Source organism: Helicobacter sp. CaF467b, from assembly GCF_022664765.1.
GTDB lineage: Bacteria > Campylobacterota > Campylobacteria > Campylobacterales > Helicobacteraceae > Helicobacter_D > Helicobacter_D colisuis.
Window position 1 is genome coordinate 1,141,063 of sequence record NZ_JALAIY010000001.1, and the last position, 57,671, is coordinate 1,198,733.

Below are 57,671 nucleotides of genomic sequence, written 5' to 3' on the forward strand. Positions count from 1 at the left end.
CAACTCACTCCAAGTATTCATATCCACAACAATTTTACCATAAAGAAATTTAAGAAGGGACTAAAACAAAATTATAGCTATAGATTTTAAAAAGCTATTTTACCATAAAGAAATTTAAGAAGGGACTAAAACCAGCTTCAATAATTGTATTTAAAGCTTCTGATTTTACCATAAAGAAATTTAAGAAGGGACTAAAACCGTTACGAGGAATTTATCCAGCGTGAATTTATTTTACCATAAAGAAATTTAAGAAGGGACTAAAACAACAAGATTGCTTTTATTAGTTGTTGTTAAATTTTACCATAAAGAAATTTAAGAAGGGACTAAAACTCTCTCCACTCGTTTAATTTGATTCCATTTATTTTACCATAAAGAAATTTAAGAAGGGACTAAAACTAATTTGGTTTGCTACATTTTGTAATATAGATAATTAGTAATAGATTTCAATCCCCTCTAATCGGGTCTTATATTGTTAATAAGCTCTTACAATACTCAAGCATCCGTTCCATATTTTCTACTTTTCTTACATCCCAGCACCCAATAGGCTCGTTAAAGTCTTTACACAAGCAAAACATAGAGCTCATATCTTTTACCTTTGAGACATCCTAGCATCAAATAGGGATATTAAAATGCTTACATCCAGCGAACATGCCTTCCATAGTAATAACATTGCTAGTATCCCAGTATTCAATACCACTAAAATTTTTGCGCTTTACATCTTTAAAAAGTGCACGCATATCGGTAATCGCACTTGTATCAATGTCGCTTAGATAAATGTCATTATCTTTTACTAGCTCTCTTAACTCAGCTCTATTTTTTAGCTTGATTTTTTTATCTCTTAAGCTCTATATAGCTATTTTGCTAAAATTTTAGCTAAAAAACTTCTCTATATCAGCTTCTATTTTTGGCGCAGCAGTTGTGGCTTTTTCTATGTAGCATTTGTTAAATGCGTGGTCTATATCGCTTTTATCAAGGTTGTTTAAAATGCTCTTTTTAGCAAAACCGCTAAAATCTGCCACATCTAGCACCTGCCCACTAGTGCCAATGCACACAAATAGCGAGTCCTCAGCCTTTCTAAGCGCATTTAGCTCATTATAAAGCACCTTATAAAATGGAGCCTGCTCGCCAAACATAACGATATTGTGGCGAAACTTCTTACACCCACATTTACAAATATGCTCTTTGGCATTTATCGCCTCATAGCCGATATATTCTATTTTTTTGCAATGCTCACAGTAAATCTGGGGCAAAAATCCGTGTAAATGAACGACATCCACGCAGCCTGCCCGCTCTAACAAATCATCTACATTTTGCGTTAGCACTGCGATTTGCTCGGGGTATTTTGCCTTTATACGAGCTATCATGCGGTGAGCCTCGTTTGGCTCACACTCTGCTAGCTGAGTCCTGCGCTTGTCGTAAAAATCTAGCACTTTTTGCCTATTTTCTCTAAATCCACGAGCTGAACAAACCTCCATTATATCATACTCTTCCCAAAGTCCATCAGAGTCTCTAAAAGTCCTTAGCCCACTCTCAGCTGATAATCCAGCACCACTTAAAATAAGCACTTTTTTCATCTTTACTCCTTAAAAATACTCAGAACTCTAGCCAAAATTCCAGACTATTTTTATAGCTGCAAATACCTATTTTACCAGCTCTTTTAGTCCTTCAAGCACCTTTACCATCGCTAGCGTATCAAGTCCGCAATAAGCTAGTAGCTCTTTGCGTTTTTTAGCGATTTGCTCGCTATTCATCGTTGCAAATGCTGGAAAAGCATTCATTGCCTCGCCGCCATTTGATATCTCGCCACGGCTTGCCATTGCCTTATATCCATCATCTATGCTTGGGGCTAGTATGGGCTGGATTTTCTTGATAGAGTAGCTGCCGTTTTGGCGCCAGTCGTAAAAATCACGCTTAGCAAAAGGCTCCATTAAATCTTTCATATTATTATGAATATCCATCAAATGCTCGGCTAGGTCAGGGAAAAGCTCAGCTAGTCGCTTTAAAACCCCTTTTTCAAACTGCGCATTATAAGCTAGCAAGCAAACACCCTTTGGTATATCACGCACTAGGCTAAGAGCCAAAGCTCTGCGTGGGTCGCAAAACTCAGTAGGCAAAAACTCCTTATGCTCTGGCTCGCTACCATTGCCCTTATCAATGTGGAGTGAATACTCAAAAGGCGTCTGCTCGTATGGCTTAGCCCCACGCCACAGCGGAACTGCGCTTTGAAAAGTCTCAAAGTCCAAATGATAAAGCGGATAGCTAAGCGTAGAGAGAAACTCACGCACAGCATTAGCATTAAGAATTCTAGATTTTTCTTTGTGGGCTTTTAGCTGGATTTGCTGATAGGCTGGAAATGCTGAAATATTCTTTATATCATCTATATTTTTTACGCCCGAGTGCCACAAGGCAAACTTGTCTTTTTTGTAAAATTTCACTCCAAGCTTTGAGCCTATGTCAAAGACTGAGCCTTGCGCCACCCCAGCCCAGCAGTATTCAAATGCCCCACAAGTATAAGGCTCGTAGCAATGCATGTCTATATCGCACTCTGGTTCATTAGGGAATTCTAGAATTCTCTCAAAGCGAGCGATATTTTCACGCACATTATTAAACTGCTCTTTGGCGTTCTCAGTAAGGTCCTCGCTGACAAAAAGTGCCTTTAAATCAAGCTCATCCCCACGCACATACTCGCTATTTAGATGGATTAGATTTACAGCTTTTACATTGTAGCCAAGGCTAGTTAGCACAAAGTGCTGAAAAGCCGTATCATCCATATACACAGGGCTTACGCTGGTGCTTGATTTTACTTCGTTTATAATAAGGCTACCATCAGCGCAAACCTCTAAGATATCCACCATAATAAGCGCTCCGCCAAAGCTAAAAGTAGCTTCATAAATGTAGCGAGTACCACACTCAATTAGCTCTTTTGTTTGGGCGATTTTCTCATCAAAGCTCGTGCCCTCCCACTCAATGTGCTCTCCGCCTTTAAATAGCTCACACGCTAGATCGCCAACTTCATTTCCACGCTCAAAAACAGTCTCCAAGCTAGCATTTGGCGCAAACACACTCCCATCGCCCTTGCGGTGCTTGCTTAGCCACAGCAGCTTAGGACACTGCATACCATTTATATATAGAGATTTTGAAAGAGCCATTTTTATCCTTTCATTTTATTATACCAGCTAGGAACAGTGCAATTACAGCCACCAAACATACCATAAGTTTCTTTTAGATTAGATATATCCCAGCTATTTAAATCCCCTTTAAAAGACGCACACATACTAAACATATAGCGCACATCACGCACTTTGCTTGTATTCCATTTGCCCAAAGGCTGATTAAATAAATAGCAATTTCCAAACATTTTATAAAAGCTCTCGCAAGAACTCACATTCCAGCCGCTGATATCGGCGTTAAAAAAATGGCAGTTGTGAAACATAAGGCTCATGTCACGGACATTTGAGACATTCCAGCTCTCAATTCCGCTAAAATCCTCTCGCCCAGCCCAAGCCCCACATACATCAGGCTCAAAGAGCGAACTCATATCGGCAATAAGACTAGTATCGATATCGCCTAGATACACACTCTCATCTTTTACAAGAGCTTTTAGCTGGGCTAGACTTTGTGGCTGATATTTTTCCATCTAGAATTCCTTTGATTTTATAAAATTTATAGGAATTCTAGCATATAAAGCAGACTATTTATTGTCGGTTTTTAACTTTTTGGGGTGTTGGTGTATTGTTTAGAATTCTAGAATTCGCACAATCTAGAATTCCAAAAATAGAATTTTGAAAAATTTATATAATTTTTGTGACTAAATAATGAAAAATTCCATCACTTTTTTCTTCATCTACATTTGAAAATTCCTTCCACTTCATTTTATAAATACCTTTTAGTTTTATGGGTTCTTCAATGCCTTTTTTCGTCCCAGCACCAGTATGTTCTGCCCATTTTAGCTCACCATGTTTTGTAATTCCATCTTCAAGTGAAAATTCCTTGTAAACACAATCATTTTTTTGCGGTGGTCTAAGATATATTTTATCATTTGTGAGAAAAACAGCATAGCCCTCTTTAAAATTATTCTTTTCTTGTTCTTTTATGCTTTCTATTCGCATAATGTCTTTTAGATACAAATAACAGCTTATATCTTTTGCCCCTTGGTCTTTTAGATTGAAAACCTCTTGAATTTTTTTATCTATCATTTCTTCTTTTTTGCTATTTTTAGTTTTGTATTTTAGTTCTATCGGTATCCATTTATTGCTAATAAATACAAGAATATCAATGTGCATTTTATCATTAAATTTAGGCACATACTCTAATCTTACTTTCGCATCAGGATACATTTCTTTTATAACCCAAGCCATTTCTAACTGAAAATCAGCCTCAGAACAAAAAATTTGACGCTTGTCTTGTAATTTTTCTATTATTTTTGCCATGTCAATTGACATTTGATACCTCTTTTTTGAACATTGAGATTTTTGAATTATATCTAAAATTTTTGCGCTTTTAATTATTTTTTGTCTTTACAAAATCATGACAAATTTAGCAGACTATTTTATGTCGTATTATTATGCTAGCATTTTAAAAAATTTTCAAAAAAAGGGGCAGAAATGCGCCTTTTACTCTCATCTTTGTGTGAGTTTCACACCCAAAGAGCGTCAGCCTTGATAAGCTCATTTATTTGGCTTAGCATTTGCGCCTTCGCAGCTTTATCCATCGCTTTGAATTTGCTAGAATTTTCTAAGAATTCCAAGTAATTTGTAAGATTTGCATCCATTTATTATCCTTTCTGCCGATACATTTTTTGCATTTTGGCAATTCTAGCTAGAATTCTAGCTAGAATTGCAGACTATTTGTTGTCATTTTTAAATTTATAATTTAGGCAAATTGCGCTTATAAATGTTTAAGATTTCAATATTTTCGTTTATTTCAAAGATAATTACATAACCATTAAAAATAAAATCACGGATATTTTCATCATTTGCTATGAAGTTTTTTCTATGTTTATAGGGCATAATAGTAATTGTTTCTAGCTGTGATTTAAGGTTTGTGGCAAATTCCCTAGCTCTTTTTGGGCTGTCTTGTGCGATGAAATCTACTATATTTGCTAAGGAATTTTGAAATTTCTTACTATAAATTATTTTCATTCGTATTTTGCTATTGTTTTATCTATACTTGCCCACATTTCATCAGCGTTTATAAACTTTAATTTTCCAGCCTTTTTATCCTTTAAAAGCTCTTTAAAATCATTTTCATCGCTTTTGCTAAGCCCACTATTTTGCACAACAATCGCACTTGGGTCAATTTTTTTTAGCACATCTTTTATTGCATTCATCGCTACTTTTTCTAAGCTAGGATTGATTTTGACGCTAAATTCAAGCATTTTATTCCCCTTAAATTAAAGATAGTATTATATTAAAATACAGCTAGAATTCTAGTTTTTAGCAAATTTTAGGATTCTAACTATAAAAGGTTCATAGTCCATCACTCTATGCGTGGTGTGAGTGATGAATATTTGCGCCTTAGAGCCAAAAAGTGCTTTTACTTTTATATCATTTTGAGCTAAAAGCTCATCATCAGCAGATACAAAAATAAGCGCATTTATAGGCTTATCAAGCACCAAATCAGGCACACTAGGGATACGAAAGCTAGGTGTTAAAGATGGATTAAAAAGCACAGATTTTAGCCCCAAATCCATACCAAAACGAGCCGAGAGATATCCACCAAGCGATGAGCCAATTAGCGTTAGATTACCATTTGCGCGAATTTGCAAATCTAGAATTTGCGACTTTAAATCAGCGTAAATCTCATCATAAGTGGCATTGCTATCCCAGCCAAGCGGCTCTAAAACTTCGCCCCTTGCCCCTAAAAGCTCTTTTAGCACCTTTCCACTTCTGCCGTTTTTATTTGAGCCATATCCGTGAATATACGCAAACATTACTTTTCCTTTGTTTTTTGGTTTTATAAGCAGAATTTTAGCTAGAATTGCAGACTATTTATTGCCTGTTTTAGTGGAATTCCATTTTTTTGGAATTCCACTAAAAAAATAACTAATTATCGTTATATCCAAACTCTGTGCGAGTTAATAAAACTTCTTTCCAAAAGCTTTCTCTATTTATTATTATTTCATCATCTGCGCTAAATTTAACATGTATTCCCTTTTGGATTGATTGCAACTCATTATACAACAATACGAGTGAAATAATAATTATAATTTTAATAGACATTTTTTAGCATTCCGCCCTACCAGTAAAATTTAGATATTTAATGATTATATTGTATATTTATTAGTTTTAGATAAGCTAAATAGTTCGCAAACAAGGGAGATAAAAGAGTGTTTATTGAACAAATTCTCCATCTGTTTGAACTTTTTCTCCAAAAAGTATAAATCACTATTAATGGCTCAAAGTTAGGATAATAGGGGGATAGCAAGCGGATAGTAGCAGGATAATAAAGGAATAACAACAGGATAGTAAGTGGATAATAAAGCTGTAAAATAGGTATTTTTTTATTTTTTGTGGATTCTTTGTTCAAATAAATAATTGTAGTCTAATTACATTATTTTTAAGAAAATATTTTTTGGATGGAATAAGAAATATAAGATTATAAATGTTCTAAAGAAAGCATAAAATAAAGTTTCGGTTTTAAAAGGAATTTTAATCCTGCGTGGCTTACCGAAAACCACTTATTTTAGTCCCTTTTTAAATTTCTCTAGCAAAATTTTAGCATATTTTTCACTAATTTTTCTACTTAAATCCCTGAATTTCTTGGTTTTTGGGGTATCTATTTTACCATAAAGAAATTTAAGAAGGGACTAAAACTGAATATCTGAAAAAAGAGCTTGAAGTGCAATTTTACCATAAAGAAATTTAAGAAGGGACTAAAACTATGTTAATATTGCTTTTGATAAAGAGGCAATTTTACCATAAAGAAATTTAAGAAGGGACTAAAACGAATTTGGTTTGCTACATTTTGTAATATAGATAATTAGTAATAGATTTCAATCCCCTTTAATCGGGTCTTATATTGTTAATAGCCATTAATAGCATTCTTTGCCATAGAGAAATAAAACAAGTATTATTAATTTACTTTGCTAAAAGCCTTATAAATACTTACTTTTTCTTTCTTTATTATAAAAAGTTCGCAAATTAGAAATTACTATTGCTAAACTGCCAAACTTCTTTGGAAAAATACTAATAACAATCTAATTTTATAGGCAAAATATATTAATCTATTAAATATAGACTATAAAGGCAAGGAAAACATAATGAGAGAATTAGAGAGAGCATTAGATGCATACCCTTCTAGAATTATAGAACATGCTACACTCTCCTCAATACTTGAAAATTTGGCATACAGAAGAATCAATGATAAAATAGTTCAACTTAAAAACAAAAATATTTTAACTCCTCTTAAAAGTGGGCTTTATGTTTATAATCCACTCTATAGCAACGCTCTTCTTTCTAAAGAGATAATTGCAAATATACTTTTAGGACATTCTTATGTATCACTAAATTTTGCTCTATGGTTTCATGGGCTCATACCTGAAAGTGTTTATGAAATCATTTCTATTAGCATCAAACGATCAAAATCTTTTGATACACCTTATGGGGTGTTTAGCTATATACAAATTAGAAAAGAGTTATTTAATATTGGCTTAGAAATCAAAACTTCCAAAAGCAGTAACTTTATAATTGCAGGTAAAGAAAAAGCCTTATGTGATAAAGTTTATTTTACAAAAGATATAGATTTAAGAAGCCAAAAAGTCATGAGAGAATTTTTGGAAGATGATTTGCGAATCGATATAGATGAGTTTGAAAACTGCGATATAAAAATTTTTGAAGCGTATGCAAAAGTTAGCAAATCAAAAAAAATAGAAATTCTTACTAAAGTTATAAAAGGGCTATCAAGATGAATATAATAGAACAAATGCTAAAAAAATATAATCCCAAAAGCGAAACTGAACCCATCAATGCACTTAAAGAAATATTTCAAGAAATAACACTTCTTGGTCTTTATCGAGGTGGATTTTTTAATAAAGCTGCTTTTTATGGCGGAACGAGTTTGAGAATACTTTATGGGTTAGAGAGATTTTCAGAGGATTTAGACTTTTCACTCTTAGAAAAAAACAAAGAAATAATAGAAAAAAGGGCTAATATTGCAAGAGAACAAGCAAGGGAGAACATTAAAAATTACAAACCTAAAGGATTAATTCAGCTTACTCCAGCAACAAAAAATAGGGAATTTAGTCCTGATTTGACCTATACGCTCAAACAAGATATTAAAGATATTAAAGGAAATATCATATATCCACAGGGCTTCACTTTTAATCCTGCTAAATATGCTAGGATCTCTTATGGAATCGTTGTAATTAACGCAAACAACCCTAAAGAGATAGAATGGCTTGAAAAAAGTAGTTTTTTAAACACCATCGCATATAGGATCTTTCTAAGTGATGGTAATTATTATAAAATGATTAAAAAATACAAGCAAGAATTTTTCTACCTTTTGCCCGAAATCACAGAACGCTTTGCTTTAAAGCACACACCAAGCATTATCCAACAGCAAGGAGATAAAATAATAGTTAATGAAATTTGCTTGGAATGTAGAAAAGACAGTGATGAGGAGGTTTATAGATGAAAAAGGTTTTAAGTGGATTTATTTCTCTTGCCCTAAGCACACAGTTAGCATTTGCTGTTTGTTCAGTAAATCCAACACAAATTATTACAACACTAGGCTCAATGTGCTGGAATTGTATTTTTCCTATCAGCATTGCAGGTATTCCTGTTATTAATGGTCCAATGCCAGACTTTCCAACGGCAGTTAGAAGCCCTATTTGTATGTGTCCTGCACCACCACCATTATTCTACAGAATTGGATTTCCTATTGGGTATTATGAGCCTAGCAGAAGCATAGATGTAAACAAAGATCCTTATTGCTTTGCAGGACTAGGATTAAATATGGGAATTTCATTACTGCAACAAGGAACTAAGGGGGATGCAAATACTAAGGACAAAACACGCACTTGGTTTCAATCTCATTATTACATTTACTCTATTTTTGAGATGGTAGGAGTATTTACAGACACTATGTGTTTGCGTGGAGAACAAGGCATAGATATAGCTTATTTTACAGAAGTTGATCCTTTATGGAATGATGACTCTCTTAGCGCTTTAATTAATCCAGAAGCTTTATTGTTTGGAAACCCCATTACAAATCTTGCTTGTATTGCTGATAGTGTTGCTTCTGTCGCAAATTCTCCACTTGATACTTTATTTTGGTGCAAAGGAAGTTGGGGAAATGCTTATCCTTTAACAGGCTCTACAAATACTAAAAATTATGTGGAGGATTCAGCAAGCGTTGCCTCTTCAATGATTTACAAATTACATAGGCAATTAATTTTATGGAACTCTGCTTCTTATACAGCACTTTGTGGAGAACACCCATTACCTATTTGGATTAAAACTACTTATAGATTGCAATTTATGTATCCTTTTCCACACCCTATGGCGATGGGTATAGGGCAAACAGGGGTTATTTGGACGCCATTAAAAAATCTCCCAGCAGGTGGGGATAATTTTAAGGCTCAAGATAAGTTAAGAGGATTTTCTCTTATCAATTTTAATAAAACTTGATAGAGATTTTCCTTGTTATTGAATCTAAATTCACACTCTTTTAAATGTAAAAGAAAATTCTCTCTTTTTATACCTTTAAACTTACTTAAGCGATGCTTGCAGTAGCCCCAAAAGTTTTCTATCCCATTGATGTGATTTTTGCCATTTGCGAACTCATTTTGGTTATGTTTCACTCTATAATGAGCTTTAGCTCCGTAATCTACTAAGCCATCATATGCCTTCCAACAATCGCTATAAATGGTAGAATTACTAATATCGCTAAAGCCTTGTAATATCGGTAAAAGCTCTTTTGCGGAGCACCCATTAACTAGCTGCGTATGCACCTTGCCATCCCTTTTTAGCATGCCAAACACTATATGCTTACCAGCTGCTCCCCTGCCTCTTTTGCTGCGCACTCTTTTGGCTCCAAAGTAGCTTTCATCTATTTCAATTTCACCGCTTAGCTTGCCTTGGTTTTGACAAGATTGTAGCATTAAAAGTCTAATATTTTTAAGAATTTTATTAATTGTTATCCTAGAAATTTTACAAATTTCAGCTATTTTTACAGCTTCTAAATCAAGGCAAAAATACCATAAAATTTCACGAAATTTCTTTTCTGAAATTTGGGAACGATACATATACCTATTTTTCATCGGTATAATCATAGTTAAAAACCCCTTTAAAAGTTTTTAACTTATCTTGAGCTTTTTTTGATATACTGCTGTTCCATTTTTAAATTTAATTTTTTGGGAGTATTTGGTTTATGGGGTTTTTATATGAAAACAGAACATTAAAGTTGGCGGTATTGGGTGCTACTTGTCTATTGTTTAGCGCGTGTGCAAATCATAGCGCACAAAATCAGACTTTTGAAAGTGCCTTGTATCAAAGGATTTGCAATGATGGCTTTTTCTCGCAAAATTTAGATAAAGTCAAGAAAGGAAATGATGCAATTTATACGGGTATTAATGTTGGGCTAATCGCTAGAAATTGTGGTGAATTTGATCTTAGCAATCAGCTTTTTGACGCAGCAGAGGAGTCTTATAAACAAGATGTAGATTTGCAAAATGCAGGCAAAAAAGGAGCTAAGCTTGTTACAACAACATTGGTTAATGACACAATTGTGGATTATGAGGGAAGTTTGTATGAACGCATTATGCTTAATCTCTATAAGGGCTTAAACTTTATGGATTTGGGTGATTATGGCAATGCTAGAGTGGAGTTTAATCGCGCTTTAATGCGTCAAGATAAAGCAAAAGAATATTTTGCAAAAGAGATCGCTAAGAATCGTGAAGAGATTGAAAAGGCAAAAGAAGACCCAAATTACGATAAAAATATGAATGAGAATCTAAAAAGTGCAACAAAGGAATATGATGCGCTATTTAAGGAGTTTGTAACAACAAAAGATTTTGTAAATCCTTATGCGACTTATCTTGCTTCTGTATTTTTCTTTATGGACAACGATTATCGTAAAGCAGCGGATTTATTTAGAGAAGTTGCTAAAATTAATCCTAAAAATAAAGAGATTCAAAAGGAATATGCAGTTTTTAAGGGGCGCGCAAATTCTGTTTCCAAAAAGGGCAAAAAATATATTTTTGTTGTCTATGAGAATGGTTTTGGTGTAATGAAAGATGATTTTACATTGACATTGCCATTTGTTGTAGATAAAAATATTGTTACGACAAATGTGGCTTTGCAAACTTTAAAAAAGCGTGAAGCGTCTTTTCCTAATATTAAAGTCAATGGCATTCAAACAACAGAAGTGGTTGATTTAGATAATATTATTGCAACAGAGTTTAAAATTAATATGCCTGCAATGATTACTAAAGCCCTAGCACAGACAATTACCAAAACTACATTAAATGTCGTTGTGGCAAGCAATGATAAAACAGGTGGATTCCTATCGCTTGGTAGTTCTATACTAACAACATTGACAAATAATGCCGATGTGCGTTCGTGGCGTGGGTTGCCTAAAAACATCTCTGTGGCAATGGTTGAAAACAAGGGGAGTGTGAACATTAAAAATCCTCAAGGAGAAGAGATTTATACAAACACATTGGATAAGAATAAAAATGCACTTATTATAGTGCGTTCATTTGCACAAAATTTGCCAAGCAATGTTAATTTAACACAAAAATAAGGTTCAACAATGAAACAATGGTTATTAATTTGTGCTGTAATTTTGTTGAGTGCGTGTTCGACAACATACCAAAAGGATTCTAACTTACCTAATATCACTTTGGATTCCTCTCTTTCTAAGGATATTATTCAAGAGAGACGCAAGCGTATCAATGATAATGGTTATTTGGAGTTTGAAATTATTTTTTATAGCGATTCTGCTAAGGATATTGTCTATAAAGTGGAATGGCTAGATAAAGATGGCTTTGTGCTGCGTGATGTTTTAAGCGAAGATTATCAAGTGCTTAGGATTCCAGCTAGACAGAAGGTTGTTTTGCACAAACTTGCATCTGATGTGAGAGCGCAAGACTTTAGAATAGAAATTCGTAAAAATTAAATTTAAACAAAAGGATACAAAATGACAAAAACAAAAATTTTAGGATTAGCTCTTGCAGGAGCTTTGGTAATGACAGGTTGTGCAACAGGAAGCGGTGGTGTTTATACAGATGGCAAAGCCACGCAGGTTAAAAAAGGGGATTCTCTTACGCTTGGGCTTGATAGAGAAGATTTTGAAAATGCGGCAGAAACAATGATTAATAGTATGCTTAGCGATCCTGCTTTTGCAAGCATTAAGCCCGGACAAAGAAAGGTGATTGCGATTGGTAGAGTAGTGAATGATACGCCACAAAGAATCGACACGGAAAAGCTAACTGCAAAAATTACAGCTGCTTTAAGAAGGTCGGGTAAATTTGTCCTAACCTCTGCAGTTGCCGCAGGTGGTGCGCTAGATAGTATGAGTGAGGATGTGAGGGAATTAAGAGATAATGATGAGTTTAACCAAAAAACAATTGCCAAAAAAGGAACTTTAGTATCGCCAGATTTTTCACTAGCAGGTAAAATTAGACAGGATAATGTCAAGCTAAGCAATGGTAAAACACAGGTGGAATATTTCTTTCTCTTGCGATTAACAGACTTGACTTCTGGGCTTGTATATTGGGAAGATGAGCAGACGATTGATAAAGTAGGCTCTAGCAAATCTGTAACTTGGTAAAAAGGAAGCAAATGAGAAAGCTATTATTGATTGGTTCTTTAGCATTAGCAAGCTTACTATATGCCGAGGATACAACAAAAGAGAATACAGGCGAACAGCTTGAGAAAATCATAGAATCAGATGTGAAGCCTAATTTGGAAAAGCCCAAAAAGCAAAATATAGATGATTTGCTTGATAAGGCAAAAAGAGAGCTAAAAAAGAAAAATAAAGCAGCCAGTATTTATAGTGCGACTGCAACTGTTGATGCAAGTCCAGACGATGCGCAATATTATGAATATTTGTCAATGGCTTATCGAGAGGCATTTTTGACTTTAAAGGCAGATATGATTTTGTCAAAAGCAGGAAAAATTGCAGTGGAGGAAGCACTTTCATACCACCGCAAGCAAATGCCAGATGATATGCTTAATGATGAAATGCAAAAAAAGGTCAAAAAAGAGCTAGAGGAAAAGAGCGGAGATGCTGATGGGATATTTGCAATCGTAGGAAATATCGTCAATAGCGTTGTAACCAACGCAAAAGGCGATAAGAAGCCAGAAACAATAGAAGCAGAAGTAGAGGAAAATATCTTTAATAATGCATATACGGGCGGATTCACAAAAGAAGCCTTTGATGAAATTAAAGGTATGATTCCCTATGAAACCTTTATTGTTACAAATGAAGAAGGTGAGACCGAGATTGGTGTTTTAGCTTATACCACGCCAAAATCACTTCAGCTTGCACGCGATTTAGCGCAAGGACATAAATCAAAACCAATAGAGAATAAAGCGCAATGCAAAAGTGCAGATAGTATAGTAGAAGATTTTGATGATGAATACTTGCTCACACATCTTGGTATAAAGTATTTTTACAATGAAAATTGTCGTCCAGCACTTCTTGCTTACGGAATGGATTCCTTTATAAAAGAGGAAGGGTTTAATTCTGATTACAGGCGCGAAGCAAGAACTCGCGCACAAGGCAATGCGGAGGCGACCATTGCGCAGTTTTTATCCTCCAATGTTAATGCGTTTATGAAAAACACCGAATTAAAACAGAAGACAAAAAATGCAATGCTAAAGGCTAGCAAGACTGACGGTAAGGTCAAAATGGGTGCGGCGCAGAAAAAAACTCGCACAAGCATAGTAAAAGAAATGTCTAAAGAGTTTAGCAGTACTGCTCAAGCTTCTTTGCGCGGTATGGAAGTAGCTAGAACTTGGAGTGTGGATAAGGGCGATTATGAAGTGGTTGGAGCGATTGTGTATTACTCTATGGATAGCATTGATGAGGCAAATAAGCGATTTGATGCAATGGAAAATATACCAACACAACAAAGCGGCAAAAGTGGTGCGAAAGCAACCCCTGGCGTCAAACGCGCAACCAACTTAGAAGTCGATGATTTTTAAGGTGTGTTTATGAAATTGTTAGCAACTTTTTTATTGTTTTTATTGATGTGTGTGGGATTAAACGCGGAAGTGGTAACTACTAAAAACACCAAAGATGCTCGCGGTGAGGGCTATGGTTCCTCTTATGAAGAAGCAGTTAATAAGGCTTTGGCGGATGCTATATCAAAAATGTATGGTGGCAAATTAGCGGTTGGTTCAAAACTAAGTACAGATTACACCAAAACAAATGACAAACAGCAGCTACAAAAATCCTATAACGAGGAGATTGCGCGCATTAGTGGAGGGACATTTGATTCCTATGAAGTAATTTCAAATTCCAAACAAGGCGATGAATACAAGGTTGTTGTGCTCATCAAGAAAACAACCACAATAAAAAAGTATAAAGCCCCCGGGCAAAGTGCGAGTAATCGCCGCAGTATTACGGTGTTTAATGCAACGCCTGATATTAATAAGCGCGGAATCGGAAATAATTTACAGCAGCAAATCATCACGGATTTGCTCCAAAGTAGAAAATTTAATGTCTTAGAACGTGATACGCCCGGATATTACGAAATGGAAAAATCCCTTATCAAAAGCGGTGATGCGGCAAGTGATGAAGTCTATAAGCTTAAAAATGTCCTAGCAACCGATTATATTTTGCTATTTTCTGTTTCGGATATTGATGGAGGCGTAAAGAAAAGCAATCTCACAGGCAAAACTAAAATAGAAGCAGAAATTAAGGTGGATTATCGTGTGCTTTTATTTGCGACAAGGCAGATTAAATTTTCAAATACGCTTGTAATGAAAACTACAATAAAAGATGATAGCATAACAGCCGATACTGCATTAATAGAACAGATTGCGGGACGCATTTCTAGTGATATTTTAAATGCGATTTATCCTTTAAAGGTCGCAAGTGTAGAAAATGGTGAAGTGGTGTTTTCACAAACGTTAAACCAAGGTGATACTTATGAATGTTTTGCGTTGGGTAAGGCGATTAAAGATTCCTACACTAAAGAAACTACTGGTAGAGTGGAGACAAAAAGTGGTGATATTGAAGTTGTGCGTTCTACTCCAAAGCTATCTTATGCAAAAATTACAAGCGGAAGCGTGAAAGTGGGCGATATTTGCCGTCCATTGAGTAATGGAAGTGGTAGTGGAAATGGCTACACAATCGGGCGCGATGCTAACTATAAAATTGATGAAAATGGCGGAGTGAATTTGGGATTCTAAGGGATTCCAATTCTCCGCTTTCCAACTGCATTCCAACTGCATTAAACCCTTTCAAATAAAATCTTAAATCAAAGTAGAATCGTAAAATTATTGATGTTTTAGGAAGTAAGCATAAAAGTGCGGATTCTTGATTAAAGGTATTGGATAAATGGGGGGGGGATACAAAAAATCAGAGAATCCGCACTTTTATGCTTGTATGTAATCGTCCATTTCATTTAGGCAAGAGAAAGTATTATATCAAAAAAAACAAATCAATAAATCTTTATATGCATTGTGTGTGCCAGTAATATAGAAATTACATTTTGGATTCCATTGGATTAATTTTTGATATACTGCCTTAAAAGGCTTAACAGCAGCTTATATTTTTGTTATAATCCTAGCTAGTTTTTATCAAGGAGAAAGAAATATATAAGACGTTGCTATCAGGCTTGTTAGCGGTTTTTGTAAGTTTTGGCTTAAGTGCGTGCAAGGGAGAGGAAAAAATAGTTGTCGCGACGGCTACGGGATTCGTTCCTTTTGAGTTTAAAGAGGGGTCGGAATATAAGGGCGTTGATATGGATATTGCGCATGAGATTGCTAAACGACTTGGTAAAACATTGGAAGTTAAAGATATGGGGTTTGATGCGGTTGTAAGCGCAGTAAGCAGCGGCAATGCAGATTTTGTGGCAAGTGGATTGACGATTAATGCAACGCGCTTGAAAGTTTTTAAATGCCAAGGATATTGAAATTTTTATCTCGATGCTTGAAATTGCATCAGGGAATATGCAAAATAAAAATAGAAAAAATATATAGCGACTACTTTTTGTTGAACTAAAAATAATAGAATAATTAAAATTCACCACCAAAGGTTCTGTCTTGCCAAAACAATTTCTATTTACGCTAATTGTCACCACTTTTTTATACTCCCAAAGCAATTCATTTTTTAATGATTCAAGGCGTGGTTGGCACTATTACGAACCTGAAGTAAAGGAAAAAGAAATACAGAAAAAAGAGCGCATAAGCGATGATGTAGCTTTTATGCGTTCTGTCCCATTAAATTCCTTGGATGATTTAAGTGTCAAGGAATATACCGAAATTTTTGAACGAGTGAAATCCATTGCAACCATGAGACCTACAAAAGAAAATGTAAAAATAATGCAAATTATGAATAAATGGCAAACAGAGCAGTCAGAAAGATTTGCAAAAGTTTGGGCTATTAATTTGCTTGAAGATCCTAATTTAGAATATCCAAATATTGTAGATACTAAATTTGCAAAAATTTCCAAGATTGCACAAAAAGACAAGGAAACAGAGGATTTTTTTAAATCTAAAAAGGACAGGCTTGCTTTTGTTATTTTCTATGGGAATTTAAACCAAGATGCAATTAACAGACAAAAAGAAGTTTACGAGCATATTCAAAGACTTTATGGAATCCAAGCAAAATTTATAGATATTGATAATAAACCACTAATAAAAGAACGCTTTAAACTTACCACAAGTCCTGAAAATTTCTTTCTTTATAAAAACAAAAATGGTGAAGCCATTTGGCATAGGATTAAAGCAAGACTTGCCACGCAAAGCGAAATCCTTAGCAATACTAGATTCCTTTTTGACAATGTAATTATCGAAAAGGATAAATGATGATAAAAAAAACTTTTTTTTCTATATTTCTTAGCAGCTTCTTGTTGGCAAATTCTATGGATTCTAATATTTTGCACTTGGGTGATGTCTATGAGTTTGCAGAAAAAATGCACTTCTTTTAATCAAAGAACATTTAGAAAAAAACAAAAGCTTTGATATGGAAAAATATTTTCCAAGTATTGTGAATGAGTTTGAAGCTTTGGGTATTGAAGTAAGCTTAAATAAAAAAAGTAAATCAAATGAGACAAATATAGAATCAGCATTTTTAAAAAATGACACATCTATCCATACACTTAATATTGAAGCTAAAGGATTAGAAGATATTCATAATGGGCGAAGGATTAAAATTAAACTTGAAGTAGATACCAATCCTCCATTAAAATTTCAAACTAAATCAAAAAACACTTCTTCTTCCTATGACTTTTAATATTAGAACTATGACCTTGCCAAATCTTTATGCTGGTAAGATGTATGCTCTTTTATTTAGAAACTGGATAACTCGTGTTAAAGGGAGAGATTGGTTTGATTTTGAGTGGTATGTTAAAAACAATATTCCACTTAATTTATCATTTATGTCAAAGAATGAAAGAAAGTGGAAATTTTAACAAAGATATTTTAACTAAAGAAGAGTTTGCCAAACTACTTCATGACAAAATAGATACTCTTGATATAAAACAAGCTATCAATGAAGTAAAAGGGTTTGTTAAAGATGCAAGAGTATTTGATTTCTGGTCAAAAGATTATTTTAGACTATTGGCATCAAGGGTTGTATTTTCAAGCTAATTATGGAGTAATGCATAAGCAATACTAAAAGTTAGCAACTATATCAATTAAATTTCAAGTATATTCTCTCTCTAAAAACTTGTTTATTAAAATAAAATCAGCTCTAAACAAGAGAATAAATTAGCTTAAATTCCTTATAATGATTGCGTCTCTTGTAAAGAGTCTCAAAAGTTTTTAATGATGAAGCGTTATTCATTGCCATACCAACTACTCCACTTCTTTTTGATATTCTATTTAGCAGATGGTATTTGTTGAAAACTAATTATTGTGCAACTAAGGTGGGAACAATCATTGCAAATCTCTTATATTATGATTTATTGCTTCTGTTTTTTTGGGATATTGTGTTATCATAGATTATTAAACTAGCATTAAAATTTTCCAATAAAACCTTTATATTTTTTTCTTATTGCCTTTAATGACTTCTGCAAATTAAGAGTTTTGTGATGCAATAAATTGGTATAATTCCGAAATTTTCATCAAGGCTTTTTATGCAAGAAAAATTTCTTAATCAACTTAATGCCTCACAAAAACAGGCTGTTACTACCATTGAAGGGGCTTTATTAATTTTAGCAGGTGCAGGAAGTGGCAAAACCAAAACCATCACAACTAGACTTGCATATTTGATTGATGAAGTGGGGATTCCACCAAGTAATACCCTAACTCTCACCTTTACTAATAAAGCAGCCAATGAAATGCAAAAACGCGCTTTAAATATGCTAGAAAAATCAACTTCTCACCCCCCATTGCTTTGCACTTTTCATAAATTTGGACTATTGTTTTTGAAATTTTATATCCCACTTTTAGGGCGTAAAATAAACTTTATTTTAGCCGATAGCGATGATACTAAAAAAATCATCAAAGAGCTTAATTGCGATCTTGCACCACTCCCTTTGGTTATAAGTGAGGTTTCTCGCTATAAAAATTCTCAAATTTCACCCCAAGAAGCTCTTAAAAATGCTCACAATGAACTTTATAAGCATATCGCAAAAGTCTATCTAAACTATCAAGAAACGCTTTTGCAGAATAATATGGTGGATTTTGATGATCTGCTTTTGCTTCCCATTGAGATTTTGAAATCAAATCCCAATGTTGCCACAGAAATCAGCCAAAGGTACCAATATATTATGGTTGATGAATATCAAGATACCAACGACTTACAATATCAACTTTTAAAATATCTCTGCACCACACACAGCAACATTTGTGTAGTGGGCGATGATGATCAAAGCATTTATAGCTGGAGGGGTGCTAATATCCAAAATATTCTTAATTTCTCTCAACATTTCAAAGGCGCAAAAACTATTAAACTAGAAGAAAACTATCGCTCTAGCAAATCGATTTTAAATGCTGCTAATCATCTTATTTCTAATAACAAAGAACGACTAGGCAAAACACTAAAAAGCAATTTAGGCGAAGGGAAGCCTATTGAAGTTTTGCATTCTAATGATGAACAAGAAGAAGCAAGGAATCTCTCAAAAATCATTAAAAAACTACTTCAAAATGGAATAAATCCCAAAGACATTGCCATTTTATTTCGCTTAAATGCACTCTCTCGTTCTTTAGAAGAAGGTTTTAATCGCGAAAGAATTCCTTATGTTTTGGTGGGAACCATTCGATTCTATGAGCGTAGCGAAATTAAAGATGTGATTAGCTATTTTAGGATTCTAACCAATATCAACGATGATTTTTCGCTCTTTAGAATCATCAACAAGCCCAAAAGAGGCTTGGGAAAAACCACTCTTGAAAAACTAAAATCACTTAGTCAGATTCATCATTGCAGTATTTATGAGCTTTTTACCAAGCAATCTCCACAATCACTACAACAAACAATCAGTAAAAAAGCCTACAATACAATTTGGGAATTTTTTAAGACTATTGAAGAACTCCAAGAATCACAAAGTCAATCTAGCCTCAAATTCCTTGATGATTTTGAAGAAAAAATCGGACTTTGCAAAGCTTTATCGCAAAATAGTGAAGAAGTTGATAGAGTAAGCAATATTGAAGAATTTTATGGACTATACCGCGAATATGTTAAACAAAATCCACTAATGGAGCTAGAAAGTTTTCTCAATGAACTTGCGCTAAGAAGCGATCAAGAGGACACAGAATTAAGAAATGAGCAAAAAGGGGTTGAGGGCATTTCGTGTATGAGCGTCCATTCTAGCAAAGGTTTAGAATTTGATTATGTTTTTATCATTGGACTTGAAGAAGGTTTCTTTCCTATGGCAAGAGAAGACACTAATATCCAAGAAGAAAGGCGACTAGGCTATGTTGCCCTCACTAGAGCGAAAAAGGAGCTTTATTTAAGCTATGTTGATTCAAGATTTTATAGGGGAAATCGTGCTAGTTTGTTGCCTTCAAGATTTTTAGCAGAAAGCAAGATTCTTGCTAAAGAAAATTTTTCGCACCCTAGCACCACAAACTTATCAAAAGGCGCCGATGAGATAGGCTTCCAAAAGGGAGATTGTGTAATGCACAAAATTTTTGGAGCAGGAAGAGTAATAGAAGTTACAAAAAGCGGACAAGAAGTCAAGCTAAAAATTAATTTTGGCGGACTCTTAAGAGAGATTTTAAGTGGCTATGTTACAAAAGTTTAACCTAAAGAACTTCTAAATAAAACAAAAATGCGATTCCAAGAATAATACGATAAATCCCAAAAGGGATAAAATTAAACCTTGAAACAAAGCCTAAAAACAATTTAATCGCTATCAAAGCACTTAAAAATGCTACAACAAACCCAACTGCTAAAATAAGCAAATTATCAGCATTAAATACAGCATAGTTTTTATAAGCACTATATCCACTTGCAATAATCATCGTAGGTAAAGCTAGGAGAAAAGAAAATTCTGTCGCTACCTTGCGATTGCAGCCCAAAAGCAATCCACCAATAATAGTCGCCCCACTCCTAGAAGTGCCTGGAATCATCGCCAAAGCTTGAAAAATCCCAATCAAAAAAGATTGTTTATAAGAAATTTCTGCTATTTCTTTGGTGTGATGCTCTTTTTCTTTATAAAATATCTCTATAACAATAAAGGCGATTCCACCCACAATTAACATAATAGAAGTCGTAATGGGCGCAAAAAGCATTTTAATCAAATCATAAAGCAAAAAACCCAAAATACCCGCAGGCAAAAATCCAATGGCAAGCTTAACCCAAAGCTCCAAACTATTTTTAAACAACCTTTCCCAAAAGACAAAAATAACTGCTAAAATTGACCCTAATTGAATTATAACCTCAAATGTTTTATGAAACATATCTTGTTGGATTCCAAGCAATTTTGAAGTAAGAATCAAATGTCCTGTTGAAGAAACAGGCAAAAATTCTGTCAAACCTTCAACAATTCCCAAAACTATCGCATAAATCAAATCCATAAAAAACCCTTATTCTATATAAAAACAAAGCAATTCTAACATAATTTGCTTTTTTTATAAAGTTTTATAATATTACTGAAAGAAAATTTAAAAATAAATACAAAATAAAATTATTCATTCCTAAAAGCCATTACTCTTTTACACCCTTTATGCTGACAATCCTATCCTATAACTGCATTTTTAATATTACAACTCTTTTTTGTTAAACCAAAAAAAATAAACTCTTTAGTTATTAAATTTATTCAATTATAATAGTAATTATCATGATTGTTTATTTTTACTTAAGCTAATAATAAATACAATTTTAAATATCATTATTATTTTTAATAGGAGTAAAAATGTTTATATCAAACAAGGTTAGATATTCATCTGTTGTGTTATCTTTAATGCTTGGCGCAATTAGCGCAAATGCTGCTGAAGAATATCGTTTAGACACTTCAGTTGTGAGTGCTAGTGGATTTTCTCAAGACATAAAAGAAGCCCCCGCTAGTATTTCAATTGTCAAGAAGGAAGATTTGGAAAACAAGCCTTATCGCGATGTAGCAGAAGCGATTGCAGATATTCCTGGAGTAGATTTATTTGCTAGTAAAGGAAAAACAGGAACTTATCAAATAACTATGCGTGGAATCACGGGATACACCCTTATCTTAATAGATGGAAGAAGACAAAGCGTTGGAGGAGATGTGGGTCCTAATGGCTTCACTGAAATTACTTCTTCTTTCTTGCCTCCAATTTCAGTAATTGAACGCATTGAGATTATCAAAGGTCCAATGAGCACCCTTTATGGTTCTGATGCATTAGGTGGTGTGGTTAATATTATTACAAAAAAATCTCCCGAAAAATGGGGCTTAAGCGTCCAAACAGAAGCCTTGCTTCAAGAAGATTCACAATGGGGAAATCTCTATGGGACTAGCATTTATGGTAGCGGACCACTTATTAAAGACAAACTCTCCCTTACTCTACGCGCAAGAGAATTTTACAGAGAGGGTTCTAGTGTGAGCTATTCAGGGCCTAATGGAACAATCATTGATACCTCTCAAGCACAAAGCCCAACAAGAGCCAATAATCATAATTTTGGATTAAAATTAGATTACCTAGCTAATCCTCAAAATCATTTTACCTTTGATGTAGATTACTCGCAAAGCGTTTTTGATAACGCCAATGGGCAGCTAGGGACTCTAACAAAACCCCTTAATAATACTGGTGCATTAACAGGGGGCTACACTGATACAATGCAAGTTGATAAATTAGTAACCTATTTAACACACAAGGGAACTTATGAAAATTTTGTGTTAGATTCTGGAATCCAATACAATCGCGTTAGCAATGATGGTAGAGAAGTTGTCGGACTTGCAACACAACCCCATTTGGGAGAAAATAGAGATATTCTAGCAGAAGATATTATTTTAGATACTAAAGCTGTTGTTCCATTAGGAGAGAGAAATCTCTTGAGTGTTGGCGCTGAATATCGCATAGAAAAAATGCAAGATAAAATCGCAAATCCAACTAAATTTGATCAATATTTGCTTGGAATTTTTGCAGAAGATGAACTTTCAATTTTAGATAATCTAAACTTTACACTAGGAGCAAGATACAATCACCACGAAATTTTTGGCGATAATATTTCACCCAGAGGCTATCTTGTCTATAATCCAACTGATTCTCTAACACTAAAAGGTGGTGTTGCAACTGGATTTAAAGCACCAACGCCAAATCGCCTTATTGCAGGATATTATAATTTTAGAGGTCAAGGAAAATATCCTTCATATGGGAATCCAAATCTTTCTGAAGAAACTTCAATTAATTATGAATTAAGTGCTATTTACAATCAAGATTCTCATTACATAAGTCTTACAGGATTTTTGACAGATTTTAAAGATAAAATCTCAGACACACAAATAAAAAAAGGCGAAGCAATTTCAGGAGTTGGAATCTGCACCTATGCTCAATGTTTTCAAGAAATCAATCACGGCGAAGTGCGATATATGGGAGTGGAATTAGCAGCAGGATTTAAAGTCTTAGAAAAAATCAACATTGACGCTTCTTATACTTATTTGGATTCTGAAGTGCGCGAATCTACTAAAAGTGCTATTGGAAAACCAGAGAGCAATTCTTTAAAACACAATTTCATCACCAAAATTAGCATACCCTTTAACAACTTCACACCTTATCTCAAAGGACAATGGCAAGGTGATCGCTACGCAGGTGACGATTCAAGAGGAGAATACTACAAAAATGTATTCTTAATGACTGCTGGTGGAACTTATGCTTTCAATGATTCTTGGAAGCTTAATGTGGCTATTCACAATCTTTTAGATAAGAAATTCACTGATAGTTTTGCAGGGAATCCAACAGATGGTTATGTCTCTCAATATAATAGAATTGAAGAAGGGAGACGCTTTTGGGTTTCTTTAACAGGTAATTTTTAATCACATTTTATAATAAATAAATTTCATTTTGCTAGGCTTTATTTCAAGTCTAGCTCTCCTTAGAATTTCAAATTTACAATCTTTTTATTATTCAAAATGGTTTGCTTAATTAATGGCAACCATTTTGATTTTCACACAAAACTTCAATGAATCTATGTGTAAAAATATAACGATTTAAGTGTAATTTATTTTTTTAATAAAGTTTTTTATTGCTCCCTAAAGAAAAAATTAAAAAGATTCAATATAAAATAGAATCATTTATTTTAAAATTAATGCCAAAATCTTGGAGTTTTTATGTTTAGACGAATTCTTATTGCCAATCGTGGCGAAATTGCCATTCGCATTATTCGAGCCTGCAATGATTTAAATATCGAATCTGTAGCAATCTATTCTCACGCTGATAGAGATAGTCTGCATGTCAAAATGGCAACCCACACCTATGCCATAAGCGAAGATCCTATTAAAGGATATTTGGATCCTGATAGAATCATTGAAGCAGCAAAAGCAACCGAATCAGAAGCCATTCACCCAGGCTATGGTTTTTTAAGTGAAAATGCCCTTTTTGCAAAAAAAGTCAAAGAAGCAGGATTAGTGTGGATTGGTCCAGAGAGTGAAGTCATCGCCAAAATGGGAGATAAGAATGCCGCAAGAAATCTAATGATACAAAATGGAATCCCAGTTGTCCCAGGCACAGAACCGCTTAACAAATTAAGTCTTTATGAAATACAAAAAATTGCAAGAAAAATTGGCTATCCTGTAATACTCAAAGCAAGTAGCGGAGGGGGTGGTAGAGGAATCCGTGTTGTGCATGAAGAGAGTGAATTAGAAAATGCTTTTAATGCTTGCAAAAGAGAGGCTTTGACATTTTTTAAAAATGATGATGTTTTTATGGAAAAATATATCCAAAATCCAAAACACATTGAATTCCAGATTCTAGCTGATAATTATGGCAATGTTATTCACCTATTAGAACGCGATTGCTCTATTCAAAGGCGTCATCAAAAACTCATAGAAATCGCCCCCTGCCCTACTATTAGTGCTGATTTAAGGCGGCGAATGGGAGTGGTTGCTGTGGCTGCAGCTAAGGCTGCAAACTATACCAATGCAGGAACAATTGAATTTTTAATTGATGATTCGAATAATTTTTATTTTATGGAAATGAATACAAGAATCCAAGTTGAACACGGCGTAACAGAAGAAATCACAGGCTTAGACCTTATTGGAAGGCAGATACGAATTGCCTATGGAGAAATTCTTGATTTAAGCCAAAATGACATTACCGCACAAGGATTTGCTATTGAAGCTAGAATCAACGCTGAAGATGTGCATAATGATTTCATACCAAACCCCGGAATTATCACTGCCTATTATCCTGCACTTGGACCTTTTGTGAGGGTAGATAGCTATATTTATAAAGACTTTGCAATTCCGCCCTTTTATGATTCAATGATTGCCAAACTTATTGTGCGTGCTACAAGCTATGATTTAGCAGTCAATAAACTCAAACGCGCATTAAGTGAATTTAAAATCCGTGGCGTTAAAACCACAATTCCATTTTTGATTAATATTTGTAATGACAAAGATTTTAAACGCGGGATTTTTGATACTTCTTATTTAGAAAACAAATTGCCATCGCTAATGCCGCAAGAAACAAGTGATGAGAGTGATTTGGTGGCAGCTATTGCAGTGGCATTAACCAGTCAATTTGAAGAATAAAAATTCTTTAAATAAAAGTAATTTTAAGTAATTTTGTAGTAGAATTAACCCTTATTTTTACAAAAAGGCAATAACTTATGAAAAGAACATATCAACCACACAACACACCAAGAAAAAGAACACATGGTTTTCGCGTAAGAATGCAAACCAAAAATGGTAGAAAAGTTATCAATGCACGAAGAGCAAAAGGCAGAAAAAGATTAGCTGTTTAATCTTAAGTTTGGGTTTTTAGTTTTGGTCACTTTAAAAAATAAGAAAGATTTTGAAAATGTCTATAAAAGCCCTAAAAAATGGCACAATCCCTATTTTATTCTTTTTTTTAAAGAAAATCTCAAATCTAACCGAGTCGGTTTTTGTGTCTCCAAAAAAGTAGGCAATGCAGTTTGTAGAAATTTTGTCAAAAGACGCCTAAGAAACCTATATCGCAATTCAATGTCTAACCTAGTCAATGGCGATATGGTTTTGTTGGCAAAAAACGGATTAGATAAAGCTCCCTATTCCACTTTACAAAGTAGCTATAGCCACGCACTGATGCGACTAAAACTGCTTCAAATTGGATGAATCTAAAAATGCAAAAACGCTTCTTTTTATCCCTCATCTCTTTTTATCAGCGTTATATTTCAGCTTTGCTTGGTCCTAAATGTCGCTATTATCCCTCTTGCTCAGAATATTCCAAGCAAGTTTTTGAATTTCAAAATCCCATTGTCGCTTTTTTGAAAACTTTCTTAAGAGTTTTAAGTTGCAATCAATTCTTCCAAGGGGGCATTTCTTATCCAAAAATTCGTAAGCTTCTCCGCTATAGCTTTATGCCACCCAAAACGCCAAAATACTGGTTAATACCCATAAAAACTAAAAATTTTACTTTTAAGAATCTCCCTTGCATAACTAGAGATTCTATACAAAATGTTTATATTATAAAAAATTTCTCAAAGGTTTCCCGTGCTTAATAAACTCGATAATCTAAACTCACAAACTCGTATCATCATAGCTGTTGTTTTAGCGTTAGCTTTCTTCGTTCCTTATAGTTATTTTTATGCACCAAAACCACAAGAAAATAATGCCACTGCTACTGCTTCATCTATTCAAACCACACAAAATCTCCCTACGACCAAAGAAGCAAAGCCCAATCCCACTCAAGAATCAACGCAAATTTCTACAACACAAGAAATTATCACTATTATTAGTGGAGAAAATTTTGAATACCAAATCGATCGCCTAGGGAGAATCGCACAAGTTACTCTCAAAGAAGAAAAGTATCAAAAAGATGCAAAAAATCTTGAGTTATTTAGCAATGATATTACCAATCAAAGCAATCCAAAAATTCTAGAAATTCGTTTTGCCGATTCAATGCTTAATCAACAAGCTTTTAACACCCCTTATCAAACAAGCGCCACAAATATTGAATTAAAAGATAAAGCACAAACCCTTACACTTACTCAAAAATTAGAAAATTTCACACTTACAAAAACTATCACATTTCACCCTAATGGTCTTTATGAAGTCAAGGTAGAGATTCCACAAAACTACACTTACTTCATCTCTCCTGGTATGCGCCCAAGTGCCGAAAATGATTCTTATGTCTTTAAGGGCGTTATCATAAAAGAACAAGATGGGACAATTACCGCTATTGAAGATGGCGATTCTAGCGGACAAAGCAATTTTGCAAACTCTAGCATATTAGCCGCTGTAGATAGATACTACACAACTTTATTTTTTAGTCAATCTAACAATCTTAACTCTGTAGTTTTAAGTAATGCTAATGAAAATCCAATGCCTTTTTTAAGCGCTAATGGAAATATTAAATTATCTGGCTACATTGGACCTAAAGATTATCGCTTATTAGAGAGCATCAACCCTAATCTTACCGAAGTAGTTGAGTATGGAATCATCACCTTTTTTGCCAAGCCTCTCTTTTTACTTTTAGAAACACTTTATGACTGGTGTGGGAACTGGGGATGGGCGATTATTTTATTAACACTTATTGTTAGAGTTGTCCTTTATCCTTTGACTTACAAGGGAATGGTCTCTATGCAAAAACTCAAAGAACTTGCTCCAAAAATGAAAGAGATTCAACAAAAATACAAAGGTGAGCCACAAAAACTTCAAGCTCATATGATGGAGCTTTATAAAAAACACGGCGCTAATCCAATGGGCGGATGTTTGCCACTTCTTTTGCAAATGCCTGTGTTTTTTGCAATTTACCGCGTTTTATACAATGCCATCGAGCTAAAAGGGGCTGCTTGGTTACTTTGGATTCAAGACTTATCTGTTATGGACCCTTATTTTGTTTTACCAGTTCTTATGGGTATTACTATGTATCTCCAACAACATCTAACGCCAACTACTTTTAATGACCCTATACAAGAAAAAATCTTTAAATTCTTGCCACTTATTTTTACTATTTTCTTTGTAACTTTCCCTTCAGGTTTGGTGCTTTATTGGTTTGTAAATAATATTTTCTCCATCTTACAGCAACTACTCATCAACAAAGCTCTTGAACGCAAAAAAGCAAGGGAAATTGCCGAACACAAAAAGCACAAGGTTGAAAAATGAAGAAAATAGAAGCGACAACTCTTGAAAATGCCCTTATTGAAGCTTCTAAACTTTTTAATTGCTCTATTGTAGAACTAGAATATGAAATCATTCAAAATCCCCAAAAAGGATTTTTAGGTTTTGGCAAAAAAAATGCCATTATCTGCGCTCAACCAAAAAAAACAAATCAAACCCCAATCAAACAAACCTCTACGCCTAAACCTCAACCAATACCACAAAAAGAATCCTCCAAAGATCTTAATCAAATCTCTATACAAGTTCAAAAAGAACTACAAGAATTGCTTCAACTCCTTCCTTATAAGATTGATGAAGTAATTGTAGAACCCTATAATGAAAATACCTTGTATATTAAAATTGATGGGGAAGATTCAGCTTTATTAATTGGCAAAGAGGGTTACCGATACAAAGCTTTTTCTTATCTTATTTTTAATTGGGTAAATCATGTCTATGGACTAATGGTGCGATTAGAAATTGCTGAATTTCTTAAAAATCAAGAAGAAATGATCGCCAATCATCTTATGCCTGTTATTGAAAATATCAAAACCTATGGAAAAGCTCAAACAAAACCATTAGATGGAGTTTTGGCACACATCGCTCTTAAGCAATTAAGAGAACAATTCCCAGACAAATATATCTCTTTTAGAATCAATCAAGAAGGACAGAGATATATCATTATCAATGAATTCCAACATTAATCAAACCATAGTAGCCCCAGCTACCACTTATGGAAAATCCTCTCTTAATGTCATTAGATTAAGCGGACAAGATTCTCTGCTTATTGCTTCCAAACTTGCCAAAATAAATCCCAATTGCCTTAAAGTGCGCCACGCTAAACTCACCAAAATCTACTTTCAAGATGGTGAATTACTTGATGAATGTATTTTGATTTATTTTAAAGCACCCAATAGCTACACCACTGAAGATGTAATTGAATTTCAATGCCATGGAGGCACTTTTATTGCCCAAAGTATTCTGGAAGAATGCATCAAGCTTGGTGCAAGATTGGCTAAACCTGGAGAATTTACCAAACGCGCCTTTCTAGGTGGCAGAATCGATCTAAGTCAGGCTCAAGCTATCGCCAAACTCATAGAATCTTCAAATGCTAATGCACACAAAATGCTAATGCGTCATTTAAATGGCGAGATGCATAGTTTTTGTGAAAATTTACGCAAAAATCTCCTTACACTCTTAGCTCATAGCGAAGTTTTTATTGATTATGCTGATGAAGAATTGCCACAAGATTTAATGAAAAATCTTTTAAACAAACTTGATTCTACCCTACTCACTCTCCAAAATCTCTTAGAGCAATCCATACAAAAAAAATCTATTTTTGAGGGTTATAAACTTTGCATTATCGGAAAACCCAATGTAGGAAAAAGCTCTTTACTTAATGCACTTTTACACGAAGATCGCGCTATTGTAAGTGATATTGCAGGAACAACACGCGATAGTATTGAAGAAAATTTTACTTTAGAGGGGCATTTATTGCGCCTCATTGACACAGCAGGAATCCGACAAAGCCAAGACATAATTGAAGCCAAAGGCATAGAGAGAAGCTTGCAAAAAGCCGAACAAAGCGATATTTTAATCGCCCTTTTTGATAGTAGTCGCCCCCTAGAAGAAGAAGATTTCAAAATAATAGAAATTCTAAAAACCCACCAAGATTCCAAAAAAATCATCGTTTTATTAAATAAAGCAGATTTAAAAGGAAGTTTTGATTTTCAAATACTAGCTCCTTTTAATCCACTTAACTTATGTCTCAAAGATGACAATATAACTTCTAGTAATTCTTTGTTATCGCATTTTAAAAGTCATCTTATTTCGCTTCTTAACTCTCAAGAAAACTCACAAATGCTACTTCTAGTCTCACAATATCAATTTCAAGCCATTCAAGAGTGTATTCAAGCTCTCTATGATTCAAAACTTCCTTTAGTAAATGGCGAACTAGAACTCTTTAGTTTTCATATTAATGAAGCCTTAAAAGCTTTAGCTTCTATTACAAAACCTTATGAATATTCCCAAATGCTTGATGTGATGTTTAATGATTTTTGCCTTGGCAAATAAGCACACCTCTAGCTAACTTTTAACTATTTAGTCCTTAAAAATTCAAAAAGTAACACCAAAACTACTGCAATATTTGCTAGAATCAAACCACTAAAAAATCCTACAAAATCCAACCAACCTTTTTTTAAAAAAATTAAAAATAAAATTGCAAAGAGTGCATATGCCAATAATCTTAAAGGCATAAAAAACATTTTAAATCCAAACTTACTAGTATCTTTGCTAAACCCACGCCAAAATTTTCGCCCCCTTTGTTTGCACTCTTTTACAAACTCTTCTTCAGAGATTTGTGGTGCATTCTCATCCCAAAATTCTTCTTCCTTGTCTTCTTTGCTTTGATAGAGATTTGCCAATGCCTCCAGCTCTTCTTTAGATGATCTTAAAATAAGCCTAGAAATCTTATTTTTCTGAGCTAGACAAGTAAAACCCACAATCATAAGAAAAGAAAGAAAGGCAAAAACAAAGCTAAACGCAAAAAGTCTGCCCCAAAAAATAGTAGCCAGACTTCCGCTAACAATCAAGATTCCAACAAGCACAAAAATGGCTGTCTTAATCCTCATCATCATCCCATTTTTTTTGGTAAGCATATTTTGGATCTTTGCTTAGCTCATCTAGCTCCCTTTTTTGCCTTTTATAAGCTTTATATACATTTAAAATAGCTGCCAAAACACCCCAAACAACCCCAAGCCAAAAAAGCCACCGATAGCCAAATAGAGCCTCCAATCCATAGCCAATCCCAACCCCAATAAGCACCGCCACTACCATTGAGATTCCAAGAGTAGCATTAGAATACGCTAGTATCGCATCACTATACTTTGGTTTTTGAATAGAATCTTTATTTTCCATATGTGCCTATCTCTAAAAACACTTCTTTAGCTTTACCTAAAACTTCATCAATCATTGCTTCATTCATTCCTACACAAATAAAACCTGTCTCAAACTGCGAAGCGGCAAAATATACTCCCCTCTCTAGCATTCCTTGATGAAATTTTCCAAACAATTCTGTATCGCTCTTTAGTGCATCTTCAAAGTTTTCTACTGGATTTTGGTTAAAGAAAAACCCAAACATACTCCCTCTCACACAAGTTTGAAGTGTAATCCCAAATTCAGCTGCAATATTCTTTAATCCATTAGTTAGTTGCAAAGCAAGTGATTCTAGCTTTCCATAAATTTCAGGATTATTTTTTAGCTTTTTTAAAGCCACAAGCCCTGCACTCATTGCCACTGGATTCCCACTTAATGTGCCTGCTTGATACACGCTACCTTGAGGTGAAAGGAGATTCATAATCTCTGATCTTCCACCAAAAGCTCCAACTGGCATTCCACCACCAATAACTTTTCCAAAAGTTACCAAATCTCCATTTACTCCATAGAAGCTTTGAGAACCATTTAATGAGGCTCTAAATCCACTCATCACTTCATCTAATATTAAAACAATCCCTTCTTGTTTGCAAAGCCTCTCTAAAGATTCTAAAAACTCTTTTTTAGCAGGAACTAACCCCATATTTCCTGCAATAGGCTCTAAAATTACACACGCTACACCCTTACCTTTTTGTTTGCTAATTTGAATACAAGATTCTACGCTTTGAATGTCATTGTATCGCGCAACCAAAGTATGCTTAGTAAAATCCTCAGGCACACCAGGAGAACTTGGCGAACCAAAAGTTGCCAACCCACTTCCCGCGTTCACAAGCAAAGAATCACTATGCCCATGATAGCAACCTTCAAACTTAATAATATCATCTCTTTTTGTATAAGCTCTAGCTAATCTAATAGCGCTCATAGTCGCTTCAGTGCCACTTGAAACAAAGCGAATCTTATCAATTCCTTCATAAATTGAAATTACTTCTTTAGCCAAAGCTGTTTCCAAAGTCGTTGGAGCTCCAAAGGATAAGCCTTTTTTGATAGTTTCTATAACAATTGCTTCAATCTCCTTATCGCAATGCCCAAAAATCAAAGGTCCCCAACTTTGCACAAAATCAATATAAGTATTATTGTCTTCATCAATCAAATAGGGACCTTCCCCTCTTTTGATAAAAGGAGGTGTGCCCCCTACACTTTTAAATGCCCTAACAGGCGAATTCACTCCACCTGGAATCACCTGCTTTGCTTCATTAAAATCATTAATACTATTTAAATGATTTAAAGTTTCCATAAATTACCCTTTATTTTATTTTATGAGAGACAAATTTTGACATATTATTCAAAATCTCTCCACCTTTTCTAAAGCCTAATGCACAAGCCTCATAAGCATAAAAAACATTGGCTTGATAAAAACTTCCATTGTGCTGATTTATTAAAGCATATTCTTGATAAATCTCAGGATAATTTCCATAATTTCCACCATTTTGCACCAAAGGATTCCCTTTTGAATCAAGAATACTTACACTCTCTCCCTCCCTGCCAAAAGCATGTTTTTTTACTTGCTTTTTGCCTACCAAAGGCTCATAGGAAGTCTCTAGCAACAAAGGATGATTAGGGAATAAATCCCACAAAATCTTAAGCATTCTTTTGCTTTGAAACATTAATGTATAAGCAGGATTTAAAAAAATAGTGTTTTTATTTCGTATCATTGTAGTAATAAGATTAGCCAAATCAGGCTCATCAATGGCAATACTCTCCCAAGGAATCAATTTAAACCAAAATTCATAATTTTCTCCATTGAAACTCAAACCAGTATTTTCATCCAAATGTGCTTCGTGTGCATAACAAAAATTTGTCCCAAATCCCGCTTCTTTAGCAATAACTTCAAGCAATCGTATCGTCCTCTCTTCTTCCTCACTTCCTTGAATGCTAGAAAAAAGTATCTTCCACCCTTCATAAATTTCATTAAAATTAGAAATATCTTCACCCAAAGTAATGATTCGTTTAAAGTTATCGCACAACGATTCATATAAGCTATTAAATTGCAATGATTCCTTAAATCCATTTTTTTTAAGCAAAGCCCATTGAATAATCGCACTTTCATAAACCATTGTTGGCGTATCTGCATTAAATTCTAGTAGCTTAATGGGCGCTCCATCAAGCCCACCTGCCAAATCAAATCGCCCATACAAATGCCAATGCACTTCCTCTTCCCAACTCATTTGAATCGCTTCTACTAGATTAAAAGGGATTCCAAGCTCAAAAAATAAATCATTATCAATCACATATTGACCTGCTTCTACATACATATCATACAACTCATTGACTGCATCATAATAATTTTGTGCTTCTTGCTCACTTACTACAACAATTTCATTACTCACATAAGGCGTCTCATCAACATCTGTATGCCAACTAAGCCCTAAATTTTCTAAATCTTCGTTACTTAATGGCGTTGCTTTAATAATCTCCATTATTAACCCCCAAAAGCACTTGTGGAGCTACTAGAGCGATTCTGGGTTGCGCTAGTGTTGTTTGGAGAATAAAATCCACTGCGACCTGCACTACTTGTAGCACCTGTAGCACCTGTAGCACTACGATTAAAAGAGCTTTGTGAACGCTCATAAGCTTGTGGGGTTTTATAACTTGTTCTTTGCTGGGCTTGATAATTTTGATTATTAAAAAGCTTACTTCCAATCCAACTTCCCAAAATTGCTCCTGCTGCACTTGCTAAAATCGTTTCACCAAGTGATAATCCAGCGCCTGTTGGGTTTGTAAGTTGCGAAGTGCCTGCATCGATTTTTTTTGATTCTTCTGCTATGATTTTATCAATTTCCTCTTGACTTAAAATCCGCTCATTTCCATTAGCTTCTCTCAAAATTACACGCGTTGTATCACTTGGAGTTTCTTCTAAAATCTTATAAGTTCCATCACTTTGTTGCTCAATACTTACTGTTGCGCCATTTTTAGTTGCTTGTTCCAAACTTCCAGTGTTATTAGAAGTTTGAGCTCCATTATCGCAACCCACCAATGTCAAAATTGCTACCAATCCTAAGCCGCTTTTGCTAAAAACGCCTACAATCTTAGGATCTGATATTTTTTTTAAAAACTTTTTCATTCTCTAAAAACTCCTTAATTTTCCCAAATTTAAAAGAGATTATACACACAAGAAAATAAAATTGCCCTTGAAAAATTGTGCTATTTTTTTTATAAATTTTTAAGTTTTAATTAAATAGAATACCTGCTTTTTATTCAAATTAAAATTCTTAAAGGAAATGTGATGAAAATGACTAAAATATCTCTTGCAGCTTGCATTGCACTTGGAAGTCTTTCAACTGCAAGTTTTGCACAACCACTTGAAGAAGCCATTAAAGGCATTGATGTAAGCGGAATGTTGCGTTATCGCTACACTGATGATCGCTACAAAGATCAAAATTTTAACAAAAATGGAACCACAAAAGGAAATGCCAATCACCAATGGCGTGCAGAAGCACTCTTTAAGACTCCTGTAATCAACAATGTTTCAATGAATCTAGGAATTGGCTACCACAATGCACAACAAAATGTCAATCATGGAAAAGGGGTTGCTGATAACAATGGTAATCTTGCAACTCCTGGAACAGCTAACGCTTTCTTAGGCAATGGCTTAGGTTCTGGTTCTGATAGCCGGTTTGGTGTAAGAGAATTTAATATGGTAATTACTCCTGATTCAACTAACACCACTATTAAAGCGGGTAAAATGATTATGCAAACCCCAATTAGTGACACACTTGATGATAGAGCAACAGGTATTTTTGTAACAAATTCAGATTTAAATCACTGGACATTTAGTCTTGGGGCATTTGATTCTTGGAGCATTGATGACTATCAAACAGGATATGCACTAGATCCTAACAACGGCTCTATTGATAAACCTCTTTATACCGCTGCAGCTTTGAGCAATTATGATACAAGCATTGGAAATTTCAGCTCTCAACTTTGGCTTTTTAATGCTACAGATATGATTGATTTTGCAGGTTTTGGTGAACTTGCTTGGCAAGATTCAATGTTTCATTTAAAAGGGCAATATGCTTTTAGCAAACTCAATAGCGATGCCAATTCTCCTTGGACAGGCATATATGAAAGAAATAAAGTAAAAGAAGGGAACGATCTTTACACACTTGAAGCAGGTGTAAAATTCCACGAGCTTAATGTTCCACTTGCTGCAAAAATAGGTTATTGGGGTAACACACAAGATGGTTATGCAGTTTCACTAGACAATGAAGGATCATTCCAAAAAGTAGGACAAATTTGGTTTGAAAATGCCGCAACAGGTGTTAGCATTTCTATGTTACCTGCAACAGGACAAAAGATGCCACGAGGATTTGAATCCAATGAATTAAGTCTATTTTATGCCAACATCAACTATGACATTTTAGAAAACTTAAATCTTGGAATAGACTTCGTAAGTGGAACTAACAAAATCTCAAGAGGTCAAGGTGCAGCACACTATAGTGGTGATATTGATTTTACAGAAATCAATCCAAACATTACTTGGCAATACTCTAAATCTCTTAGAATCTTCGCTCACTACTCTATTTTAACAACAGATGCGACAAGACAAATTGCATTAGATAGCCAAAATACTGCAGCTTGGAATGATGCAGTTAATAGCGATTCTGAAGATAGAAATCGTCTAAGAGTGGAAGTTAAATACACTTTCTAATATAAATGGGAATTTTTCCCATTTAACCCCTTATTTTCTTTTTTTACTTTTTATAAAACTTTTTTGAAAGTTTGCTACAAATTCTATTTTTTTAAAAACTTTTTTCATTTCTCACAAAAAGAAAAGCTAAAATTTATTTTTATTTTGCTACCTTAATGTTGCATATTCTAAAAAATTATTATTATTCTATTTTAAGGAGAATCTATGCGAACAAAATGGGTAGAAACCCGAAAAAATGACAAAATTAAAACTCAACTCCATTATGCAAAAAAAGGAATTATTACTCAAGAAATGGAATATGTGGCTAATATCGAGCACTTAGAAGCCGAAACTATTAGAAAAGAAATCGCCAAAGGGCGCTTGATATTACCCTCCAATGTCAATCATACCAATCTAGAACCTATGGGTATTGGGATTTCTGTAAGGACAAAAATTAATTCCAATATCGGAAGCTCTGCCCTTGCAAGCTCCATAGAAGAGGAAGTTCAAAAAACAATCATCTCTATCAAATATGGCGCTGATACCATTATGGATTTAAGCACAGGCGGAGATTTAGATTCCATTCGTGAAGCGGTGATTAAAAATTCTAGCGTCCCAATTGGAACTGTGCCAATCTATCAAATTTTACACGATGTTAAAAATGACATTAATGCCTTAACCATTGATAAAATGCTAGAAGTTATGGAAAGACAAGCCAAGCAAGGCGTTAGCTATTTCACAATTCATTGCGGATTCTTACTAGAACATATGCCTCTTCTAGCCAAACGTAAAATGGGAATCGTTAGCCGTGGAGGCAGCCTAATGGCTTCTTGGATGATGCATTATCACAAGCAAAATCCTTTCTATGAAGCTTTTGATGATATTTTAGAGATTTGTCAAAAATATGATGTTTCTTTAAGCCTTGGAGATTCTTTGCGCCCAGGTTGCTTGGCTGATTCAAGTGATGCAGCTCAACTTGGTGAATTAAAAGTCTTAGGGGAATTAACCAAAAGAGCTTGGGAAAAAGATGTTCAAGTAATGGTTGAAGGTCCAGGTCATGTCCCAATGAATGAAATTGAACGCAATGTCGAACTTCAAAAAGAACTTTGCTTTGAAGCGCCTTTTTATGTTCTAGGACCGCTAGTTACAGATATTGCTGCAGGATATGATCATATTGCTTCAGCCATTGGAGCAGCCATTGCTGCTTGGAAAGGTGTTGCTATGCTTTGTTATGTTACCCCAAAAGAGCATCTAGGTTTGCCTAATGCTAAAGATGTGCGTGAGGGAATCATTGCTTATAAAATCGCCGCACACGCTGCAGATATTGCTAGAGGGCGTATTAATGCTAGAGTAAGAGATGATGCAATGAGCAATGCGCGCTATAATTTTGACTGGAACAAACAATTTGAACTCGCACTTGATCCAGAAAGAGCAAAAGAATATCACGATGAAAGTTTGCCACAAGAAGTTTTCAAAGAAGCAAAATTCTGTTCAATGTGTGGTCCAAAATTCTGCAGTTACAAAATTTCACAAGAAATTATCGAACAAAATAGTTAAAAAGGAAAAAGATGAATCAAGAACGACTAGTTAGCTTATTAAAAGAAATTATTTACCCTAATTTCGAAAAAGACATTGTAACCTTTGGGTTTGTAAAAGAAATGTTAATTCACGAAAATGCGGTTTCACTTCGCGTTGAAATCCCATCAGCTTCCTCCGAAGTAGCAGAAACACTTCGCACACAAATCACACAAAAACTCAATGCTCAAGGTATTAATAAAATCAACCTTGACATTAAACAGCCCAAACCACAAGCCCAAAATCAAAAACCGCAAGGCACAAAAAATCTCGCTCCACAAATTAAAAACTTTGTAATGGTAAGCAGTGGTAAAGGTGGGGTTGGAAAATCCACTACAAGCGTTAATCTTGCAATTGCTCTAGCTCAACAGGGCAAAAAGGTAGCCTTACTTGATGCTGATATTTATGGTCCAAATATACCGCGTATGCTAGGTTTGCAAAATGACAAACCAGAAGTGGATCAAAAACTCAAAAAACTCATTCCACTACAGGCTTATGGAATCGAGATGATTTCAATGGGAGTGCTTTATGATGAAGGACAAAGTCTTATTTGGCGTGGTCCAATGATTATTCGCGCCATTGAGCAAATGCTTAGCGATGTTTTATGGGACAATTTAGATGTAATGGTTATTGATATGCCACCAGGAACGGGAGATGCGCAACTAACTTTAGCTCAAAGTGTCCCTGTTACAGCTGGAGTTGCTGTCTCTACTCCACAAAAAGTAGCATTAGATGATGGTGCAAGAGCCTTAGATATGTTTGCAAAACTCAAAATTCCTGTTGCTGGGATTATTGAAAATATGAGTGGCTTTATTTGTCCTGATTGTGGTCAAGAATATGACATTTTTGGCAAAGGCACCACCGAAGAAGTCGCTAAAGCTTATGGAACAAAAACTCTAGCACAAATCCCAATTGAACCAAGCGTAAGAGAAGCAGGAGATAATGGAAAACCAATTGTCTATTTCCATCCTGATTCAAAATCTGCTAAAGAATATTTAAAAGCCGCTAAAGAATTATGGGATTTTATGGAAGAAGTGAATACCAAGAAACTTGCTGATAATAGTGCAATCCAACCCGTAGATACTGGCAAATCTGCTTGTTCTTCTTAAGTTTTTAAGCAAATTCCTTTAAGGATTTGCTTAAGATTCTATCTTGCCAAATTATGAATGCCAATTTTTCTTTATTTTTTTATATTTTCCCCTCTTAGCTCTAGCAAAAACAATCAAATTATGACGGAATTTCCTTGCTAAATTTTGCGCTTTTTTTAGCTTTTTAGCACCTAGGGCATAAAGCATTTGATATTCCTCTGGAGAATAAAACCACTCTCCTTTGGGTTGAAAAAATTTAAAATCTATACTATTAAGCTTTGCAAGTCTAGCTAATTCTGCAAAGATTCCATCAGAAATATCCATTCCCGCTTTAGCAATCTCATTAAAAGCTAAAATCATTTTGGGATATAAAATAGGAAAATCAAAACGAGAATTTTTAAGAATCTGATCAAAGCGTAAAGCATTTTTAAGATGCTTAAGATTCTTGCCAAAAGCTTGTTTGTTAGACAAATTTAATGGACTTCTTGGACTAAGATAAGCTAAAAAATCACCCTTTTGAATTGGTTTTCTAAAAAGTGTTTTTTTACCTTTTTCTCCAAGAATCGTAAAAGAAAAATGTAGCTTTTCCCCTACAATAGTATCACCACCCACGATTTTAACACCAAAACCTTGTGCTATAGCGCTAAAAATTCTTGCTAACTCCCTTGCCTCTTTAAAATCCTTTGGAATACAAAGTGTTAATAAAGCAAACTTTGGAATCGCATTCATCGCATAAATATCCGAGAGATTAACTAAAAAAGCCTTTTTGAAAATCCTATCTAAGCTCCCCCACTCTCGCTTAAAATGAATCCCTTCAAAAAAAGCATCATTTGCTACAACAAAATCACCAAGCACAACCCCATCATCACCTATGCCAAAACTTGTTTTGCTTTGCGTTAATTCCTCAATAAAAACCTTTTCTCTATCTCTCATTGTTTTGCTATTTTTTAGTCAATTCTCATACTCATATCAATCCAAGTTGCTTGATGGATTATCGCTCCACTTGAAATTGCATCTATCCCACTTTTAGCATATTCTTTTAAATTAGCCAAAGTAATATTGCCACTAGCTTCTAACAATACATTTGGCGCAATTAAATCTCGTATTTTAACAACTTCTTTGATTGCTGCAGCCTCCATATTGTCGCACATTAAAATATCAATTCTTGATTCTAAAGCTTCTTTGGCTTGTAAAATATTTTCACATTCTACTTCTATTTTGGTGGTAAAGGGGATTTTCTCTCGTATTTCTTGAATAAACTTACTTAATGATAAAATCCTTGATAAATGTGTGTCTTTTAACATCAAACAATCATCTAAGCCAAAACGATGATTAATAGCTCCACCATTTCTCGTGGAATATTTTTCAAAATCTCTAAGCAAAGGTCGTGTTTTTCGCGTATCTAGTAATACACACTGCGTCCCTTCTAGAGCCTTAACATACTTATTTGTAAGAGTAGCAATTCCACTGGAATGCTGTAAAAGATTCAAAATAGTTCGCTCTGCTCCCAAAATCGCACTCATCTTGCCCTTGAAAGTTGCAATTTTAGTTCCCTTGCAAAACGCCTCTCCATCTTTTAGAGAAAACTCTACTTCAATGCCTAATAATTCACACAGGCGCTCCACATAGATTCTGCCTGATAAAATACCATCTTCTTTGACTATAATATAGCTTTCTACTGCAATATTGTTTTCAATTCTTGAGTATAAATCTCCCTTGCCCATATCCTCTTTTAAAGTTGCTCTCAAAAAATCATCTAATAAAATCTTATGCATTATCTATCCTTATGAAAGTTCTAACATTTTCTCTAAAGCCCGCTTGGCTTTTATTGCCACTTCCTCTTTGAGTAATATTTCATTATATTCTTCCCCCCTATCCAAAGCTTCCAAGACATTCAAAACATCTTGCAAAGTTGTTTCATTCATTGTAGGACATTCAGGCTTAGTAGAAGAAAGCACAAAGGTATTTTGAATTCCATTATAAGGCTTTCTTAGGCGATTTACAAGATTAAATTCTGTCCCTACTACAACCTTTTGAGCTGGATCTAATTTTTGCACATATTGAATAATTTGACTAGTAGAACCAACAAAATCTGCCTTTTGCACAACACTAGGGGCGCATTCAGGATGCACTGCCACCAAAATATCAGAATATTTTTGCCGATAAAAATCCACATCTTCTGCTCTAAAAAGCTGATGCACTGAACAAAACCCATCATAGCAAATAATATCCGCATCTAAAATTTTTTCCTTTGAATCTAGCCCCAAAACCGCACTTTTTAAGTCATTTTGAGAAGCTAGATTCTGCCCTAAGCACTTATCGGGCAAAAAGAATATTTTTTTATTATGTTTGAGAGCATAATCCATAATTTTAGCTGCATTAGCACTTGTGCAAACCACTCCTTCAAGCTCTGATACTTTTGCTTTAACTTCTGCGTTAGAATTAATATAAGTTATGGGAAAAATAGAATTAATTCCATATTCTTTTAATTTTTCAATAGATTTATCAAAATAAGTATCATCAATCATTCTAGCCATAGAACAACAAGCAATCTTAGGCATAAAAACACGCTTTTGTGGTGCCAAAATTTTCACACTCTGACCCATAAAGCCAACCCCACAAAACACTATATTTTTATTGCTGCTTTGAGAAGATTTTCTAGCTAATTCCAAGCTATCTCCAATTAAATCTGCAATTTCCACAATCTCATCACGCTGATAGAAATGTGCCACTAACAATACATCAAGCTTCTTTTGCAATTCTTTGATTCTTGCTTTCATTTTCACTCCTTGTATTTGGCAATCTGTTGTCCAAAAAGCACTTTTTCTCTAGGCTTTAGATCATATTCCCAATTTTTTGAAAGAATCACAATCGTTGAACCCATATGAAAACAGCCTATTTCCTCACCTTTTTTAATTTTTATGGGATTTTTGTATTCATAGATTTTATTCATTTTAAGATTAACAATTTCTGATTCTATATTAATTTGAATTTTCCCCACATTCAAAGCACCAATTGCCACATAATAAAAAGTATTACCAAAATCATCTTGACATTCCAAAACCACTCTTTTATTTTTATTAAAAAGATTATCATTTTTAAGCAGTGATCTTTCATTGACCGACAAAAGCATTCCCTGTATAACTTCAATTCTTTTTACTTCCAAATTAACTGGTGCATGGAATCGATGATAGTCTCTTGGTGAGAGATAAAAATTAACAAAAGAATAATGTTCATCTAAATCTTGATGGATAAAATCTCTTAACCCATAGCTTTTCCCTTTGATTTGCATTGCCATATTACCTTTACAAACCCCGCTTTCCATTATCATTCCATCACAAGGAGATATCAATGTATTTTCCCTCTTATCAAAACTTCGCATCTTAACTAATGAGCGAGTAAAAAGTGCATCAAGTGTGGGATAACTCTGCAAAGTGTCAAACTCTTCTAAATCAATTTTGAATAGTTCAACATATGTCTTATTGATTAAAAATTGTAACTTAGAGCAAAAGGCAAAGCAAGACAATTTTTCAAAAATTTGTGAAATCAAATTTGTATAATGCAAGATTACTCCTTTATCCAAATAGAATATTCATTTAAATTAGGGCGGTTTTGAAGCACTTCAAAAGGTTTAAATTTTTCTTTATATCCCATAGAATAATGGTCTTTTATCCAATACCCAGGATAAAGATATTTGATATTATACTCTTTTGCAAAGGCAATTTGTTTAAGAATAGAATAACTTCCAATAGAAAATTTTTTAAAATCGTGATCGTAATAACAATACACAGCCGAAATTGCATTATCTAAAACATCAACTAACGCCACTCCAACTAGCTTTTCTTCATAATAATAGTCAAATTCATAACCAAAATCTTGATAACCCTGAACAAAGGTTTCATAATAAATTTCTAAAGTGCTTTTTTGATACTCCCAACCTTTTTTATCGTGCATTACTCTATGATATTTTTCATAAAGCTCCAAATGTTCAAAACTCACTCTTGGTCTTGTAATTTTAAGCTTTAATGGATTTTTTAGGATTCTTTGATGAGACTTTGAAAAAATGAAATTTTCACAATCTTGGCGAATTGAAATACATTCCTCACAACCTTGACAAATAGGCACAAAAAAATAACACCCAAAACGCCTCCAACCCCGCTGTAACAACAAATCATAAAATTCTTTACTGCACTGCTTAATATAAAAATAACGAAATTTAGATTCTATTCCCTCTAAATAACTACAAGGTTTTGAGCTTTGAATAATTTCAAAAATTTCCATTATCTCACACTAAGCAAAATAGAAGAATCATTTACATTTTTAGCGGTAGCTTGAAACTCTTTTTTGGCATTGGTTACTTTTAATAAATAATTGCGTGCTTCTTCATATTTCAATGAGGTTCTAAGTTTGCGATACACTTCTGCTGAAGTCATAGAGTTAATCACTTCAACTGCTTTTTTTCTATCTTTATGAAAAACTGAAAGCACATTTCCACTCCCCGTGTTATAAGCAGCAATCACACAATATTCGTGAGAAAGGCTATTTTTAATCCCTGTTAAATAACGCGAAAAAAGAATATCCAAATAAGTCGAACCATATTGAATATTAATCTTTGGGGTAAATAGCATCTCTTTAGTTGGAATACCATCTTTGTTATTTAGCGCTCTATAAACATCTCGCCCAGCACTTGCAGGAACGACTTGCATAAGTCCATAAGCAGGAATATGACTAACCGCATAAGGATTAAAGCTGCTTTCTGTTTTAATAATAGCAAAAATCAAAGCTTGTTCTATGCCATACTCTTTAGCATATAGCGCCACATATTCACCATATTTATGCTCATTTTGAATCTCTCTATCTGCCACCATATCAAACTGCACATAATAGACAACCTTTTTCTGTCCTTCTTCTTTTATTTCCCTTGTTTTTAAGCTATTATTAATCAAATAAGTTGCATAGCGATTTGCCCTCCACGGATACAAAATCACTTTTCCCTCATTATCTTTGACCAAATTTGCCAAATAAGGAGTCCCTGAATAAACCACCTCTTTATCCGAATACAAATCCACCTTTTCTGGATCATCTGGGGTAAGCAAGGTCATTACAATCGCTTTGTGTAAGGCTTCTTTGGGATTTTTAGTATCCAAAGTTGAAACCAAAATCACACCTTTAGCAAAATCAACTTCCGCGCGAGATAGGTAAGAATCAGTATATTTTACATACACTTCTTGGGAGGCAGTTTGCGCATCATCTTTACCCCAATTCTGGATAACTTTTTGTGTTAATTGTGCAACAATTTTTTTAAAATTAGCTTGAAGATTTTTAATGAGACTTTCTAATTGCTCAGAATCCAAAACTTCTTCTAAGAGTGCATTAATAGCCGTATCTAAAGTCGGTTCAGCATTAGATTTTGCTACTTCTAAAGTCGTATCCACTGCTTGATTAATAACTTTTTTTACAACTTGTTCTGTAGAAAAGTTTTGTGAGTTATAGATTATATCCCTATAACCTAGCAAACAACCGCCCAAAAAAAGGGCTAGAAAGGCTAATGGGATTAAAACTTTAAAAGATTTCAAGAAGCTAACATTCCTTCTTTAATTTCTTGAGCTTTTTGTTTTGAAGCTAAAATTTCAGCCAAATAAAATGCAAATTCTAAAGCAGTTGCAGGTCCTTTTGAGGTGATAATATGACCACTTTGAATCACATTTTTATCTTTTTTATAATTTATATTTTCTATATTTTTTTCAATACCTGGATAACAAGTGAAATCACAATTTTCTAATACACCCATTTTAAAAAGTGCCAATGGGGCAGCGCAAATAGCAGCGATAATTTTACAATCAGAGTGCAATTTCAAAACAATTTCTTTTAATTCACCAGAAGCGATAAGATTCTGTGTTCCTTCCCAACCTCCAGGAAAAACAACCGCATCTAAGCTAAACCTATTGATTTCTCTAAGCGAAGCATCTGCAATAACTTTTATACCACCTTGAGAAATCACCTCTAAAGAATCATTTAAACTAGCAACCACGACTTCGCAACCCACTCTTCTTAAAACATCAATAATCGTAATTGCCTCTAATTCTTCAAAACCCTTGCCAAGTGGAATCAAAATCTTTGCCATTAGATACCTTATTTAACTTTATCTAGGTATTCGCCCGTTTCAGTATTAACACGAATCAAATCACCCTCTAAAACATGGTAAGGCACTTGCACGACCGCACCTGTTTCTAAAGTAGCAGGTTTTTTACTTGCACTTGTCGTATCACCTTTAAAGTTTGGTGGAGTTTCTACTACTTTTAACTCAACCGTTTGTGGCACATCAACCGATATTGCTTTACCATTATGGAATAAAATACTTACTACCATTGATTCTGTCATCCACTTTGCAACATCGCCAACTTGATCTTCACTCAAGCCAATTTGCTCATAAGTTTCATTATCCATAAATTGAAAGAAGTCTCCATCGTGATAAAGAAACTGCATTGATTTTTCTTGCAAATTTGGCTCTTCGCATTTATCACCGGCATGAAAAGTTTTTTCTAGCACTCGACCATCTAAAAAAGATTTCATTTTTACTCGCACAAATGCAGCACCTTTACCAGGCTTTACATGTTGATATTCTGTGATTCTATAGGGGACACCCTCTAACTCAATCTTTAAACCTTTTTTTAAATCTCCCATTGAATAAGCCATTTTTTTCCTTTTTATTAAATTTTATTTGAACTTCCCAAAATATCCATTCTCTCTGCCATAACCCTAACCATTGCTTCCTTAGCAGGGGCAAAGAATTTACGCAAATCAAATTGTGTTTTATCTTCATTGGCTACGCGTCTAACTTCTGCCATAAAGGCTATTCGCAAATCAGTGTCTGTATTAACCTTATTAATCCCACCCTTTATAGCTTCTTGCAAGAAATCAAAAGGTACACCCTTGCTTCCTTTTAAATCTCCACCTGTGTTTAAAAAACTCGATCTCACATAATCAGGAATCGCACTAGCACCATGAAGAACAAGCGGAATCTTAGTCCTGCGCTTCACTTCTTGCAATCGCTCAAAATCAAGCTTTGGCTCTCCTTTAAATTTAAATGCACCATGACTTGTCCCAATAGCAGGAGCTAAAAAATCTACTTTGGATTCTTTAACAAATTCTTCTGCTTCTTGTGGATTTACCAAACAAGCATCTTTTTCATCTACTGAAATATTATCTTCAATTCCCATTAATCTTCCAAGTTCTGCTTCTACACTTACACCTGCGATATGAGCAACTTCAACCACTTTTTTTGTCTCTGCTAAGTTTTCTTCAAAAGGATGATGACTAGCATCAATCATTACCGAAGTAAATCCTGCCCTAATAGCGCGAACACAAGATTCAAAACTAGTCCCATGATCCAAATGCAATGCAACAGGAATATGTGGATAACGATTAGCAAGAATCTTTACCATTCCCACTGCCATATCAATCCCCATATATTTAATAGCCCCTTCACTGGCTTGGACAATAATAGGCGAATTTTTAAGATTTGCTGCTTCAAAAATAGCACTAAGCATTTCATAATTTACAAAATTAAATGCCCCTACTCCATAGTTTTCTTGATTAGCCTTTTGCAAAATTGCATTTCCACAAACTAACATATAAGCCCTTATTTAATAATTTCTACTTTAGCTTTAGCGCGCAAATCTTGACCTTCTTTTCTAACATTCTCTTGGAATTTTGTCAATTTTAGATTTTGCTCAATTTGCTCACTCACTTCTTTAAGTCCTAAAGTTGTTGTTGGGCGTTTATCATCAACATAAATCACATGGTATCCAAATTGTGTTTTTACTGGAGTTTGAGTGTATTTACCCTTATCAAGCTTGAAAGCCGCATCTGCAAATTCTGGGACGACTTGACCTTTTGCAATCCAACCTAATTCTCCGCCATTTTGCGCACTACCATCTTTAGATTTTGCTTTGGCAAGTTCCTCAAACTTACTTGCAACATTTTTACCTGCTTTTTTAAGTTCAGCAATAATGCTTTTAGCATCTGCTTCGCTACTAACTAAAATATGCTTAACTTTAGCAGTTTCTGGCTGAACAAATTTAGCCTTATTTTGATTATAGAATTTTTCAATTTCAGAGCTAGAAACCTTCACTTTTTCCATTTCTTGGCGCATCCAAACTTCTAATGCCAAGTCTTCCTTAACGCTTTCTAAAGCGTTTTTAAATTCTTTTGATTTTTCAATACCCTCTTTCTTGGCTTGAGCAATTAAAAGTTTTCTTTCGATAGCCTGATTCACCACTTGATCTTTTGCTTCTTGTGGTAATTGCGCAAAAGAAACCCCCGGCATCGCTCTCATAAGTGCTGCAATATCTTTTTCTGTAATCTCATCACCATTAACCTTAGCAAAAGTCTCTGCAAAACTCACACCCTGCAATAAAGAAAATGCTATAGCCGAACTCAAAAGTATTTTTTTCATATTTAAAACCTCGTTAAGAATTTTTTTAAGATTCTATCCTTATTTTTTTAAATATTTAATTAACTAAAACAAAGATTTTAAATTTTATAAACAAAAAATTTTGAAGATAAACTGAAGCAAAAGGCAAAGCAAGAAATGTAATTTTAATTTTAGAGATTCTAAGTTTCACCTAGAATCTCTAATAAAAAATCAATAAGAAGAAGTTTTAGAATCAATCACCCTATAATTATAAGGCTTATTGTTCTTATCTAATTCCAAAAGTTCTTTTGGAGCAGGACCATTAATTTCTTCATGTTTATAATATCGCTCACCTGCTTTATGTCCATTCAAATCCACTTTATAACGAATCTCCCCTGGATTATATTTTTGAATATCTTCAAAACCTAAATTAGAAGTTTTAAAGTCTTTGATTCCATTTGCATTAGCGATTTCTACAAGCTTTGTTTGCCCCATTCTAGCCATTTCAACAGCTTGAAGCAACATTCTACTTGCCTCTCTTGGATTATGGAAACCAGTTGAGTTTTCAGCACCCACAAAATCACCTCTCATTTGACCTTTTCTGTGCAACTCCAAAGGTTCTTTTAATGCTGCAGAAATTTTTGCATCATCAGGTTTGCCATTAGTTTGATAACCAGGCATTGCACCAAGTTTTTCACGCAACACTTTAATATCTTCAATTAAACTTACCATTGCATATTCTGCACTTCTTAAATCATAAGCTACAGATTTTTGAATATCTGCCACTTGTTGTCTAAGATATTCTTCACTTTGAGTGTGGCAAGACTTGCATGCTGCATTAATATCTTGCAATGGTGAAGTAATATTGTGCTGTGTCATTTTCTTAGAACCTTTTCTAATATAAGGCATATGGCAATCTGCACAGCTTACGCCATTAGCCGCATGCACACCACCACTATAAAGCTCTGATTCTGGGTGCTGAATCTTAAGCATCGGTGCTTTAGTAAATTTATGCGCCCAATCTTTATCAAACACATCTCTTATTTTTTCATAATGTGCATCAAACATTTCAATTCTAAAAGGCTCATTTCTCTTCCATTCACTCCAAGGGAATACAAGCTCTATGCCATCAACTTCAATTTCTGTAGGTTTGTTTCCATCTCTCCAAACATCAATTTCATCATAAGTTTTTTGTGTGCCATTCCACCACTTTTTACTTGGATCATTAGCAATTGATTCACCTATTGCTTTTACTTTTGTTCCTGTTGGTTTAAAATAATATTCCACATGACATTGTGAGCACACAAGCGTTCTCATCTCTTCTCTTGAAGCCTTTACCCCTGTTACTGGATCAGGTTCATAACCCCTAAATTTTACTAATGCATTAATAGCCGCTTGTCTTGTAAGACGCAATTGCATATCATTTGGATTATGGCAATCTGCACAAGTTACTCCCATTCTTGTCCCTCCATGTGGTCCGCTATGATCAACAACACCTTCTACTTCAGGCACATTCTTAATCATTGTCCAATATTTTGTAGAGTTAAAAGAAATCCATTTCTCTTCTGGAGTATCTCCAATTCCCATATTTTTAAGTAACCACGGACTCCAACCACTATGACAATTCATACAAGCTGTAGGCTGCCCATTAAAAGCCGCAAAACCATGAGCATTTAAAAAATCTTTATTGTTTCTTGCCGTATCCATCTGATCAACTTGAATCCAAAAATGCCCTCTTTCCTCATTAGCATCAAGACTAAATGGATATCCCGCCCAAAGAATTGTAAGCTGTGGATAGCGAATAAGCTTTGAATAAGCTAGATTTCCACCAAATTCTGTTGAAATAGGCTTCTCTGTTTCCACTGTCAAATACATATCTAAATAATCAGGGAAATTTTTACCCCAATGATCAAAAGTTGGATTATCATCGCTCATTTCCACAAAGCTCTTTGAGCTAACTCCTCCCGTTCCTTCAGATTGCTTTTTAGCAATATCACTATTTAACCATAACAACCCTGCAATAATAATCACTGCAACAATAACTAAAATTGGCAATACAGGTGATTTCTTTTGCATTTTAACCTCCTAAAATAATTTAAAAACCTCTTTTATGTCCCACACTTTCGTGACAAGACACACAGCTAAGCGACCCATTTCCATGTGGATTTGTTGTTGGATTTACAACATTGCTAACCATTTCACTATGACAGCGCACACAATTATCTTGAATCATATTTTTTGATTTTTGCGTTGCAGTTAAGTTTGTTGGCAAAACATCTAGCTTAAAGGTAAAAGCATAGGCGTGTCCCACTCCACTTTCTGCTTTTGCAACCCATTTTTCCACAAAGTTATGTGGCAAATGACAATCATTGCAAGTTGCGCGTGGCTTACCGGCTATTTTTTGTGAATGTGCCCCCCTTGACCAATCATTATAAACATCATTCATAATGTGGCAATTGTTACAAGCTTCGCTATCATTGCTAAAATAAGACAAACCCTTTGCATTATAAAAGGTATAAAGCCCTATAACAACAATCACAACGCACAAAAACCCTAGCAATCCTGCCATAAATGAGAGCGGTTTTTTAGGTTTATTACCTTCCAATTTACGCTCCTTGAGAAATTTTTGAATTTAAAAATTTTAAATCCAATTTTGAAATTTTAATCACTTCTAAAAAAATTTGCCTTGATTTAAATCAAAAAAGTAAATAATTGATAAATGAAAACTAATTTTTGGGAATATATTTAAAAGTTGGAAGTCCCAAATGATACCTAATAGCAACCAATCTAATCACAAATCCCAACAGCAAAGAACCTATAATCACCAAATCCTCATTGAGATAAAAATAATTTTGACTAACAAATTCCAAAGCAGCATATAAGCTACCAACAATCAAAGCCACACTTGCATAAAGCTCTTTTTGAAAAACAAGTGGAATCCTAGCGCAAAAAATATCTCGCAAAATTCCCCCAAACACACCCGTAATTACCGCTCCAGCCACTGCCATTGCACCACTTGGGTGAAAATCCATTCCAATTCTAGCGCCAATCACACTAAACACCGCCAAACCTAGTGCATCTAAAATCAAAAAAGCTTTTTCAAAACGCTCTACAAAATAAGGGATTCTAGTGGTTATCAATGCCGCCACACAAACAATAACCAAATATTCCGGATGCGCTACCCAAGTAAGCGGATAATGCCCAAACAAAATATCCCGAATCGATCCTCCACCAATAGCTGTAACACAAGCAATAAAAATCACCCCAAACCAATCCATATTATGTCGCCCTGCTGCAAGCGCACCTGTCATTCCCTCTGCTGTGATTCCAATGATATACAAAATAGTCAAAAGCATTTTAAGCCTTAAACTCCCTAAATAAATAACCCAAATCCACGCCATTTATTTCTTTTGCATTATATAAATACTCCAAATTTCTTGCGCCCTCTTCTAATTCTCTACTTGAAATCCCATGTCGCATAGAGATTCTAGCCTCCAAAAAAGCACTCAAATGATCGCAAAATTTTAAAAATTCTCCATAAATAGCACAACAAGAATCTTCATTATACTTTCCTAAAAACTCTTCACCTTTAGGCAAATACACAACTCCTTTAGTTGTTTTATAGCGATTTGTAAATTCATTTTGCGTAAAATACAAAATATCTTTTTTAATAGCTTCTGGAACTTTTGAAAGTATCTTTTCTCTTACCTCTTCTTCTTCAATTTGCTTTATAAATTCATCTAAACCTTCTACGCTGCGTTTAATAGGAGAAATAATATCTCTCGTTAGAATCTCTGGTAAATCATGGAATAATCCACACAAAAAGTGATTAATCTGCATTTGCCGACAAAATCCCAAATCACAGCCTAACAAATAAGCACAAAGTGCTACGACTAAAGTATGTCCCAAAACTGAAGTAGGAGGAACCCTTGGAGTCTGACTCCAACGCTTCTGAAACCTAAGCTGTCCAAACATCGCTACAAGCTCTCTCATATCCTCATACAACACAATCTGCTTAATACCGGCTAAATGATAATGCTCTTCTACTTGCCTATCAATGATATTTTTAATATTTTGCACATCATACATTTTTGGATTAAAATGATAAATAATATCAAATTCCCATTTTGAAGCATAATAATGCGAGGCTTTAAGAATCTCTTTCTCAAGATTCTCAATCTCTCCATATAAATATTTTCGCATTGATTCAAAAAAAGCAAATCTACCCAAATCCTCTTCTAATTCTTTACATACAAAATCCACAAGTTCTTTATTGTGCGTTTGTGTAAGCTTATGGAATACAGGAGGTTTAATATCAGTAAGAATAATGCGCTCAAAAAATTCATAACAAAACTGCAAAATCAATCGCTCCCAATCGATTTTTTTACCATTTTCAATCTCTTCAAAATGCGCCAAAAGGTAAGCAATCACGATTTTATGGGCTTGTTTATCTAGCTCATAAAATTCTACTGGAGTAGCTTGATCATTCCAACGCCTTATATTAGCAGCTACAAAAATTTTTTGCAATAAAGCGACACTAAGTGTAGGTTTTTTCATTTTCATTGCCTTCTCTTAAACAAATTTCTATTTTGATAAATCAAAAATGCCAAATACATAAGCGTAACAATGCTAATAGCTACTTTTTCATAAAACTCCAAGCACAAACCCCTATAAATCTTATCAAACTAAATCCAAATTATAACATTATTTAAAAAGCTAAAATAATTTTCTTTCTTTTTTTACTCAAATATTCTTTATCTTTAAAAAGCACATCAATACCAGATTTTAAAAATTAAAATTTATTTTTATCTCTTTTTTTGCTAAAATTCCAAGCTTAGGTGTAGCGAGTGGTTACTTTTTAAAGAGGAAAGTCCGAGCTGCTTTGGGATAGGATTCCATTTAACTAATGGCTAGAGTAATCTAAGGGAAAGCGCAACAGAAAACAAACCGCCTTTAGTCTCTAAAGGTAAGGGTGAAAAGGCGGGGTAAGAGCCCACCGAGAGTGTAGCAATACATTCTGTCATTGCAAGCCCAATCTGCAGCAAGAAAGGTATGGTTAGCATCCCAAATTTTTAACCTTTCGCTAGATTTTTGCTGTAAGGCAAAAACAAGATAAATAACCACATAAACAGAACTCGGCTTATAGCTACACCTAAACTAATCTCTCCTAAGGAATCTAAATGAAACAATCCATCATCACTCTAAGTCATGGAAGTGGAGGTATAGAATCTCAAAAACTTATTTCAGAGCTTTTTTATCCTTTTTTAGAAGGCTGTGTAATAGGCGCTGGAGAAGATGCAGGCATTGGTGAATTAGATTCTATTTCTAAAGGAAAATTTGCTATTAGCACCGATGGTTATACAATCTCTCCATTATTTTTTCCCGGTGGAGATATTGGCAAATTAAGCATTTGTGGAAGCTGTAATGATGTGGCAATGATGGGTGCAAAACCCAAATATTTAAGTGCTAGTTTTATGATTGAAGAAGGATTTTTGATAGATGATTTAAAAAAAATTCTTGATTCTTTTGGAAAAACCCTCAAAGCAAGTGGCGCAAAACTCCTTTCAGGAGATACCAAAGTCTTGCCAAAAGGAACACTAGATAAGATTTTTATTACCACAACAGCTTTAGGCGAATTTCTCTATCCACATTTACAAATTAGCGCTTCTAATATTTCGCAGGATTGTTGTATCTTAGTAAGTGGAGAAATCGGGAATCATGGAGCAGTAGTGTATTCTAAACGCGAGGAAATTTCCTTGCAAAGTAATTTAGAAAGCGATTGTCAATTACTCTATCCAAGCTTAGAAGAGCTTTTTAAAAACAATATCTCCATTTATGCTTTGCGCGATGCGACAAGAGGTGGAATTGCAAGTGTCTTAAATGAATGGGCAAACACTTCACACATTGGAATTGAAATAGAAGAAGAAGCCTTGCCTATCAAAAATGAAGTGCGTGGAATCTGCGAACTTTTAGGTTTTGAAGCGTGGAATCTTGCTAATGAGGGAATGTGTGTCTTAGCTATTTCCAAAGAAGATTCTAAAAAAGCCCTAGAAATCCTAAAACAAACTCCAGCAGGAAAAAATGCCAGTATAATAGGCTACACCACTTCAACAAACCTTAATAAAGTTATCTTAAAAACCGCCTATGGTGCTAAACGATTCTTGGATTATCCAAGCGGAGAATTACTGCCTAGAATCTGCTAAAATCACAAAAATTCCATTTGCAAAATATTTTATTTTCAAGAATCAAATGATTTAAAATCCATTTGATTCTTGAAATTTTTAAGCAGCTAGAAGTTTTTGTAAATTCCCTGCAAGACTTTCTTTAAACAAATTCTCCTCCATTCCATCAAACACAAAACGATTTAAATCCGCAAAAGTCTCATCAAACTGCTTTAAAAGATCCCCAAAAAGACTAGATGATTCTTCCTTAGCTTCAAAGCCCAAAAATGTTTCTTGTAATCCTTTCCACAAAGCAGATAATTCTTGACTAACTCCATTATTAGCGCTTTCTAATGAGCTAAGACTAAAGGAATATTGCGCAGCACTAAAGCTAAAGATGCTTAATGAAGTTTGGTTTCCACTTAAAAGACTTCCACTGCTTTGAGAAAAGTTAAAATTAATATTCAAGTTTTGCAAATAAGCGCGACTTGCTGCAACCTGCATTCCTTGTTGTAAATTAACACCTAACTCATCTTGTGTATTATTAATAGGATTTTCAGCTACAAAATCAATATGATGAATCGCCCCAAGACTTCCATCTTCTCGCATAAAATTAGAAGTTTGTTGTTTAATTCCTAGCAAATCCCCCTCTTCTCCCCTCATCATCTCTTGACTTTCTTTTGCATCAAGATAAATCACGCCAATTCCTTTTTCTCCAAGCCCTACTAACTCGCCCTCGCCCTTTTGGTTAGGCGTCCAGATTCTTAGCTTATCATAAATAGGATCATTTTTGTCAATCTTACCATCTTGATTAGAATCATAAACACTCAAATCCTTAAATCCATCACCACTCTTTGTCCCAAAAAGCTCATTTCCATCATTAATTTTACCATCATTATTTTTATCCAATGCCAAAAATCCAGAACCCTCTTTTAGCGTAGAAATTTGATCCTTTTTCCCATCGCTATCAAGATCAAAACTCATCTTTGTATCGCTAAGTTCAGTCCCATTCCCTGCATAATCAATCACAAGTGGATCAATCACTTTATTAGAATTTCCAGAATTAGTACCACCATTGGTTTTGTTTTGTGAATTGATTTGTAAATTTTGCACGAAGCTTTGAGACACGCTAATATTTAAATCAAGTTTTTTACTGACTCCATCTTTGCCTACAATTGTGCCTTGAATTGATAATTCCAAAGATTGCGAAAAACCTTGAGTAATGCTAATCCCACTTCCAAGATCATAGTTAGGGCGCGAAAAGTTTCCATTAAGTAATGACTCTAAAGAAATATTTGAATTAGAAGCATTGCTTGATTTACCGCTAGAAACTCCAAAAACTTCTTCCCAAACCTTAATCACTTCATCTTGAATTTCTGCAATTTTACCCAAAGCCTGATTGATAACTTGCTTATGAAAATCATCTAGCTTACTATTTAAAAGCTCTGTTGATGAGAGAATGTTGGAAGCTTTTTGGCTATTTTCTCCTTCATTATTGATTTGTGGAACGCTATTTGCTTTGTCATTTACAATCTCTTCTCCAAGAGCACTCCAATGCGTGGTGGTATATGAGGCTTGTAGAGAAGAGAAACTCATACTTGTCTGCATCGTTTCTCCTTTATTAAAATTAAATAACACACTCAATATCGGCTATTCCCCAAAAAACTTAATAAAAAAATAAATAAATTATTCTTAAATTTAAAATCCATTCCACTTTATGCTAGAAACTCCAATAATTCGACACTTTTTTATATTTATCTTTTTATATTTATCTGTATCCTATATAATAACTTAAAAAAAAAATTTAATATTATAAGCTTAGATTAATTAAAGTATTAATACAATTCCACTCATAAATTCATTTAAAGGAGTGTCAATGTCTTACACACAAGATGTTATTGCAAAAGTCCAAAGACTTTATCCAGATCAAGTAGAGTTTCACCAAGCTGTTAAAGAAGTTTTAGAATCAATTGAACCCGCTTTGCAAAAAGATAAAAGATATGAAAAATTCAAAGTGTTAGAGCGAATTGTAATTCCAGAAAGACAAATCAACTTCCGTGTAACTTGGGAAGATGACAAGGGAGAAATTCAAGTAAATCGTGGTTATAGAATCGAATTTAGCTCACTTCTTGGACCTTACAAAGGTGGATTGCGTTTTCACCCAAGTGTTACAGAAGGCATTATCAAATTCTTAGGTTTTGAGCAAATCTTCAAAAACTCCCTAACAGGACTTGCAATGGGTGGTGGAAAAGGTGGAAGTGATTTTGATCCTAAAGGCAAAAGCGATAGAGAAGTTATGCGATTCTGTCAAGCCTTTATGAATGAATTATATCGTCACATCGGCGCACACACTGATGTTCCAGCAGGAGATATTGGTGTGGGTGGAAGAGAAATTGGTTATCTCTTTGGTCAATACAAAAAACTCACTAATCGCTATGATGGTGTGCTTACAGGAAAATCTTTGCTTTGGGGTGGAAGCTTAGTAAGAACAGAAGCAACAGGTTATGGTAGCGTATATTTCGCGCAAGAAATGTTAAAACATAGCGAATTTGGATCATTAGAGGGCAAAACTTGTCTAGTTTCAGGTAGCGGAAATGTTGCAATCTACACTATTGAAAAGCTTCAACAATTAGGCGCAAAACCAGTAACAATCAGTGATTCTAAAGGTATGATCTATGATGAATCAGGAATTGATCTAGCACTCTTAAAAGAAATCAAAGAAGTTAGACGCGAAAGCCTTGAATCTTATGCAAAAGAAAGATCAAGTGCAAAATACACAAGCGCAAAAGACTATCCAAGCGATCACAACCCACTTTGGAGCATTCCTGCTTTTGCTGCATTCCCAAGCGCAACACAAAATGAAATTAACGCAAAAGATGCCGACAATCTCCTTAAAAATGGTTGCAAATGTGTAAGCGAGGGAGCTAATATGCCTTCAACAATCGAAGCGGTGCATAAATTCCTTAATGCAAAAATCTGCTATGGACCAGGGAAAGCTGCAAACGCAGGTGGTGTGGCAACAAGTGGTTTGGAAATGAGTCAAAATGCTTCTATGACTTCTTGGAGTTTTGAAGAAGTAGATAAAAAACTTCACAACATTATGCAAAATATCTATGCAAATGCAAGTGAAACTGCAAAGGAATTTGACGATCCTACAAACCTTGTATTAGGTGCTAATATCGCAGGATTCCGCAAAGTTGCTAATGCAATGATTGAGCAAGGTTTGTGCTAAGACTAGCTTTACTCTTAATCCTTTCCTTTAGCCTCCTTTTTGGAGGTGAAATTTTAAAATTCAAAGAGTATTCTTCAAAATATTCTCTAAATTTTAAAACCACTACTTATCTAATGAGTGAAAAACTCGATGGAATCCGCGGAATCTGGAATGGCAAAACACTTCACACTCGTAACAACAATCCCTTAAATCCTCCAAATTTTTGGCTTAAAAATTTCCCTCCCTTTAGCTTAGATGGAGAGTTATGGTTAGATTATGAATCTTTTGAGCAAACTTCTAGTATTATACGCACTTCAAATCCACATCCAAAAGAATGGCAAAAAATAACCTACTATGTTTTTGATGCGCCAAATGTTTGTCAAAATTGCACCCTTTTAGAAAGACTTGACAAACTCCAAAAATACCTTGATAAAAATCCAACTCCCCATATCAAAATAATCCCACAAATCAAAATCCAAGACAAAACCCATTTGCAAAGCTATTTTCAAAGTATTCTTGATAAAAAGGGAGAGGGAATCATCATTCGTCAAAATGATTCCCCCTATAATAATTCTAATCACTCTTACAAATACAAACCCTATATGGATAGCGAATGTAAAGTGATTGGCTACACACAAGGAAAAGGCAAATTTAAAGGGAAACTTGGAGCCATTTTATGCCAAGCTAACTTCAAAGGAGAGTTAAAAACCTTTAAAATTGGTTCAGGATTCACTCAAAAAGAACGAGAAAATCCCCCACCAATTAATTCTCTCATCACCTACAAATACAATGGCTTTACCAAAAATAATCTCCCCAGATTTCCCGTGTTTCTTCATATTAGAAATATAGATTTTTAATGCTTTTATGCTTATTTCATTGCTAGACCATTAGTAAATGTATTTTAGACAAACTTGCTTAATCGCATTGATTAAATAACTAAATAATTATATTTCATAGATTCAGTAGAAACAATAGATATTTAACACAAAAGCTTTTTAAAATTTATGCTTAAACAAAGAGAAGAAAAGATATTAAAAGAAACTTATAGAAAATATCAAAGAAAACAAGTCAGATTTCACTTATAAATCAAACTTAACTAAAAAAAAGTGTAATCATTACTGCAATTATCGCAATGAGAAGACTGAGCAGCTCCATTATGGACTCCTATATAATAAGATATTTCCACCCGCATACCCAACCAAATAGCCAATCTTATTATACAGGCTTTGTGAAACCTTTAGTCCATCTACCAAATGGATTGATTAGTTATACTATAAAAAATTTAAACTTGTGCAATATATTTAAACATTTTTCGCTCACTAAAGGCGTGACTCATCTTTCATCTATAAGTTTCTTTGTCTATTTTATCATTCCTAACTCTTTAGCATATCAATACTTAAACAAAAAAAAATGAATTACAAGCCACCCTTTGGTTAAGATTTATTTTAGTTAATTTCCATATAATCCCTTACATAAAAACGCAATAGGATACTAATCACTAATTTTTGTTGTAATACCATTTAATCTTTGCGATTAAATGTTGCAAAAAAGAAATCAATGATGAGATTTACAAAAGACAAAAAGATTCACAGCCAATCCCTAATCCCAGATAAGCTTAAGAATCCTTAGTAGATTCTAGTGGCTAAAGCACCTAAGCAAATTTATAGGCTTTTAAAACAAAAGGTAATGGTAGCAAATCTCAAAGCACTTGCCAAAAAGGAGGATTCCATAGAACTTTTTAACGCACTCAAAAACGCCCTAGATGCTAAAAGT

Annotated in this window: 59 protein-coding genes, 1 other RNA gene and 1 CRISPR repeat array (1 of these 61 running past the window's edge); of the genes, 29 read left to right on the top strand and 31 right to left on the bottom strand. The window is 34.4% G+C overall.

Annotated features, from left to right (window positions below):
* Positions 1-31: 31 nt before the first annotated feature.
* Positions 32-396: direct repeats of the CRISPR family, unit length 36 nt; unit sequence ATTTTACCATAAAGAAATTTAAGAAGGGACTAAAAC.
* 215 nt (positions 397-611) lie between these two features.
* From MKD52_RS05820 to MKD52_RS05855, 9 genes are all read right to left on the bottom strand, one after another.
* Positions 612-827 carry a BspA family leucine-rich repeat surface protein gene (locus tag MKD52_RS05820; protein WP_347340930.1) on the bottom strand — a complete coding sequence of 72 codons (216 nt, stop codon included), beginning with the start codon at positions 825-827 and terminating at the stop codon, positions 612-614.
* Between the two features lie 42 nt (positions 828-869).
* Complete coding sequence (locus tag MKD52_RS05825; protein WP_242099586.1) at positions 870-1,574, bottom strand: NAD-dependent deacetylase; 705 nt, start codon at positions 1,572-1,574, stop codon at positions 870-872.
* 66 nt (positions 1,575-1,640) lie between these two features.
* Complete coding sequence (locus MKD52_RS05830; protein WP_242099587.1) at positions 1,641-3,149, bottom strand: DUF2779 domain-containing protein; 1,509 nt, start codon at positions 3,147-3,149, stop codon at positions 1,641-1,643.
* A 2-nt stretch (positions 3,150-3,151) separates the two neighbouring features.
* The gene (locus MKD52_RS05835; RefSeq protein WP_242099588.1) at positions 3,152-3,637 is read right to left on the bottom strand and encodes a DUF285 domain-containing protein; all 486 of its coding nucleotides are present in this window, start codon (positions 3,635-3,637) and stop codon (positions 3,152-3,154) included.
* Positions 3,638-3,791: 154 nt separating this feature from the next.
* Entirely contained in the window at positions 3,792-4,442 is a 651-nt protein-coding gene (locus MKD52_RS05840; protein WP_112057773.1) for a hypothetical protein, read from the bottom strand.
* Positions 4,443-4,636: 194 nt separating this feature from the next.
* Positions 4,637-4,771 carry a hypothetical protein gene (locus MKD52_RS08615; protein WP_258439627.1) on the bottom strand — a complete coding sequence of 45 codons (135 nt, stop codon included), beginning with the start codon at positions 4,769-4,771 and terminating at the stop codon, positions 4,637-4,639.
* Positions 4,772-4,865: 94 nt separating this feature from the next.
* A complete protein-coding gene (locus MKD52_RS05845; protein WP_112057775.1) occupies positions 4,866-5,141 on the bottom strand; it encodes a type II toxin-antitoxin system RelE/ParE family toxin in 276 nt (91 codons plus the stop codon).
* On the bottom strand, positions 5,138-5,377 hold the full coding sequence (locus MKD52_RS05850; protein ID WP_112057776.1) for a hypothetical protein: 240 nt from the start codon (positions 5,375-5,377) through the stop codon (positions 5,138-5,140). The genes MKD52_RS05845 and MKD52_RS05850 overlap by 4 nt, the downstream gene beginning before the upstream one ends.
* Before the next feature lie 51 nt (positions 5,378-5,428).
* Entirely contained in the window at positions 5,429-5,932 is a 504-nt protein-coding gene (locus MKD52_RS05855; protein ID WP_242099589.1) for a YqiA/YcfP family alpha/beta fold hydrolase, read from the bottom strand.
* A gap of 1,329 nt (positions 5,933-7,261) precedes the next feature.
* On the opposite strand from MKD52_RS05855, the gene MKD52_RS05860 reads away from it, so the two are divergent.
* The 3 genes from MKD52_RS05860 to MKD52_RS05870 are packed head-to-tail and all read left to right on the top strand — an operon-like array spanning position 7,262 to position 9,629.
* A complete protein-coding gene (locus tag MKD52_RS05860) occupies positions 7,262-7,909 on the top strand; it encodes a hypothetical protein (protein WP_242099590.1) in 648 nt (215 codons plus the stop codon).
* A complete protein-coding gene (locus MKD52_RS05865) occupies positions 7,906-8,634 on the top strand; it encodes a nucleotidyl transferase AbiEii/AbiGii toxin family protein (protein ID WP_242099591.1) in 729 nt (242 codons plus the stop codon). Before MKD52_RS05860 ends, MKD52_RS05865 begins: the two co-directional genes overlap by 4 nt.
* Positions 8,631-9,629, top strand: coding sequence for a TraU family protein (locus MKD52_RS05870; protein ID WP_242099592.1), 999 nt, complete (start codon positions 8,631-8,633; stop codon positions 9,627-9,629). The genes MKD52_RS05865 and MKD52_RS05870 overlap by 4 nt, the downstream gene beginning before the upstream one ends.
* Here the strand turns inward: MKD52_RS05870 and MKD52_RS05875 are convergent.
* A complete protein-coding gene (locus MKD52_RS05875; protein ID WP_242099593.1) occupies positions 9,581-10,273 on the bottom strand; it encodes an IS1595 family transposase in 693 nt (230 codons plus the stop codon). The two genes, MKD52_RS05870 and MKD52_RS05875, sit on opposite strands and share 49 nt — an antisense overlap.
* Before the next feature lie 98 nt (positions 10,274-10,371).
* Between MKD52_RS05875 and MKD52_RS05880 the strand changes: the two genes are divergently transcribed.
* The 10 genes from MKD52_RS05880 (at position 10,372) to MKD52_RS05925 (ending at position 20,365) form a co-directional block, all read left to right on the top strand.
* The gene (locus MKD52_RS05880; protein WP_242099594.1) at positions 10,372-11,745 is read left to right on the top strand and encodes a hypothetical protein; all 1,374 of its coding nucleotides are present in this window, start codon (positions 10,372-10,374) and stop codon (positions 11,743-11,745) included.
* 9 nt (positions 11,746-11,754) lie between these two features.
* Positions 11,755-12,120: a YcfL family protein gene (locus MKD52_RS05885; RefSeq protein ID WP_112057784.1), complete on the top strand. Its 366-nt coding sequence runs from the start codon at positions 11,755-11,757 to the stop codon at positions 12,118-12,120.
* A 21-nt stretch (positions 12,121-12,141) separates the two neighbouring features.
* Complete coding sequence (gene lpoB, locus MKD52_RS05890; RefSeq protein WP_242099595.1) at positions 12,142-12,774, top strand: penicillin-binding protein activator LpoB; 633 nt, start codon at positions 12,142-12,144, stop codon at positions 12,772-12,774.
* 11 nt (positions 12,775-12,785) lie between these two features.
* Positions 12,786-14,153 carry a hypothetical protein gene (locus tag MKD52_RS05895; RefSeq protein WP_242099596.1) on the top strand — a complete coding sequence of 456 codons (1,368 nt, stop codon included), beginning with the start codon at positions 12,786-12,788 and terminating at the stop codon, positions 14,151-14,153.
* 9 nt (positions 14,154-14,162) lie between these two features.
* On the top strand, positions 14,163-15,365 hold the full coding sequence (locus MKD52_RS05900; protein ID WP_242099597.1) for a CsgG/HfaB family protein: 1,203 nt from the start codon (positions 14,163-14,165) through the stop codon (positions 15,363-15,365).
* A 416-nt stretch (positions 15,366-15,781) separates the two neighbouring features.
* On the top strand, positions 15,782-16,090 hold the full coding sequence (locus tag MKD52_RS05905) for a transporter substrate-binding domain-containing protein (protein WP_242099598.1): 309 nt from the start codon (positions 15,782-15,784) through the stop codon (positions 16,088-16,090).
* Between the two features lie 130 nt (positions 16,091-16,220).
* Entirely contained in the window at positions 16,221-16,985 is a 765-nt protein-coding gene (gene traF, locus MKD52_RS05910; RefSeq protein WP_242099599.1) for a conjugal transfer protein TraF, read from the top strand.
* A gap of 157 nt (positions 16,986-17,142) precedes the next feature.
* Positions 17,143-17,412: a hypothetical protein gene (locus MKD52_RS05915; RefSeq protein ID WP_242099600.1), complete on the top strand. Its 270-nt coding sequence runs from the start codon at positions 17,143-17,145 to the stop codon at positions 17,410-17,412.
* A 155-nt stretch (positions 17,413-17,567) separates the two neighbouring features.
* The gene (locus MKD52_RS05920; RefSeq protein ID WP_242099601.1) at positions 17,568-17,768 is read left to right on the top strand and encodes a hypothetical protein; all 201 of its coding nucleotides are present in this window, start codon (positions 17,568-17,570) and stop codon (positions 17,766-17,768) included.
* A gap of 488 nt (positions 17,769-18,256) precedes the next feature.
* Complete coding sequence (locus MKD52_RS05925) at positions 18,257-20,365, top strand: UvrD-helicase domain-containing protein (RefSeq protein WP_242099602.1); 2,109 nt, start codon at positions 18,257-18,259, stop codon at positions 20,363-20,365.
* Position 20,366: 1 nt separating this feature from the next.
* On the opposite strand, the gene MKD52_RS05930 is transcribed toward MKD52_RS05925, so the two are convergent.
* Positions 20,367-21,140, bottom strand: coding sequence for an undecaprenyl-diphosphate phosphatase (locus MKD52_RS05930; protein ID WP_112057791.1), 774 nt, complete (start codon positions 21,138-21,140; stop codon positions 20,367-20,369).
* Positions 21,141-21,478: 338 nt separating this feature from the next.
* Here MKD52_RS05930 and MKD52_RS05935 point away from each other — a divergent pair, with 338 nt between their 5' ends.
* From MKD52_RS05935 to mnmE, 8 genes are all read left to right on the top strand, one after another.
* On the top strand, positions 21,479-23,569 hold the full coding sequence (locus MKD52_RS05935; RefSeq protein ID WP_242099603.1) for a TonB-dependent receptor: 2,091 nt from the start codon (positions 21,479-21,481) through the stop codon (positions 23,567-23,569).
* A 294-nt stretch (positions 23,570-23,863) separates the two neighbouring features.
* Entirely contained in the window at positions 23,864-25,285 is a 1,422-nt protein-coding gene (locus tag MKD52_RS05940; protein ID WP_242099604.1) for an acetyl-CoA carboxylase subunit A, read from the top strand.
* 77 nt (positions 25,286-25,362) lie between these two features.
* Positions 25,363-25,497 carry a 50S ribosomal protein L34 gene (gene rpmH / locus MKD52_RS05945; protein ID WP_005020743.1) on the top strand — a complete coding sequence of 45 codons (135 nt, stop codon included), beginning with the start codon at positions 25,363-25,365 and terminating at the stop codon, positions 25,495-25,497.
* A gap of 22 nt (positions 25,498-25,519) precedes the next feature.
* Entirely contained in the window at positions 25,520-25,846 is a 327-nt protein-coding gene (gene rnpA / locus MKD52_RS05950; RefSeq protein ID WP_112057794.1) for a ribonuclease P protein component, read from the top strand.
* Between the two features lie 8 nt (positions 25,847-25,854).
* A complete protein-coding gene (gene yidD, locus MKD52_RS05955) occupies positions 25,855-26,232 on the top strand; it encodes a membrane protein insertion efficiency factor YidD (RefSeq protein WP_242099605.1) in 378 nt (125 codons plus the stop codon).
* Complete coding sequence (yidC, locus tag MKD52_RS05960; protein ID WP_242099606.1) at positions 26,225-27,838, top strand: membrane protein insertase YidC; 1,614 nt, start codon at positions 26,225-26,227, stop codon at positions 27,836-27,838. The genes yidD and yidC overlap by 8 nt, the downstream gene beginning before the upstream one ends.
* Complete coding sequence (locus MKD52_RS05965; protein WP_112057797.1) at positions 27,835-28,533, top strand: Jag N-terminal domain-containing protein; 699 nt, start codon at positions 27,835-27,837, stop codon at positions 28,531-28,533. Before yidC ends, MKD52_RS05965 begins: the two co-directional genes overlap by 4 nt.
* Positions 28,517-29,902: a tRNA uridine-5-carboxymethylaminomethyl(34) synthesis GTPase MnmE gene (mnmE, locus tag MKD52_RS05970; RefSeq protein WP_242099607.1), complete on the top strand. Its 1,386-nt coding sequence runs from the start codon at positions 28,517-28,519 to the stop codon at positions 29,900-29,902. The genes MKD52_RS05965 and mnmE overlap by 17 nt, the downstream gene beginning before the upstream one ends.
* A gap of 23 nt (positions 29,903-29,925) precedes the next feature.
* Here the strand turns inward: mnmE and MKD52_RS05975 are convergent, their stop codons facing one another.
* From MKD52_RS05975 to MKD52_RS05995, 5 genes are read right to left on the bottom strand one after another with little or no spacing between them, the layout of a single operon-like run.
* Positions 29,926-30,459 (bottom strand): hypothetical protein, encoded by a 534-nt coding sequence (locus MKD52_RS05975; protein ID WP_242099608.1) that lies wholly within the window; start codon positions 30,457-30,459, stop codon positions 29,926-29,928.
* Positions 30,449-30,745 carry an AtpZ/AtpI family protein gene (locus MKD52_RS05980; RefSeq protein WP_112057800.1) on the bottom strand — a complete coding sequence of 99 codons (297 nt, stop codon included), beginning with the start codon at positions 30,743-30,745 and terminating at the stop codon, positions 30,449-30,451. Before MKD52_RS05980 ends, MKD52_RS05975 begins: the two co-directional genes overlap by 11 nt.
* The gene (gene hemL, locus MKD52_RS05985; RefSeq protein ID WP_242099609.1) at positions 30,735-32,054 is read right to left on the bottom strand and encodes a glutamate-1-semialdehyde 2,1-aminomutase; all 1,320 of its coding nucleotides are present in this window, start codon (positions 32,052-32,054) and stop codon (positions 30,735-30,737) included. The genes MKD52_RS05980 and hemL overlap by 11 nt, the downstream gene beginning before the upstream one ends.
* Before the next feature lie 10 nt (positions 32,055-32,064).
* Positions 32,065-33,237 carry a glutathionylspermidine synthase family protein gene (locus MKD52_RS05990; RefSeq protein ID WP_242099610.1) on the bottom strand — a complete coding sequence of 391 codons (1,173 nt, stop codon included), beginning with the start codon at positions 33,235-33,237 and terminating at the stop codon, positions 32,065-32,067.
* 2 nt (positions 33,238-33,239) lie between these two features.
* Complete coding sequence (locus MKD52_RS05995; protein ID WP_242099611.1) at positions 33,240-33,881, bottom strand: UPF0323 family lipoprotein; 642 nt, start codon at positions 33,879-33,881, stop codon at positions 33,240-33,242.
* A 162-nt stretch (positions 33,882-34,043) separates the two neighbouring features.
* Between MKD52_RS05995 and MKD52_RS06000 the strand changes: the two genes are divergently transcribed.
* The 3 genes from MKD52_RS06000 (at position 34,044) to MKD52_RS06010 (ending at position 38,131) form a co-directional block, all read left to right on the top strand.
* Positions 34,044-35,468 carry a major outer membrane protein gene (locus tag MKD52_RS06000; RefSeq protein WP_242099612.1) on the top strand — a complete coding sequence of 475 codons (1,425 nt, stop codon included), beginning with the start codon at positions 34,044-34,046 and terminating at the stop codon, positions 35,466-35,468.
* Positions 35,469-35,672: 204 nt separating this feature from the next.
* Positions 35,673-37,004: a phosphomethylpyrimidine synthase ThiC gene (gene thiC / locus MKD52_RS06005; RefSeq protein WP_112057805.1), complete on the top strand. Its 1,332-nt coding sequence runs from the start codon at positions 35,673-35,675 to the stop codon at positions 37,002-37,004.
* An 11-nt stretch (positions 37,005-37,015) separates the two neighbouring features.
* On the top strand, positions 37,016-38,131 hold the full coding sequence (locus MKD52_RS06010; RefSeq protein ID WP_242099613.1) for an Mrp/NBP35 family ATP-binding protein: 1,116 nt from the start codon (positions 37,016-37,018) through the stop codon (positions 38,129-38,131).
* Between the two features lie 51 nt (positions 38,132-38,182).
* Here the strand turns inward: MKD52_RS06010 and MKD52_RS06015 are convergent, their stop codons facing one another.
* From MKD52_RS06015 to MKD52_RS06080, 14 genes are all read right to left on the bottom strand, one after another.
* Complete coding sequence (locus MKD52_RS06015) at positions 38,183-39,043, bottom strand: thiamine-phosphate kinase (protein ID WP_242099614.1); 861 nt, start codon at positions 39,041-39,043, stop codon at positions 38,183-38,185.
* Between the two features lie 14 nt (positions 39,044-39,057).
* Positions 39,058-39,885, bottom strand: coding sequence for a carboxylating nicotinate-nucleotide diphosphorylase (gene nadC / locus MKD52_RS06020; RefSeq protein ID WP_242099615.1), 828 nt, complete (start codon positions 39,883-39,885; stop codon positions 39,058-39,060).
* A gap of 9 nt (positions 39,886-39,894) precedes the next feature.
* On the bottom strand, positions 39,895-40,890 hold the full coding sequence (nadA, locus tag MKD52_RS06025; protein WP_242099616.1) for a quinolinate synthase NadA: 996 nt from the start codon (positions 40,888-40,890) through the stop codon (positions 39,895-39,897).
* A 2-nt stretch (positions 40,891-40,892) separates the two neighbouring features.
* A complete protein-coding gene (locus MKD52_RS06030; RefSeq protein ID WP_242099617.1) occupies positions 40,893-41,675 on the bottom strand; it encodes a phosphatidylserine decarboxylase in 783 nt (260 codons plus the stop codon).
* A 2-nt stretch (positions 41,676-41,677) separates the two neighbouring features.
* A complete protein-coding gene (locus MKD52_RS06035; RefSeq protein WP_112057811.1) occupies positions 41,678-42,391 on the bottom strand; it encodes an arginyltransferase in 714 nt (237 codons plus the stop codon).
* A complete protein-coding gene (locus tag MKD52_RS06040) occupies positions 42,391-43,686 on the bottom strand; it encodes a murein transglycosylase domain-containing protein (protein WP_242099618.1) in 1,296 nt (431 codons plus the stop codon). Before MKD52_RS06040 ends, MKD52_RS06035 begins: the two co-directional genes overlap by 1 nt.
* Positions 43,683-44,234 (bottom strand): DJ-1 family glyoxalase III, encoded by a 552-nt coding sequence (locus MKD52_RS06045; protein WP_242099619.1) that lies wholly within the window; start codon positions 44,232-44,234, stop codon positions 43,683-43,685. The genes MKD52_RS06040 and MKD52_RS06045 overlap by 4 nt, the downstream gene beginning before the upstream one ends.
* 8 nt (positions 44,235-44,242) lie before the next feature.
* Positions 44,243-44,806: an elongation factor P gene (gene efp / locus MKD52_RS06050; RefSeq protein WP_112057814.1), complete on the bottom strand. Its 564-nt coding sequence runs from the start codon at positions 44,804-44,806 to the stop codon at positions 44,243-44,245.
* A gap of 14 nt (positions 44,807-44,820) precedes the next feature.
* Positions 44,821-45,744: a class II fructose-bisphosphate aldolase gene (locus MKD52_RS06055; RefSeq protein WP_242099620.1), complete on the bottom strand. Its 924-nt coding sequence runs from the start codon at positions 45,742-45,744 to the stop codon at positions 44,821-44,823.
* Positions 45,745-45,752: 8 nt separating this feature from the next.
* Positions 45,753-46,568 (bottom strand): peptidylprolyl isomerase, encoded by an 816-nt coding sequence (locus MKD52_RS06060; RefSeq protein WP_112057816.1) that lies wholly within the window; start codon positions 46,566-46,568, stop codon positions 45,753-45,755.
* A 189-nt stretch (positions 46,569-46,757) separates the two neighbouring features.
* Positions 46,758-48,602, bottom strand: coding sequence for an ammonia-forming cytochrome c nitrite reductase subunit c552 (locus MKD52_RS06065; protein WP_242099621.1), 1,845 nt, complete (start codon positions 48,600-48,602; stop codon positions 46,758-46,760).
* 19 nt (positions 48,603-48,621) lie between these two features.
* Entirely contained in the window at positions 48,622-49,095 is a 474-nt protein-coding gene (gene nrfH, locus MKD52_RS06070; protein WP_181566565.1) for a cytochrome c nitrite reductase small subunit, read from the bottom strand.
* 157 nt (positions 49,096-49,252) lie between these two features.
* Positions 49,253-49,882, bottom strand: a complete 630-nt coding sequence (locus MKD52_RS06075) for a trimeric intracellular cation channel family protein (protein ID WP_112057819.1) — start codon at positions 49,880-49,882, stop codon at positions 49,253-49,255.
* 1 nt (position 49,883) lies between these two features.
* On the bottom strand, positions 49,884-51,083 hold the full coding sequence (locus MKD52_RS06080) for an HD domain-containing protein (RefSeq protein WP_242099622.1): 1,200 nt from the start codon (positions 51,081-51,083) through the stop codon (positions 49,884-49,886).
* Positions 51,084-51,361: 278 nt separating this feature from the next.
* On the opposite strand from MKD52_RS06080, the gene rnpB reads away from it, so the two are divergent.
* Both rnpB and hypE read left to right on the top strand, forming a co-directional pair.
* An RNA gene (gene rnpB, locus MKD52_RS06085) (RNase P RNA component class A) lies at positions 51,362-51,685 on the top strand.
* A gap of 21 nt (positions 51,686-51,706) precedes the next feature.
* Entirely contained in the window at positions 51,707-52,729 is a 1,023-nt protein-coding gene (gene hypE, locus MKD52_RS06090) for a hydrogenase expression/formation protein HypE (protein ID WP_112057821.1), read from the top strand.
* Positions 52,730-52,807: 78 nt separating this feature from the next.
* Here the strand turns inward: hypE and MKD52_RS06095 are convergent, their stop codons facing one another.
* Positions 52,808-54,295 (bottom strand): hypothetical protein, encoded by a 1,488-nt coding sequence (locus MKD52_RS06095; RefSeq protein ID WP_242099623.1) that lies wholly within the window; start codon positions 54,293-54,295, stop codon positions 52,808-52,810.
* Between the two features lie 268 nt (positions 54,296-54,563).
* On the opposite strand from MKD52_RS06095, the gene gdhA reads away from it, so the two are divergent.
* The 3 genes from gdhA to MKD52_RS06110 all read left to right on the top strand — a co-directional run.
* Positions 54,564-55,919 carry an NADP-specific glutamate dehydrogenase gene (gene gdhA, locus MKD52_RS06100; protein ID WP_242099624.1) on the top strand — a complete coding sequence of 452 codons (1,356 nt, stop codon included), beginning with the start codon at positions 54,564-54,566 and terminating at the stop codon, positions 55,917-55,919.
* Positions 55,913-56,755 carry a DNA ligase gene (locus MKD52_RS06105; RefSeq protein ID WP_242099625.1) on the top strand — a complete coding sequence of 281 codons (843 nt, stop codon included), beginning with the start codon at positions 55,913-55,915 and terminating at the stop codon, positions 56,753-56,755. Before gdhA ends, MKD52_RS06105 begins: the two co-directional genes overlap by 7 nt.
* A gap of 781 nt (positions 56,756-57,536) precedes the next feature.
* A protein-coding gene (locus MKD52_RS06110; protein WP_242099626.1) for a ferritin-like domain-containing protein crosses the window boundary here: on the top strand, positions 57,537-57,671 show its beginning. Its footprint extends 789 nt past the window's final position; only the first 135 of its 924 coding nucleotides appear in the window; its start codon is at positions 57,537-57,539; its stop codon lies beyond the right edge, outside the window.

Excerpts from the sequence above, each read along its gene's own strand:
- MKD52_RS05825 (WP_242099586.1), bottom strand. The coding sequence starts at position 1,574 with ATGAAAAAAGTGCTTATTTTAAGTGGTGCTGGATTATCAGCTGAGAGT.
- MKD52_RS05830 (WP_242099587.1), bottom strand. The coding sequence starts at position 3,149 with ATGGCTCTTTCAAAATCTCTATATATAAATGGTATGCAGTGTCCTAAG.
- MKD52_RS05835 (WP_242099588.1), bottom strand. The coding sequence starts at position 3,637 with ATGGAAAAATATCAGCCACAAAGTCTAGCCCAGCTAAAAGCTCTTGTA.
- MKD52_RS05840 (WP_112057773.1), bottom strand. The coding sequence starts at position 4,442 with ATGTCAATTGACATGGCAAAAATAATAGAAAAATTACAAGACAAGCGT.
- MKD52_RS08615 (WP_258439627.1), bottom strand. The coding sequence starts at position 4,771 with ATGGATGCAAATCTTACAAATTACTTGGAATTCTTAGAAAATTCTAGC.
- MKD52_RS05845 (WP_112057775.1), bottom strand. The coding sequence starts at position 5,141 with ATGAAAATAATTTATAGTAAGAAATTTCAAAATTCCTTAGCAAATATA.
- MKD52_RS05850 (WP_112057776.1), bottom strand. The coding sequence starts at position 5,377 with ATGCTTGAATTTAGCGTCAAAATCAATCCTAGCTTAGAAAAAGTAGCG.
- MKD52_RS05855 (WP_242099589.1), bottom strand. The coding sequence starts at position 5,932 with ATGTTTGCGTATATTCACGGATATGGCTCAAATAAAAACGGCAGAAGT.
- MKD52_RS05860 (WP_242099590.1), top strand. The coding sequence starts at position 7,262 with ATGAGAGAATTAGAGAGAGCATTAGATGCATACCCTTCTAGAATTATA.
- MKD52_RS05865 (WP_242099591.1), top strand. The coding sequence starts at position 7,906 with ATGAATATAATAGAACAAATGCTAAAAAAATATAATCCCAAAAGCGAA.
- MKD52_RS05870 (WP_242099592.1), top strand. The coding sequence starts at position 8,631 with ATGAAAAAGGTTTTAAGTGGATTTATTTCTCTTGCCCTAAGCACACAG.
- MKD52_RS05875 (WP_242099593.1), bottom strand. The coding sequence starts at position 10,273 with ATGATTATACCGATGAAAAATAGGTATATGTATCGTTCCCAAATTTCA.
- MKD52_RS05880 (WP_242099594.1), top strand. The coding sequence starts at position 10,372 with ATGGGGTTTTTATATGAAAACAGAACATTAAAGTTGGCGGTATTGGGT.
- MKD52_RS05885 (WP_112057784.1), top strand. The coding sequence starts at position 11,755 with ATGAAACAATGGTTATTAATTTGTGCTGTAATTTTGTTGAGTGCGTGT.
- lpoB (WP_242099595.1), top strand. The coding sequence starts at position 12,142 with ATGACAAAAACAAAAATTTTAGGATTAGCTCTTGCAGGAGCTTTGGTA.
- MKD52_RS05895 (WP_242099596.1), top strand. The coding sequence starts at position 12,786 with ATGAGAAAGCTATTATTGATTGGTTCTTTAGCATTAGCAAGCTTACTA.
- MKD52_RS05900 (WP_242099597.1), top strand. The coding sequence starts at position 14,163 with ATGAAATTGTTAGCAACTTTTTTATTGTTTTTATTGATGTGTGTGGGA.
- MKD52_RS05915 (WP_242099600.1), top strand. The coding sequence starts at position 17,143 with ATGGAAAAATATTTTCCAAGTATTGTGAATGAGTTTGAAGCTTTGGGT.
- MKD52_RS05920 (WP_242099601.1), top strand. The coding sequence starts at position 17,568 with ATGAAAGAAAGTGGAAATTTTAACAAAGATATTTTAACTAAAGAAGAG.
- MKD52_RS05925 (WP_242099602.1), top strand. The coding sequence starts at position 18,257 with ATGCAAGAAAAATTTCTTAATCAACTTAATGCCTCACAAAAACAGGCT.
- MKD52_RS05930 (WP_112057791.1), bottom strand. The coding sequence starts at position 21,140 with ATGGATTTGATTTATGCGATAGTTTTGGGAATTGTTGAAGGTTTGACA.
- MKD52_RS05935 (WP_242099603.1), top strand. The coding sequence starts at position 21,479 with ATGTTTATATCAAACAAGGTTAGATATTCATCTGTTGTGTTATCTTTA.
- MKD52_RS05940 (WP_242099604.1), top strand. The coding sequence starts at position 23,864 with ATGTTTAGACGAATTCTTATTGCCAATCGTGGCGAAATTGCCATTCGC.
- rpmH (WP_005020743.1), top strand. The coding sequence starts at position 25,363 with ATGAAAAGAACATATCAACCACACAACACACCAAGAAAAAGAACACAT.
- yidD (WP_242099605.1), top strand. The coding sequence starts at position 25,855 with ATGCAAAAACGCTTCTTTTTATCCCTCATCTCTTTTTATCAGCGTTAT.
- MKD52_RS05965 (WP_112057797.1), top strand. The coding sequence starts at position 27,835 with ATGAAGAAAATAGAAGCGACAACTCTTGAAAATGCCCTTATTGAAGCT.
- mnmE (WP_242099607.1), top strand. The coding sequence starts at position 28,517 with ATGAATTCCAACATTAATCAAACCATAGTAGCCCCAGCTACCACTTAT.
- MKD52_RS05975 (WP_242099608.1), bottom strand. The coding sequence starts at position 30,459 with ATGAGGATTAAGACAGCCATTTTTGTGCTTGTTGGAATCTTGATTGTT.
- MKD52_RS05980 (WP_112057800.1), bottom strand. The coding sequence starts at position 30,745 with ATGGAAAATAAAGATTCTATTCAAAAACCAAAGTATAGTGATGCGATA.
- hemL (WP_242099609.1), bottom strand. The coding sequence starts at position 32,054 with ATGGAAACTTTAAATCATTTAAATAGTATTAATGATTTTAATGAAGCA.
- MKD52_RS05990 (WP_242099610.1), bottom strand. The coding sequence starts at position 33,237 with ATGGAGATTATTAAAGCAACGCCATTAAGTAACGAAGATTTAGAAAAT.
- MKD52_RS05995 (WP_242099611.1), bottom strand. The coding sequence starts at position 33,881 with ATGAAAAAGTTTTTAAAAAAAATATCAGATCCTAAGATTGTAGGCGTT.
- MKD52_RS06000 (WP_242099612.1), top strand. The coding sequence starts at position 34,044 with ATGAAAATGACTAAAATATCTCTTGCAGCTTGCATTGCACTTGGAAGT.
- thiC (WP_112057805.1), top strand. The coding sequence starts at position 35,673 with ATGCGAACAAAATGGGTAGAAACCCGAAAAAATGACAAAATTAAAACT.
- MKD52_RS06010 (WP_242099613.1), top strand. The coding sequence starts at position 37,016 with ATGAATCAAGAACGACTAGTTAGCTTATTAAAAGAAATTATTTACCCT.
- MKD52_RS06015 (WP_242099614.1), bottom strand. The coding sequence starts at position 39,043 with ATGAGAGATAGAGAAAAGGTTTTTATTGAGGAATTAACGCAAAGCAAA.
- nadC (WP_242099615.1), bottom strand. The coding sequence starts at position 39,885 with ATGCATAAGATTTTATTAGATGATTTTTTGAGAGCAACTTTAAAAGAG.
- nadA (WP_242099616.1), bottom strand. The coding sequence starts at position 40,890 with ATGAAAGCAAGAATCAAAGAATTGCAAAAGAAGCTTGATGTATTGTTA.
- MKD52_RS06035 (WP_112057811.1), bottom strand. The coding sequence starts at position 42,391 with ATGGAAATTTTTGAAATTATTCAAAGCTCAAAACCTTGTAGTTATTTA.
- MKD52_RS06045 (WP_242099619.1), bottom strand. The coding sequence starts at position 44,234 with ATGGCAAAGATTTTGATTCCACTTGGCAAGGGTTTTGAAGAATTAGAG.
- efp (WP_112057814.1), bottom strand. The coding sequence starts at position 44,806 with ATGGCTTATTCAATGGGAGATTTAAAAAAAGGTTTAAAGATTGAGTTA.
- MKD52_RS06055 (WP_242099620.1), bottom strand. The coding sequence starts at position 45,744 with ATGTTAGTTTGTGGAAATGCAATTTTGCAAAAGGCTAATCAAGAAAAC.
- MKD52_RS06060 (WP_112057816.1), bottom strand. The coding sequence starts at position 46,568 with ATGAAAAAAATACTTTTGAGTTCGGCTATAGCATTTTCTTTATTGCAG.
- MKD52_RS06065 (WP_242099621.1), bottom strand. The coding sequence starts at position 48,602 with ATGCAAAAGAAATCACCTGTATTGCCAATTTTAGTTATTGTTGCAGTG.
- nrfH (WP_181566565.1), bottom strand. The coding sequence starts at position 49,095 with ATGGCAGGATTGCTAGGGTTTTTGTGCGTTGTGATTGTTGTTATAGGG.
- MKD52_RS06075 (WP_112057819.1), bottom strand. The coding sequence starts at position 49,882 with ATGCTTTTGACTATTTTGTATATCATTGGAATCACAGCAGAGGGAATG.
- MKD52_RS06080 (WP_242099622.1), bottom strand. The coding sequence starts at position 51,083 with ATGAAAAAACCTACACTTAGTGTCGCTTTATTGCAAAAAATTTTTGTA.
- hypE (WP_112057821.1), top strand. The coding sequence starts at position 51,707 with ATGAAACAATCCATCATCACTCTAAGTCATGGAAGTGGAGGTATAGAA.
- MKD52_RS06095 (WP_242099623.1), bottom strand. The coding sequence starts at position 54,295 with ATGCAGACAAGTATGAGTTTCTCTTCTCTACAAGCCTCATATACCACC.
- gdhA (WP_242099624.1), top strand. The coding sequence starts at position 54,564 with ATGTCTTACACACAAGATGTTATTGCAAAAGTCCAAAGACTTTATCCA.